This window comes from Tractidigestivibacter sp. (assembly GCF_050946515.1).
Taxonomy (GTDB): Bacteria; Actinomycetota; Coriobacteriia; order Coriobacteriales; family Atopobiaceae; genus Tractidigestivibacter.
The window spans coordinates 1-49,746 of record NZ_JBMNUX010000017.1 but is presented as its reverse complement, the minus strand read 5'-3'; the positions used below and the strand labels follow the sequence as shown (position 1 = coordinate 49,746).

The window sequence follows — 49,746 nt, the reverse complement described above, 5'->3', positions numbered from 1 at the left end:
CGACTGGTACTACACAGGCATCAACCAGAGGGCAGCCTAGATGAGAAGGACTACGATAGGGACACCATCAGGCATGGGCTTTCGCTAGCCAACGCTCGTTCGTGTCGAAGGATCTCAGCCAGTTCAAGTCGTCATTTGAAGAGATTGGTGCAAACTCGCTATTCCTATCAATCGGGACGCTGAAATTTATTGACAAGGACAAGACGAGACTCGCACCAATCATGCTGTTTCCTGTTTCCCTTTCGAGGGCTTCGGCGCGGTCTGGTTATCAGCTTTCTTTGCTTGACGAAGACCCGTCCATCAACGTGTCGCTGGTGGAGTTCCTTCGCTCTTCATGCGGAATCTCCCTTGATGGGTTTGACCCTCTGCCAATGAAGGAATCCGAAGTAGATGTAAGGCTTGTGCTCAATACGTTTCGTAGGAAGGTGATGTATCAGCCTGGTTGGGAAGTTCTTGAGAGCGGTACTTTAGGCGTCTTCTCGTTCTCGCAGTTTGTCATGTGGAATGACATCCGGAATCATGAAGACGAGCTGCGAAAGAGCAAAATCGTCTCATCCTTGTTGGACGGCAAGCTTACGTGGACTCCTGAGCCGATGAATCAAGAAGAGTCGGTAGACCCCACTGACCTTCTTCTTCCTGAGCCTGCGGACCAATCACAGATGTATGCAATTAGGAAGGCTTTGGATGGGCAGAGCTTTGTTCTTCACGGACCTCCGGGAACTGGCAAGTCCCAGACAATCACACTGATTATTGCCAACGCTCTGGCTCAAGGTAAAAAGGTCCTGTTTGTGTCGGAGAAGATGGCGGCACTGGAGGTAGTCGAGAACCGTTTAAAGAAGTTGGGCATTGACCCTTTCTGTCTTGAGGTTCATTCCGCTAAAGCGACTAAGAATCATGTCCTAGACCAAGTCTCGGCTTCCACCAAAGCGACCCACACCAGAAGCTATAAGAATTATCGCGACAAGTCTGCCGAGGACAAGAGCGTTCGGGGGCAGCTTGACTCATATGCGCGCCAGCTTCAGCAGCGGAATGCAGCTGATTTTTCTCTCAGGGATCTTATCTGCGAATATGTGGCACAGTCGGAAAGCTATGAGCCCCTTCCGGGCAACTGGGCAGTGGCAAATTCCTTTACGAGCCGCGAAGACTATTACACGAAGATGGATGCAGCGGAGAATCTTATTCGCATTGGTAAGACCGTCGCGCCCACCAATGAAAGCCCGCTTTCGGCAGTAACGGGCACTGTCTATCGCCAGGCCATTACTATTGATTTGCCAGCATTGCTTGACTCTTGGCAATCAGAGCTCGAAGCCTTCTCAGTGGTTTGGGAGAAGACCAGCAATGCATTGCACTTAACCTCGAAAGGCACGCTCGACGATATTACTGCACTCCTAAACGAGGAATCTGTCATAAAGAGTGTCGCAAAGATTCCTACCCCTTGGGTGGTCGATGATGACCTTAGATCATTGACTGATTCTCTTGAGAGTCTAGTTGAGCAGAATCAGGCTCTTTCAGAGCTTCGTAATCAGCTGCTTCAGACTCATACTGAGAGCTTTTTCTCAATGGATATTGACGACTTAAAGAGCCGCTGGGTAGAGGCGAATTCAAAAAACTTTTTCTTCCGGAAGAAGGCTGTCAAAAAAGTTCTTATTGAGATGTCTCTAGGCTCTAAGGGCGCGATAACGGCGGGTGATGTGTCCGTCTTCATCGATGAATTAGCTAAGTGGAATAAGGCTAGCTCTGCCGTTGAGGAGGGGGTAGAAAGACAGCGCGAAGCATTACGACCATTTCGAAACTCTGATGGAACGATTAGCTGGAAAGATGCCGAGACCGCTCTGTCCAACACAAAGAAGCTCCAAGCTGATGGCTCCATCGAGAAGTTTCGTCGCATTTGGACAGGTGACATAGACGAGACCTTGCACTTATTCGAGGAGCTTTCGGAAGGGTTTGCAAAGGTCAACGCAAGTCGCGCCAAGGTCGAAGAATATGTTGGGCAGTTCGCTCTCGATGAAGGGGCGTGGATAGATTCCCAGCTGGAAGCCTGCAGAGCATTGCGAGATCACCTTGGCGAGCTGCGCGAATGGATGAACTGGAACAAAGCCCGTGCCGAGGCTCTTGGGCTTGGCTTGCATGAGCTCATTGACTATCTGGGCAACAACAAGGTCGAAAGCGACACCTTCGAGCGATACAAGTGCGGAATAACCAAATCAATGGTTCGGTACGGCCTCGACAGCTCAGAGAGCATGAACTCCTTCACAGGTTCGCGACTTGACGGTCTTATTGAACAATACGCCCGAATTGATACGGAGCTACAGGAACTGTCCAAGGAAGAACTCCGTCATCGCATTGCGAGCCATATCCCAAACCTAGTCGAAGAAGCGACCAAGAGTACAGAAGCTGCAACTCTGCAACGCTCTCTGAGAAATCGGAAGAGGAGCGTGACAGTTCGCTCGATATTCCGAGACTGCGGCAATATCTTGCTGTCGCTTTGCCCCTGCATGCTGATGAGCCCGCTCTCGGTCTCGCAGTATCTTGCACCTGGAAAAGAGCTTTTTGACCTCGTCATTTTTGATGAGGCGTCTCAGCTTCAGACCTGCAAGGCCGTCGGGGCGCTCGCTAGAGGCAAAGAGGCCATCATTGTTGGCGACCCGAAGCAGATGCCTCCCACAAGCTTCTTCAAAGAAAAGATTGACGACGAGGAGTATGACCAAGTTGCCGACCTTGAGTCGGTGCTTGACGATTGCATCGCCCTGAACATGCCTCAGACGTATTTGAGATGGCATTACAGAAGCCATCACGAGAGCTTGATTTCATTCTCCAACAGGGAATTCTATGACGGCTCAATGTTCACGTTCCCTTCGGCAGACGATGGCGTCAGTAGAGTTCGCATGAAAAAGGTCAACGGGATTTTTGAGCGTGGCGCCTCAAGGCGATACAACCTCGCCGAAGCAAAGGCAATCGTGAACGAGATTGAGCAGCGATACGAACAAGGCTATAAAGGAAGCATCGGCATCGTCACTTTCAACATCCCGCAGCAGAAACTCATTCAGGATCTCTTCGAGCAGGCTTGCATCGATAATTCGGGACTTGAGAAATGGGCAAACAAGCGCGATGAGCCTCTTTTCATCAAGAATTTGGAGAACGTACAAGGTGACGAGAGAGACGTCATTCTCTTTTCGATAACGTATGCTCCTGATGAAAATGGCACCATGTCCATGAACTTTGGACCCATCAATAGAGAGGGAGGATATAGGAGGCTAAATGTAGCTGTTACGCGAGCTCGCACTGAGATGGTGGTCTTTTCCTCAATCAGCTATACAGACATCGATTTGAATAGGACTTCGTCACGTGGCGCCAGCGCGTTGCGTCATTTCCTTGAATATGCTGAGAATGGTCACTTCACTTCGCTCAGCAATACTGATGTGCGTTATTCAGAAAAAGATGCCATTGGCAAGGCGCTTGGCAGCGAGCTTGAGAAAGCGGGCTACCTGATTCACTACAACGTCGGAACGAGCCAATTCCGCGTTGACCTTGGTGTGGTTGATCCTAATGACGAGAATCGGTATCTTGCTGCCATCCTGCTTGACGGAAGGTCTTACCAGGTAGCCAAGACGACCCGAGACAGGGAAATTGCCCAGCGAAAGCTACTCGAGAATCTAGGGTGGAAGGTCATTCGAGTCTGGGCAATTGATTGGTGGGAAAACTCCGACAAGGTTGTACACGATGTTGAGGCTTGGCTCTCCACGGTGCTTGAGGATGCCAAGAAGGAGCCACGCGACAATACATTCTCATTAGTTGAAGAGGGCCTTGGCGAGCGTCTCGCTGAGAATGACGAATCGACTGCGGATATTGGTAGAGAAGCATCAGAACGGAAGATTGCCGCAAGAGCCCCTGCTCCGCTTGGGGAAGTAAGCGCCCCGGCTCCGCGCAGAAAGGGAACAAGTGCACCTGCTCCGCTTAATAAGGAAAAGAGGCGGGACCATCAAAAAAGGAAGCCAGCTTCCCGCGTAAAAGAGCACTCGGAGAACCTCGTCACTCCAAGTAACGCAAGGGCAGCGGCTAAGCACTACGGTTCAACAGTGTCGTCCGCGAGCAAGGCGCCAACGCCTAGAAGGCTGGGCCATAGGGAAATTGAATACGTCCACGCCGTGATACCTCCGGTTTCCGGCGGCAAAGGACTTACCGCTTTCATGGCAAGAGGCAATCAACAGATTGCTGACGTCATGAACGAAATCATAGCTGTCGAAGCCCCTATATACAGTACGTCTCTGTTTAAGAAGGCGTCACAGGTCTTTGGAGTCAATAGTTCGAACAAAAGCGTGATGGCCAAATGCCAATCCGCCTTGCTCATTGCCCACGCAAAAAGGATTTCAGCCGACGACAATGTAGTTGTCTGGAGCAGAGACCAAGATCCAAAGAGCTATCAGCACTACCGCGTGCCAACGCGACCTGAGGATGTGCGCAAGATATGGGAGGTTCCATACGAAGAAGTGGCTGCGGCAGCCTTGGATGTTCTTGAGGACTTCTCGCCGTCTCTTAAGGACTCGCTCGTCAGCAGGACGCTCGAGACTCTGGGCTTCAGCGATACGTCCTCGGCAGAGCGTGAATACGCATTGCGCGGCATTTCAAGGGGAGTGCAGTACAAGTGGTTTTATCGCTATAAGGACGTTTATGCGATAGATGACTCTCTGATTCCTAAGTGGTGATTGGCACTTGTTAGTCGAACGACATTCTTGATGCGGCGGCGCGCAATTAGCTGAAGGAAGATTTCATAGAAGAGGGGTCGTCAGTAAACCGGCGACCCCTCTCTTGTTCTGCTCTACTCGCTTGTATCCAAAAGCGTCGCTATTGCGTCCAGCTGGGCTCGTATCGTAGAGAACTCCTGATTGAGGTCGAGCGTCCTTGCCATGATTGGGTTTCCGCCCAGGACGTAGCGACTGTCAACGGCAGGGTCATTGTCCGTCTTTGCATAAAGGAGCATGCCCATCACAGGGGAAGAGCTGGCGGGCAGGCTTGCCTGCATGTTCTTCACATAGGTAAATATTTGATATAGGTTCGCCGAGTGGAGACTTCTTTTTCCAAAGCGCTCCTGCGTGGTATGCGTGTAGTACTTGGCGTCAACGACAAAGACACGCCCGCCCTTTTTCAGCACGATGTCTGACTGCATTATTGGAAGGAGCTCGTCGGGCTCCCCAGAAATGTCCCATGGAATCTGAGGGTCGCTTGCGCCAAGCTCGGGATGCTCCTTTCGGTAGTACTCAAGGACGAACTTCTCGCGCGCTATGTCAGAGAGACGATACCTGCCCCCGATGCGACTGCCCAAGGCTGGTGGGTTGCAACCGCCCTTCCGTCGACGGGCAGGGGAGACCGGTGCGCGGCAATTAGCTGCCAAAACCTTGAGACGCTCGTCGTTCTTGAGGACGACTTTGCTCCTTGGGGATTTCTCAACATGAGAGAAAATCTCTCTTGGGGACTAAGAACGCGCCGCCGGAGCGCAGGGCTGCCAAACGGGACGCAGCTGCAAATTACCAGCTACGGCGTGGCCAGCGACGTGACAAGCGTGTACTTTGGCAGCTTGGAGGAGCTGAGGCGGCTTCTCTATAACGAGTACGTGCTGAATTGCTGCTACCGACTGAACGTCGAAATGATGCGCAAGGGCTCAACGATGTTCTCAAGGTTCAATAACGTGGAGCTCGTGGCACAGATATTCGAACAATGCCAGAAGGGAGACTAGCCAATTCTTCGCAACTCTCCTTCTACCGCAGAACAGAAAAAACTTTATCTTGGCGGAGAGGGACGGCTCGATTCACCTATCATTAAGGCACGAATCTGCGGCTGGGAAACGATGGCAAAATTTCGGCGTCCTAAGCAACGCTGATATACGTGCCTCCTCTTCCGCCATGAGCTTCGCGAGGGTTGCGTTCGAAGTGTGCCAAACAGCATTGCCACGCTCAATGTTTCATTGGAGGCAAGAACATGTCCGACGAGCCCAATAAACCCAACAACCTAGACGAGTACGATTTGCCCTGGGACCCTGCCCCAAAGTCTGCCAGCGCGCCAGAAAAGGCGAAGCCGGCTGGCAGAGGCTCGTCAGGCACCACTCCCAAGACGGGCATCTCGCCCTACTTCCGAGTGACAGTCAGCCTGGACAAGCCCTATGATCCCGAGCTGTGCAGGTCGGCGTGCGTCGACCTCTACGCGAACACGCGCGTTTTGCTCGTCCCCCAGGACGTTCGGGATGAGGGCGACCGCGTAGTCCTCGTGCTTGGCGGAGATTCGCGGGCATCTTCGCCAGACGTGAAAGGCCAGACCTCCTCCCTGAGTTCCGAAATTGTTCAAAGGATGATCAGAAAAGGGATAACGAGGTTCCTTTCCTGCGAGATCGTCGAGTTCAAGACATTTTGTCAGGGAATCGTCGGAGGCAAGGAATCCTCCGAGGCCAATCGCATCGGCTCAATCATCAACTCGCGCATTCACGACGAGACTAAGAAGATTGATTGGAACAAGCTCCTGTCGACAAGGGAGTTTGACCCCAAGACCTACCTTCATGACAACGCCCCGCTGTCATTCTCCAATGACGATGACATCACGCAGCTCTGCTCCCAAATGCGCGCGAGGCTCAAAGGGTCGGTTCGAGGGCAGTCCAGGCCAATCGAGGAGTTCTGCACGGGCATCAACGCCATCCTGAGGAACATGCTCATTCGTTCGAAGAAGGACCCGAGCAGCCTCACTCGCGACGATCGCAGGCCCCTGGGAGTGTTCATGTTCTGCGGCCCCTCGGGAGTGGGGAAGACCTTTCTCTCCGAGCTGGCGTCTGAGGAGCTGGCTGGATACGGCTTCGATTACCGCCGCTTCGACATGACCGGCTACATGGGCCACGAATGCGCCAACTACATGATCGGCTTCCCCAAGACCTACAGGGCGGCGCGGCCGGGCGACCTCACCAACTACGTGATGAAGCATCCGCGCTCCGTCATCGTCTTCGACGAGATCGAGAAGGCTGACGAGGGGGTCAAGCACCTGTTCTTGCAGGTGCTCCAGGAGGGCACGCTCTACGACAATTACTACGGCGAGGACGTCCCCTTCTCCAACACCATCCTCATCTTCACCACGAATGCTGGCAGAAGCGCCTACGAGGGCGAGGCGGGCTCTGACCTCTCGGGCATTTCGAAGCATGCGATTATCGACGCCATTGGGAAGGACAAGGGAAGCGGGGGGAGGTCTGCCATTCCCTCCGCACTCCTCTCTCGCCTTGCCGCTGGCACCGTGATCATGTTCAACCGCCTTGGCTCCCGCGACCTCCTTGACATCTGCGACCAAGAGTTCGAGAAGGCGAGCAGGCAGTACCAGCAGACCTCGGGCATCGAGATCACCCATGACCAGTACGTGCCCACGGCGCTGCTTCTCTCTTCGGGCGGCCTCTCGGATGCCCGCAGCGTGAGCGGGGACGCGAGGAAGTTCGTCACAAGATACATGGGCAAGCTGATTCAAGCCCTGCACGACGACGATGATCGCAACGCCAGCAGCAAGAAGCCTCAAGAGGCGAGGTCAAAGCCTCGGAAGGTCGCCTTCAAAGTCGACCTAGAGGGCATCGAAGACCAACAAATCAAGGAGTACTTCACGGGCAAGAAGCTCATGAGGGTCTTCTGCCTCGCCGAGCAGAGCAAGGCGAAGGGTGACAAGCTCGCGGGCAATCCACGGGTGGTTTCGCTTTCCGACGGCGTCAAGCTCGAGCTCCACTATCCCGATGACCTTGGGTTTGGGAGCAACCCGGCGGAATACCCAAAGTACGATGACGTGTGCGACAAGGTGGGCCATTTCGACGCGGCTCTCATCGACATCGGCTTTGGTCAGGAGGCGTCGAGCAAGGCCGTCCGATACTACGGGGCAATGGACATCAAGACCTATGGGCGACGCTTCTTCCAGCACCTCCACGCGAAGAAGCCCGACATGCCGATCTTCATCATCAGGCCTCGCGGCGGCTGGCGCTATCCAAGCGAGGCCGACCGCCAGATTTTCCTGAAGGAAGGGGCTCGGGACTTTCTCGACACCGAGAAGGACTCGTTCTTTGACGACCTTCGCGACAAGATCGACGACTCCGTGAAGGAGAAGAACGTCTTCGACCTTACGCGCAGGAGAAAGGTGCTCAAGTACTCGGCGGCCATGCCTCGCGCCTCGAAGGGCGGGGGATTTGGCCCAAACGAGACGCTCACCATCCTGCTGAACGAGTTCTCGCTAAGCACCGCCCCCGACTCCAGAGACGCAAACGACATCCTCTGCGGGCTCAGCATCCCCTCTGATTCCTTTGACGACGTCATTGGCAACGCCCAGGCGGTGGATTCGCTGAAGAAGGTCTCCCTATGCCTGAAGGACCCTTCGCGCTTCCTCGGCAACTCGCTCAACATGCCCCGCGGCGTCCTGCTCCATGGCAAGCCTGGCACAGGAAAGACGATGATGGCGCGCGCGATGGCGCACGACGCCGACGCGGTCTTCATTCCCACCGAGGCCAACAAGCTTCTCGCGGGCGGGGCCCCCGAAATCCACCGCATCTTTGGCGTCGCGCGCAGGTACGCCCCCGCGATCGTGTTCATTGACGAGTTTGACAACATCGCCCAGCCGAGGGAGCGCCTCGGCGTTTCTGGCCAGGCGGTGGTGAACGCGCTCCTGACTGAGATGGATGGCTTCAAGAGGGTGGACGCTCGGCCCGTGGTGGTGCTTGCGGCGACCAACTTCGCTCCCGATAAGCTTGACGCGGCGGCGATGCGGCGCTTTGACACGCAGATCCTCGTCACCATCCCGGACGCGAAGGGCCGCGAGACCCTCATTCGGAGGACTATCGGCAAGATTCCGGTGCTTTCTGCCGGCAAGTCTGCCGGCGCCATGCAGGGAGGGCCGGCCGGGGCGGAGGGCTCCGAGCAAGGAGGACCGAGCACGCCGAAGATCAGCGAGGCGGGCGTCCTGTACCTCGTCAACGAAACGGCGGGATGGAGCCCTGCGAGGATCGTCGACCTCATCAACTATCTGGGAAGAGAGGCGCTTCTCGCGGGCCATTCTTCCGCGAGCGCCGTCGCCCCGAAGGACGATGACGCCTGGCTCCGCGATCGCTTCGAGCTTCATGAGCTGGGCGAGCCGTATGAGCTTGACGCTGCCACCGAGGATGACGTCGCGATTCACGAGAGCGGCCATGCGCTCGTCGCCTATGTGAGCGGCCTTCATCCCAATAGCGTGACTACCATCTCGCGCGCGAGCTATCTGGGGCTGACAAAGTTCGACCAACGAGAAGGGCTGAACATCTCCATGGGGGACATCCTTGCGGATGTGCGGGTGGCTCTCGGCGGAAGGGCGGCGGAATGCATCTACTATGGCGCCCAGGCAGGAAAGGGGTTCTCAGAGGGCATTAGCAGCAGTGCAAAGTCCGACCTCTCATATGCAACCGGGCACTTGCTGTACGCCCTGTGTGATCTCGGGCTTGACGTGAATTTCGGCATGGCAATCTATCCGAGCGGCCAGCCCATCCCCTCTCGGGCAATGGACCGGGCGAATGCGTACCTTCTATACGAGTTCTCCGAGGCGCGAAGGATCCTTGAGGAGCACGAAATGGCGCTGTTCACGCTTGCAAAAGAGCTGCGGAAAGACAAGTACCTGAAAGGCCCGCAAATCGAGAAGGTCTTCGATTCCTGCGGGGTCAAGTTCAACAGCTACGTTCCCGCCTCCCCGAATGACGATGGCAGGGATGATGGGAACTAGGGCGGCTTGACGGGGCTGACGCTCGATGTTCGACGCATAGGAGGGACTCATGGAGAACAGCAACCAACATGCAGCAGGGAACGGCTCCAAGCTGCCCCTTCCGACGGGCGCAGACCTTCTCGCCACGCAGGCGCGCGCCGGGCTGCTCTGGACCGACGAGGACGACGCCCTCTTCAAGTCTGACATCTTTGGCTATTTCCCCGAAATCCCCGTGGGCGTTCCCGAGTGCGACCTGCTCTCCGCCGTGATGCGCTCCACCAACGACGAGGCGGTCCTGTCGCGCGTGGAGTGGGTGGTCTCTGCGAATGAGTACGACTTCGGGAGCGGCGATGACTGGAGCTACCGCCTTAAGCCCGCGGTCGACTTCTGCGACACCATGAGGTGGCCGGGCGAGGAGAAGCCAAGGTTCCGCGAGGAGGGCGCCGCGACCTTCGGAAGCGATGAGACCGCGCGGTCAACCATCGGTGAGGTGGTCTCCGAGCGTGCGGACGATTTGCTCGCATGGCTCGAGGGCGGCGAGGAGAGCATCGAGCTTACGCACACCTTCTCGAAGAATCGCCTGCGCCGGCTAGGGCTGCCGGCGTGCATGGGCGTCGCTTGGAATCCGCAGACGAACGCGATTCGCGAAACGTGGACTCGTACGTTCGTGGTGACCTTCGAGCGCGACGACGAGCGCGAGATGGGCATGCGCGTGACCTCGGCGAGGCCGATCGCCGCCTCGGAGGACGCGGAGCGATTCGGGGCGGAGCTGCGCGACGTGCTGATGCAGGGGGAACGGCCGTCCATCTCGATCTACGAGCTCTACCAGGAGTGCAGGCTCGACCCCAGCTGTCCTTTCGAGGTGCGCCTCTATCAGTACGAGGAGGGCGGGGACGAGGCCTGCGACGAGGTTGAGATCCGCACGACTGACCCTGACGGCAACGTGCACCTTATCGCCATCGAGCCATGGATGCACCGCATGTGCCCTCTGACGATTCGCGGCGAGGGCACGCTCAGGACAAGCGACTTCGAGTGCTGGTTCGACGGCGAGAAGGACGCCCCGACCGAAGTGCCCGAGAGCTGGGTCGAGCTGCGAAAGTATGCCGAGGCGGCAAAGAAGCGCCTGGAAGACCTTGAGAGGCGCGAGTTCTTCGATGACGGCGACGATGCCCTCAACCTGCGCGAAGTTGAGAGGAGGCGCGCCGAGCTCGCCCTCAGGGGAGAGCCTGACGAAAGCGACTACTCTTGGTTAGACGACCTCTACGGCCAAGACGATGACGATGACTAGTGCCTGGCGCGGGGCTCGGACGCCGCGAGCCTCGCGCCGAGCTCGCGCAGCTGCCTCAAGCAGATGGCCTCGCCCTTGTCGGTAGGCATGCGGACGTAGTGCTCGTTTCCTCGGTGCGAGACGCCGGGAAACATCACCCGCCATGCGTCGAGACCTATGCACCAGACCTGGTCTGCCTCGATCTCGAAGATGTCCATGAGCCGGAGCACGTAGCCTCTGCCAATCGCAATCTCGGTGGGGTTGGGCGCTCGGTTGGTGTTCTTGTCTCTCGTGCGATAGGGGTGGTACGGGAAGACGTTCCACAGAAGGGGGAGCTCGCTCCAGCCGGCAAGCCCGCTCCAGACGACCGTCGCCGAGGGCTCCTGCTCGCGACCGAGCTCGAGGCCTGCGTGCAGGCTAAGCGCGGGTTTTATGGACCCTGCGCGGGCGCTTTACAGCGCCCGCGCAATCGGCAAGAATGCGTTCCGGCGCTATCTGTATGTCAACTATTTCAGCGGACGTCGGCGATTTGGTGAGGCTTCCAATCGCCTCCTTTACCCGCGCTTAGAAACGGAGCTTTCGCCATGTCCACCACGCTTGTTGTCTCTATCGTCGCGATTACCGCAGCGCTTGTCCTCTACACCATTGGCGTCTTTTGGGAGCGACGGACCGGCAATCTCAAGGTTGCGCATGTCGTGGTCTTTTGGGCGGGTCTTGCCTGCGACACGCTGGGCACCTCTATGATGGGGCAGCTTGCGGGCGGCACCTTCCAGCTGGGACTGCATGCCGTCACCGGCGCCGTGGCCATTGCGCTGATGGCTTTCCATGCAATCTGGGCGACACGCACGGTTGCCGTCGGAACTGAGCAGGCGCGCCGCAACTTCCATCGCTTTTCGATTGTCGTGTGGGCCATCTGGCTGATTCCGTACGTGAGCGGCATGGTATTAGGGATGTCGCGCTAGCTTGTCTGCCGGATGAGCACCTTTGCGGGCGGTGGATTCGCCCTAGTCCGTGGTCAGTCGTGCACCGAACCCGCCTTAGTGCAGGTGCCCGCCCGCACAGTGCACCGAACCCGCCTTAGTGCAGGTGCCCGCCCGCACAGTGCACCGAACCCGCCTTAGTGCAGGCCCTCTGGCGGGTCCGAGCGGAGTCATAAATCATTGAACTTCATAAAACCGCAGGTAGATGACTCGCGGCAGAATTGCACGAGATCGCTTTCCCTCTTGCGACCCAGCGAAGGGCCTGCACTAAGGCGGGTTCGGTGCAAAAACTTTGGCAGGGCCCGCACTAAGGCGGGTTCGGTGCAACAGACAGCGCTCGCAGGGCAAAGCCATCGCGTTTGCCCCGCGCTTCGCCAGGAACCGTCGGCTACCGCTACCATTAGGTCTCTAAGCGCCGGGTCATCCAGAATCCTGGGTGATTTCTGCGTAATGACTCCTCGCAGGGCAACGCAGCAGAAAAGAGGAGGGCGGGACAGGGTCCCGCCCTCCTCTTTTCGCCAGCGACCTGCCGTCGGGGGCGCTCGACCTACTTTCCTGTCTTCAGAAACTGCTCAAGCCGCGCATTAAAACGATCGGGGTACTGGACTGCCATCAGGTGCCCGCCCATGACGTAGGTAGGGGTCTCCGGGCAGAGCTTGTTGTAGAACGGCTCGGCAATATCAGCCCAGTGCTCGGCGATGAACATGAGCGTCGGAATCTTGCGTGCGGCCTCTTGGGCTACGGCGCGGTAGTCGGAAAGGATGGCGTCGCCGAAGAGCTCGTGCGTGACCCAGTACGGCGTGCGCGCGCCCATGTCCATGAAGTAGTCGTAGAGGTCGGGATCAAGCGGCCCCTGCCACATGACCTCTCGCAGGTATTCGTCCCAGAAGCCGTGGGCAGACTCTGGGTCAACCAGCGTGTGCGTCATGATCTCCGAAAGCTCCTCCGGGGTGCCCTCGGTCCATGCCGAGGGGTCCTCGTTATGGGGGAGCGGACTCATGTCGACGGTGACCGCTCCTGCCACGGAGTCTACGCCCGCCTGCTCGAGATAGCTCCACACCTCAAGGTTTCCGCAGCTCCAGCCCACGAGGGTAGGCTTCTTGATGCCCAGCGAATCAACTACGCGAATGAGGTCTTTGCCGTGCGTGTGGTAGTCGTTGCCGAAGGGGCACTTGGTAGAGAGGCCTTGGCCGCGAGGGTCTACCAGCACAACGCGATGCGTGCCCTTGAAGTGCTCCAGCTGGTGCTTGAATACCTCGCCTGAAAACGTAAGACCAGGAACGAAAACAAGCGCAGGGGCGTTCTCGTCGCCGGCGTCCCACACATGGATTTGCACGTCATCCGCGACGGTGACGTACTTGCTTTCGGTTCTCTCTGCTGACATGGCTGCTCCTTTCGACGGCGGCATCGTCCCAAGCATAGCCCCGCGCGCTTTGCGCGCGGGGCTTTCTTGCGCCGAACCGGCGCTCGTGCGACGTGTTCCCCCCACCCCTGCGCCGAACTCGCCTTAGTGCGGGCCCCATGGCGGACCCAATTAGCGTCATCAAAGTTCAAACTACATAAAATGCCTGGTAGACGAGGCGCGCCGATTTTGCGGTGCCCGTCGTGGTCGCTGTCGGTCCCGTTGACCATCTGCACTAAGGCGAGTTCGGCGCACGAAGGTAGCCAAAGTCTGCACTAAGGCGAGTTCGGCGCACCGGAGCCGCCTCTTGGCGGCAGAGGAGCGCCAACTCGCCCGCACGCTACTTGCGCGCCGCGCCTACAATCGGATGCATGGGCACGCACTCGCCGAGAGGGGATCACTCATGAGCTCAGATGTCACCAATCCAGTTCGCGGGCAGGACGAGGACGCTTCAGCTGATGTGTGTGACCTGCGCAAATGGGCCTACCTTTACTGCTGGAAGGATTGGCTGCCTAGGCTCGCCGAAAAGGCGCTTCCCGAGCGCTGGGACTTCTCTCCCTCCGATTGCGACGAGGACGGCTCGCCGCGCTACGCGATTCTTGACAGCTATCTGCGCTACACGTTCTGGCGCCTCGTTCACGAGGAGAAAGTGTGCGAGAACGCCCGCGACGGATTTGCGGCGTACAACACGGGGCTGGTAGACCGCTCGTACGAGTCGATCTATGCCTGCTTTGAGGCAAACGACCGACCGGGCATGCAGCCCTGGAAGCTGATCGGATTCTATTGTGCGGGGGAGGAGCGCGTGGGCGACCGTCTGGTGCGCACGTTCAACCCGCTACCCCAGCGCGCCCGGTACCTCAAGCGTCTGGAGGACGTGCTTTACGACGACAGCCAGGTGCCGGTCCTTGACTACGAGCACATCCTGCTTGATAACATTGACCGCCTTCCGCAAAGCTTCCTCGAGCGCGAACTCTATGACAGTCCCAAGCTGATTGCGCTGGTAAAGAGGGGATTCTCTGCTGTCGACGACCCGACCGCGGCGGAAAGCGAAGGGCGCGCGGCGCTCGACGAGCTTAAGCGCAAGCTGCCGAACGACGGCGTGCATTGGATGCGTTTGAAAAATGCGCTGGACGTCGCCGTTAACCTCGCACTGGAGCGCGTCAAGTGGAGCTATCGCACGGCAGTGCCCGCGTACTATCCGCGGGCGAACAGCGTCAACTTGCTGCTTCCGCTCGACCTGACGGAAGACGCCGAGCCCGACATGGCCCTCGTCTTGGAGAGGACTGCGTCTGGCTCCTACATCGGTCAGACGATACTGACGCCGCGCATGGCCTATTGCGACGCCCGCCTCGTCTGCCGCCCCGACGTCGACTGGCTCGACGAGTCGTTCGAGAACGGAGCGAGCTGAGCCTGGCACGGCAGCTGGGTCGCCTCGCCTGTCTGCGAAAAAACGGGAGCCCCGTCCTGTCCCGGGGCTCCCGCTCTTGTCACTTCAAAGCGCGCGCTGCGCTCTATTCCAGCGTGTCCGCGGCCTTCTCGAGAAGCGACGTGATCGGCAGGTGCTGCGGGCAGGCGTTCTCGCACTGCAGGCAGTGGATGCAGTCGCTCGCCTTGCCGTGGTCGCCGTTGGTGGCCATGGCGTAGCTGCGCTTTGCGCCGGCGAGGTCGCCGTAGACCATGTTCTTGTTGACTGCCGAGAAGATCGACGGGATGTCGATTTGCTGCGGGCAGCCACCAGTGCAGTAATGGCATCCCGTGCAAGGAATCTGGTCGATTGAGGCCAAAGTCTTGCTTGCGCGCTCCACGGCCGCATGCTCGTCGGAGTTCAGCGGCTGGAAGTCGCGCATGTAGGAAAGGTTGTCGTCCATCTGCGCGATGTTCGACATGCCGGAGAGCACGACCATTACGTTTTCCAGGCTGGCGACAAAGCGGATTGCCCAGCTGGCGATCGAGGCGTCAGGGTTCGCGGCGCGCAGGATGTCCTGCACCTGCTTGGGCGGGTTGGCAAGCAGTCCGCCCTTGACCGGCTCCATCACCACGACGGGCTTGCCGTGCTTGACCGCGACCTCGTAGTTCTCGCGCGAGCAGACGCTGGGGCTTTCCCAGTCGCCGTAGTTGAGCTGCAGCTGCACGAACTCCACCTCGGGATGCTCGGTCAGGATCTTGTCGAGCACGTCGGGGTGGTCGTGGAACGAGAAGCCCACGTGGCGGACGAGACCCTGCTCCTTTGCCTTTGCGGCAAAGTCCCAGATCCCATACTCGTCGTAGTACTTGAGGCTGTCGGCAGAGAGGGCGTGGAGCAGGTAGAAGTCGAAGTAGCCCGCGCCGGTGCGGTCGAGCGAAACCTGCAGCTCGCGGCGAGCCTCGTCGGCTGACTTTGCGGCCCAGCTGCTGGCGTTGAGCTTGTCAGCGAGGTAGTAGCTGTCGCGAGGATGGCGATTTACCAGGAACTTCGCGGCGGCCTCCTCGCTGCCTTCGTAAACGTACGCGGTGTCGAAGTAGCGCATGCCTGCATCGAGGAACTTGTCGGTCATGATCTCGCACTGCTCGACGTCGATGGTCTTGCCGTCCTCAAGTCGGGGCAGACGCATGAGGCCAAACCCCAGCTTGGGCATCTGCGTGCCAAAGAATTCCTTCATGGTGTCTCCTCTCCAATGCGCGCGCTGGCGCATGGCATTATTATCGCTGGTTTTTCTCCCGTCGTGTTGCGCCTTGTTAAACAGGAAGATTGCACACGTGACCTCATTGAGTCCCGCCCGGGCTGCGCGCTTGAATCTTACCGAATCGCGCGCCCAGTCGATGCTCCAAGTTCGCTTGCCATTTTGATGGTTCCGCCGATGCGGCAGAGTAGTAGCATGTCAACATCTGCTTAGCGCCCAATTTTGGGGGGAGTAGCAATGGGATACCTTTACACGGACGGCCCTTCCAACTACGACGAACCGGATGCTTACTACTCCGAGGGCTGCAATCCGCGGCTGCTTGATAAGTTCTTGAAGTACATAGACGACCGCGCCGACTCAATTTCCTCAATCAAGCTCGTGCTCTATCTATTCAATAATCTATATCTGCTCGAGCGTCTTGAGGATTACGCGCGCCGGGGGATTGACGTTACCGTTACGTCGATTCCGCTTGACGGCTATCAGGATAAGAGCCCAGCGCAGATAGTTTCGTACAAGACCGGAAATACCGTCAGCGAAGAGGAGACAAAGCGCTCCCTGGCAAATGACGTGTATGAAAAAGCGGAGGAATATTCACGCAATTGTGACAAGTTCCGTCTGCTGGTCTTCCCGCACATGTTCATTCGCAGCAAGAGTATCAAGCCGTTCGTGCGCGGGCAGTCTCCGCTTCTCTATAGCCTTCACGCAAAGCTCGCCCTTATCGAATATAAAGACGGTACCGGCGCGGCTGTGCTGACCAGCTCGAACTTCTGCGTTCGCGACGAGGTCAAGGACAACCTGCTGACTATCATCGATGACCAGTCTGTAGTTGCCGTGGCTCGCAAGTTCTTCTCGGACTTCGAGGATTGCTCAATTGATGAGCGGGAATTTGACGAGTCGCGCGGCTACCGCGATTACCTGACCTATTACCCGGCCATGCGCAAGGCCCCTGGGCGCAAGGGCGCGCTTGTCTTCCAGGCACCCTTCTACGCCGACTCGCCTCACTATGCGCGAAACCGTATATGTGACCTTCTCGATAACGCTAGCGATCGGATTCTGATCTGTGCGCAGCACGTCTCGGCCTACCAATACAAGGAGGGCGGAAAGACCGTCGACGGCATTCTGAAGAGCGCGCTTGACGCGGCAAATCGCGGGGTCAAGACCAGCTTTCTCTCGCAGACCTATGGCGGCAAGACTGACCAAAGGAATCGCCGACCGAGAAACTCATCTGCGTTCAAGGCGTTTGCCGACGAGCTCAATAACGTGCAGAACGGCACCGTGAGCTACTTCGTTAATCCGCGCGTGCACTCGAAGTTCTTGGTGATTGACGACACCGCGATTATCACGACCTGCAATCTGACGCCCGCGCAGTTCATCTTCTTGCCCAAGTACACGATCAAGAAGGGCGAGGACAAGAACTGGCCTGACTTGGAGTACAGAGGAGCGTTTGCCGAGGTGGGGGCGTGGTACTTCAACCAGAATCAGCGACTGTGCGAGAAGCTCGAGCACGTCTTCTATCAAGCGGCCAACGATGACGAGGCATCTCAGGTTATGGGGAAGTAGGCTCGGTCGGACTTGACGGGCGTGCGCTGGGGAGTGGGATGGTCTCTGGTCACCGGGCTGGCTCGCTGCCAAGTTGGGCGCCGGGTCAGCTGGGACCAAGTCCTGCGACGGTCCGGGCTGGATCGCTGCCAAGGTGGGCGCCGGGTCAGCTGGGACCAAGTCCTGCGACGGTCCGGGCTGGATCGCTGCCAGGTTGCGCGACTTTTGCAGCATCAGAACTCGCATAACCTGGCAGGTCGGGCATCAGAAGTCGCACAACCTGGCAGAAACGGCATCAGAACTCGCACAAGTTGGCAGAGCTGAGCATCAGAAGTCGCGCAACTTGGCAGCGGTCTGCCAAACCCGTCGTGTGGGCATCAGAAGTCGCGCAAGTTGGCAGGTGCGGGCGGGCACAGGCGCGGGTGCGGACGGGTGCAGGCGCGGCGCCGAAGCGGCGTGACCGCAACAAAGTGCGGGGCCGCGGCGCGCCGAAAATGCGCAGCGCCGCGGCCCCGGTTTCCCAACGTTGAGGCAAAGCCCTACCTCTGGCTGGGGTGCTTCTCAAAGAAGTCGAAGCGAGGCGGAAGCTCAACCAGCGCGTGGCCCTCGGGCTTCTCGCCCAGCTTGGCGGCGAGCTGGGCCGGCGTGTCGAAGGCGTTCTCCCAGCTGAAGAAGAACTCGGGCTCAAAGCCCAGATACGAGCAGATCTTCTCGCAGCCAAACGGCACGGCGGGATGCATCAGCAGCGTGACGGTGCGCAGCTCGGCGAAGGCATTGGCCAGAGCGTGCTCGTATGCGGCGTCGTCGCCCTTGGCGGCCTTGGACTCGTCGCCCCAGCGCTTGTTGGCCGCGCGGCAGAACTCCTCCGCAACCGCCAGCGCGCCGTGCGCGTCAAAGCCGTACGCGCACTTCTCAAAGTCGAGCGTTGCCTTGCGGCAAGCGTCAAGCACGTCGTCGTCAGCCTCCATGCGGGGCAGGTGACCTGCGCAAACGTTCTGCGCGCCATAGAAGCAGCTCCTCGCAAGGCGGTTGAAGATGTTGGTCAGGAAGGCGCTCTCCTTGAGGGCGGGGTCCACGACGCGCGGGTCGTCCTTCACCAGCACCTCTTCGCCGGTCTTCTTGTCCTTGTGCGAGACGCTCGTGTCGAAGGCCTTGGGGGAGAAGCTCACGGCCTTCTGGTCGAGGCCCAGGCTCAGCCAGTGGCAGCGCAGCTGCTCGGGGGTGTAGTACTCAAGCAGCTCCTCGGCCATGGGCGGCTTGATGGCGCCGGAGCTCGAGGCCTTCTTGTTCATAAAGAGTATGTGGTAGTTCGCCACGGGCGTGTCCTGGAAGAGCCCCCAGTCGAGCGCCTTCCACATGGCCGGCTGCGCCACGCAGTAGAAGTAGATGTTGTCCTGCCCGATGAACTGGTAGACGCGCGCGTCGTCGGCGCACCACCAGTCGCGCCAGTCGTCGGACGAGTAGCGCCCGGCGCCGCTCTTCGCGTCCTGCGCGAGCACGGTCTGGACGAACGAGATTGGCGCCCACAGGCTCTCGGGCCACACCCAAACCGTGAGGTCGTGCGTGCCGTCGAGGTCGGGCGCGGGCACGCCCCACTCGATGTTGCCGGTTATGCGCAGCGGAAGCAGCGTCTTTCCAGTGCGGAAGCGGATGCCGTTGGCCTCGAGCACCTCGCGGGCACGGTCGCGGTCCTTCCAGTTGGCAAACTTGACCGAGAAGGACGACTGGTTGCCCTCCGCCTCGCTCACGCTGTGCTCGGGAAGCTGCCCCTCGCAGGTCGAGAACGCGTCGCGGAACTTGGTCTGGATGTAGACGATCGGGTCGGCCAGGCTCTCGCGCACGGTCTTCGTGACGATGTCGCGCACCTGCGGGTCGGCGTCCCACTCGTCCATGAGCTCGTCGAGGTCGTCCCTGAACGCGGGCAGGTCGAAGTACCAATTGTCAACGGGCCGCAGCTCAGGGGTGGTGCCGGTCAGCTGAGACACGGGGTTGATGAGCTCCTCGGGGTCAAACTGGTGGCCGAGGTCGCACTCGTCCGCGTAGGCCTTCTCCGACTTGCAGCCGCGCACGGGGCAGCGGCCGATGACCTGGCGGCCGTTCAGGAACTGGCCCGCCTTCACGTCGTAGAACTGGCGCGTGCTCATCTTGTGCAGGTAGCCGCGCTCGTACAGGCGGCGGATGACCTTGTCGGTGAGCTCGGCGTGCACGGGCTTGGTAGGCTCAAGGCCGGAGCCCTCAAAGATGTCCAGGCTGATGCCGTAGGCGTTGAGGGCGCTGCGCTGCAGCTCGTGGTTGGCGCGCACGTAGTCGGTGATAGTGCCGGTGTAGCCTTCGCTTTCCACCTTCTTGCGGTAGCCCTCCATAATGGGCGAGCCGTAGCAGTCGGTTCCGGACACGAATATGACGTTCTCCTTGCCAATGCGGTCGCGAAGGAACCGGGCAAAGAAGTCTGCGGGCACAAAGACGCCACCGATGTGGCCAAAGTGCAGGTTCTTGTTGCCATAGGGCATGCCGCCGGTGATGACGGCGCGCTTGGGAAACGTAGGACGAGAATCGGGCATTCGAGGCACTCCTTCGACAGTTCATGTGGCATTCGATTATCCCACACGCATGGTAGTCTAGAGCCTTAGGAGAAAGATTGGGGCCCCATGAGAAAGTTTGCTGAATGAGAAAGATTGCTGACATCAACGTGCTTGAGGACAAGGCGTTCCAGAAGCGCCTCACGCGCCTCTCCGTCGTCCTCTTCTGCGTGGCGCTGGCGGTGTCTGCGGCCATCTGCACGCTTATGGGGATGGGCGAGGGCGGCCTTGGCGTGCTGGGCTCGGTCTTGCTCTTTGTTGCACTTCTCATCGTGCCCCTGCCGGTCCACGAGCTCGTGCACGCGCTCTTCTTCAAGCTGCTGTGCCCGTCCTGCCACATCCATTTTGGCTGGAAGGACGCGTTTTTGTACACCGCCACGGACGGCGCCGTCCTTACGCGCCCGCGCGAGACGGTCGTGCTTCTGGCGCCGGCGGTCCTCGTGACGATCGCCACGTTTTCTGTGGGCGCGGCGGCGGGCTCTCCCATTGCGGCATGCGTCGGCGCCGCGTCTCACCTGGGCGGATGCGCCGGCGACATCCTGATGGCGCGCGAGGCCTGGAAGGAGCCCGACTGCGCCTATGTCAAGGACTCTGATACCGGAATCGTGCTTTTGGCGGCAGACGAGAAGGACTAGCGAGAAGGGCGGCGCGCAATGCTGAAAGGCCTCTACCACAACCACACCTGCCTTTGCGACGGCCATGACGCCCCGCGCGAGATGGCGCAGGCGGCCTATGACGCCGGCCTTGGGCACTTTGGCTTCTCCGGGCACATGGACCACGACATCCACATGGACTGGGACGAGTACGTGGCCCAGGTGAAGGGCGTCGCCGACGAGTGGCGCGGGCGGATGGACGTGCTGTTGGGCGTCGAGCTTGATACGCTCTACGGGCCTGGCCGCGCGTGCTGCCCCGGTGCTCAGTACGTGATCGGCTCCACGCACTTTGTGTCGGCAAACGATGGGCGCGGCCCCAGCGTGGACAACGAGCCTGAGCTCTTCGAGCAGCTGTGCCGCGATTGCTACGGCGGCGACTGGATGGCCCTCACGCGCGACTACTACCAGGTGGAGGCCACCGTCGTCGAGCGCACGGGCTGCGACTTCATCGGGCACTTCGACCTTGTCGCAAAGTTCAACGGGGCGGGCGCCTCTCCTTTGGGGAAGTACTTCGACGAGTCGTCGCGCGAGTACCTTGAGCCAGCGCTCGAGACTATGGAGCTTCTGGTGGAGCAGGGCAAGCCCTTCGAGGTGAACTCCGGCGCCATCGCGCGCGGCTATCGCGAGGTCTGCTATCCGCGCCCCGAGCTCCTGCGCGCGCTCAGGCGCATGGGCGGCCAGATCATCCTGTCGACCGACGCGCACTCTACGCAAGGCGTCCTTGGAGGTTTGGATGTGGCCGTCAAGCAGGCGATCGACTGCGGGTTCACGCATGCGCTCTATCTTGCAAGCGACGGCAAGGGCGGCGTGCGCTTTGAGGAGCAGCCGCTCGACGAGGCAATGGGGGAGAAGGACGTGCGATGAGCGACGGGGCGGACGCGGCGAGAGGCGACGTCTGGCCGGCGGCGTGCGGCGACGAAGCGGTGACCTTCTCGCTGGTCGTCGACGGCGTGAAGCACAGCGCGACCTACACGCGCGACACCGTTGAACAGGTCTTCGTTCCTCTCATCGAGCGCTGGGAGCGCATGGCGGCCGAGCGCGCGGCGGCCAACCGGCGCGTCGTCGTCTTTCTCGCAGCTCCCCCGGGCTCGGGCAAGTCGACCATGGCGCACGCGCTCGAGAGCGTCTCTGCGTCCAGGGAAGGCGAGCCCTCTCTTCAGGCGCTGCCCCTCGACGGCTTCCACTTTCATCAAGAGTTTCTCGAGACCCACGATTGCGTCGTCGATGGGCGAAAAGTTCTTATGCGCGACGTGAAGGGAACCCTCGAAACCTTTGATTACGAGCGCTTCTTAGCGAAGCTCTGCGAGCTTCGCGCGGGAGGGCGCGTGCTGTGGCCCACCTATGACCGTGGTATCCACGACGTGCGGGAGGACGCGCTTGCCGTGGACGCGCCGATTGCTCTGATTGAGGGCAACTGGCTGCTGAGCTGCGAGCCCCCTTGGAACGAGGCCTCGAAGCTGGCGGACGACACGGTGTTTCTCGCCGCTGACGAGCGGCTGCTGCACGAGCGGCTTGTGCGCAGAAAGGCGTCGGGCGGGCTTTCCATGGAAGATGCCGAGCGGTGGTACCAGCGCTCAGATGGCAGAAACGTGCGGCGCGTTCTCGAGCGTCGGCAGAATGCGGCCGTTGAGCTGGCACTTTCTTGCGACGGCCGAAGGATTTTCCCAACAAAAAGCATTACAACCGGCTGAGAATTACCGTCCGCCTCGCATGGTAGAGTATGAGCACGCCTTAGAGGCAGTCGTGCCTGCCGAGCCAGTCGGCCGGGCGACCGTGGGTCCCTTGGGGACTGCGAAAGGTCGGGCCATGTTCCTCATCATTCTGATTGTCCTCATCTTGGCTGCCGTGCTGTCTACCGGATACGTCGTGCGCCAGCAGCACGTTGCGGTTATCGAGCGCCTTGGGCGCTTTCAGGGCTTTGCCGGCCCGGGCTTCCACGTGAAGGCGCCGTTCATTGACACCACGCATGACGTAAGCCTGATGACCGAGGACGAGCATATGACTTTTGATGCAAAGACCTCGGATAACGTGACCATCGAGCTGGACGTTTCCATCCAGTACCACGTTGACTACTCTGACGCCAACGCCGGCGCCCAGTCGGGAATCTATAAGAGCTTTTATACGCTGCAGGACCCTGTCGGCCAGATGCAGGACTACCTTGCAGACGCGCTGCGCTCGCAGATTCCGGCGCGCACGCTCGACGAGGTCTTCTCCGAGAAGGACGCAATCGCTCAAGCGATCGACGAGGTGGTGGCACAGAAGATGCTCGGCTACGGATACGTGCTGGTGACCACGCTGATTACCCGCATCAAGCTTCCTGCCGAGGTCGAGGAGTCAATGAACCACATCATCGCGTCCAAGAACAACCTCGAGTCGGCCACCAACGACGCAAATGCCGCCCGCGCAAAGACCGTCATCGCCGCCCGCGCGAAGGCGGAGGCCATGGCTGCCGAGGGCAAGGGCATTGCAGACCAGCGCGTAGCGATTGCGCGCGGCATCAAAGAGTCAATCGACACGATCCAGGGCTCCGAGCTCACTGCGGAGGAGGCCAACCGCCTCTTCGAGTTCACTCAGTGGATTGACATGATGAGCCAGTACGCTGCAAAGGGATCGAGCACCGTCGTGCTGCCCAGCAACTTCGACGAGGCGAGCTCGCAGTTCGAGCAGTACCTTGTTGCCAAGGACGCCCCCAAGCCGGAGGGTGCCAAGCCGGAAGGAGGGCGCAAGTAGGTGAGCGGTCGCGATGGGGGAAAGACGCCAAGTAATGGCGCGCGGCCTGCTTGGTCGGAGCGGCCGGCGCAGGGAAGGGTGCCGCTTCTGCTGCACGCTTGCTGCGGGCCCTGCTCGCTCGAGCCGGTGAAGCTCCTGCGCGAGGAAGGCTTCGAGCCGACGATTTGCTGGACAAACCCCAACATTCAGCCCGTTTCCGAGTGGCAGCGCCGCCTGGACACGCTTCAAGCGTGGGCTCGCGACGTTGCGCACGTCCAAGTGATCATTGCCGGAGACGACCGCGACGCGTGGGAGCGCGGGGTCGCTCCGGCGGGGTTCGACCGGTCGCGTCGTTGCCGCGCCTGCTACGCGCTTCGTTTGGCAGAGTCATGCCGAGTCGCTCGCGAGAAGGGCTTCTCATACGTCTCGACGACGCTTGCCGTGTCGCCCTACCAGCTTTTTGACGAGTGCCACGACGTTCTCGAGAAGCTCTCGCGCGCAAACGGCCTGACGGCGGTCTGGCGCGACTTTCGGCCGCACTATCCACAGGCCACGCGCGAGTCTCGCGAGCTGGGGATGTACCGACAGAACTATTGCGGATGCCGCTTCTCTGCGGCCGAGGCCGCCGTCGAGCGCCACCAGGCCCGCGACGAGCGCAAGGCAGCTCGTGCTGCTGCGCGCGCCGCCGACGCCGACGCTGCCGCGGGCGCTCGCGCGTAGGGCTGCGCACACTGCCAGCGCCAACTTGCGCGGTCTCTGATGCCCACACAACGGGCGCTCGACCCTCGCTGCCAACTTGTGCGAGTTCTGATGCTCCGCTCTGCCAACTTGTGCGACCTCTGATGCCGCTTCTGCCAGGTTATGCGACTTCTGATGCCCGAGCTGTCAGGTTCTGCGACTTCTGATGCCGCAAAAGTCGCGCAACTTGGCAGGGGTCGGCAGGGGGTTCCAGCTAACACGTTGTGTGGGGCTGGCGAAGAGATGGCCGTGCGCATCGTGTGGGGCTCTTCCATCGACCAACCTATCTGCCTGCGGTTTCCCTGACACTGGAATTCCGTCGTGTGGGGCGTGGCATGGGATTCCGAATGACCTTCGCGTTGTGTGGGACTTTTCGCCCCCGTAGCGGGTTCCTAGAGAGTGGCAATCCGCAAAGCCGCAGGTAGAAAAATGGCACTTGGCGAGTGGCATTCAGAACAGTCCCACACAATAGAACGACAGCAGGTCGGCGTCGGCGCGGACCCACACGATGCACCCCGCGACCTGTGGAAACGCGCTCGACCCCCGCACAACGGCCTTGGCCATTTCAGCGCCGGTCCCACACAATGGGCACTGCCAGGTTGCGCTGCCAGGTTGCGCTGCCAGGTTGCGCGAGTTCTGATGCCGGGCGCTGCCAACTTGTGCGACCTCTGATGCCGCTTTTGCCAGGTTATGCGACTTCTGATGCCCGACCTGCCAACTTCCGCGACTTCTGATGCCGCAAAAGTCGCGCAACCTGGCATCGTGACGTTGCGTGGAGCGTCGGTCCCACACAATGGGGTGATGGGAGGGCGGGGCTTCGCTTGGACGCCGACAACGCCTCTAAAGCAACAACGGCGGCGTGTGGGCTATCATAGGCAGTCGCACAAACGACCAGAGAAGGACTGCACATGCGCACCGATGACTTTGACTATCCACTTCCCGACGAGCTGATTGCCCAGTCGCCCGCTGACCCAAGGGACTCCTGTCGCCTGCTGGTGCTCCATCGCGAGGACGGCTCCGTCGATCACCGCGTCTTCACCGACATCATCGACTACCTCGATCCCGGCGATTTGCTCGTCGCAAACAAGACTCGCGTGATGCCTGCGCGCCTGGTTGGCCACAAGCGCGAGACGGGAGGCGTCTCTCAGACGCTCCTGCTCAAGCGCCGCGAGGACATCGACCCCATGGGCCATGTGTGGGAGTGCCTGGTCAATCCGGGCAAACGGCTGAAGCCGGGCAACGTGGTCGAGTTTCGCGCCGGCGGAATCGAGGCCCCCATGTCGGCCGAGGTCGTTCTCACCGGCGAGATCATTGACTTTCTCGAGGACAACCGCGGCGGCCGCTTGGTGCGCTTTGAGCCCCAGGGCAATCGAACCCTGGACGAGGCGATTCACGCTGCCGGCCACGTTCCGCTGCCGCCCTATATCACAAAGTATGACGGGGACCCCGAGAAGTACCAGACCGTCTATGCCATGCACGAGGAGCACTCAGCCGCGGCGCCCACGGCGGGGCTTCACTTCACTCCCGAGCTCATCGACCGCATTCGCAAGAAGGGGGTCGGCTGGCAGACTGTCGAGCTCGAGGTTGGCATAGACACGTTTCGCCTGGTAGAGGAGGACGACCCCACCAAGCACGTGATGCACACCGAGCGCTATCACGTTCCGCAGGAGGTGGTCGACGCCGTGCACGCGACCAAGGCGGCGGGCCATCGCGTCGTAGCCGTGGGCACGACGGCCGTTCGCTCCCTCGAGAGCGCTTGGGAGCCGGAAGCTCCCGCCTCAAATCCGCCTGTGACCGCGCGGCGCTTCGAAAATGCCCCGGACTCTGCGGCAATCACGGGGGAGGGCGACATAGTCGCCCGCGCGGACGCCACCACGAGCCTCTACCTGATGCCCGGCTCCACCTATCACGTGGTCGACGCGCTGATAACCAACTTCCACGTTCCGCGCTCCACGCTCATGATGCTTGTTTCGGCCTTGGCCACGCGCGAGCAGATCATGGCGGCCTACCAAGAGGCAATCAAGGAGAAGTATCGCTTCCTGAGCTTCGGTGACGCGATGTTTATCGAGTAGGGAAGACGGCGAGAAGCACGAGGAGTAAGCTGAGCCCGCGCGACAAACCTGGCGCCCCGCACGATGTGAAACTGCCGTGCGGGGCGCTCTCTCCTTGGCGAGAGCTGCTAGCTACGCCGCCGCGTTAGAGCACCGCGCTCGTAAGCATCAACACCGCAAGCACGATGACCGCGATGACCACGATGAAGATGATGCGAATCGTGCGCGTGCGCTTTCGCAGGTCCTGCTCGGCGGTGTCGAGCGACTTCACCTGGGCCCGCTGCTGGCTTATTGCTGCCTGCTGCTTGACCACATCCTGCTGAAGCTGCGCCGTCGACTCGGGGGTCGAGTGAATCTGGTTCGCCTCGTCCAAGATGGCCTTCGCTGCTGCGGCGTCCTTCTTTGCGGTGGCGACAAACTCCTGCGCCGCTTTGAGGTCCGTCTCGTGCTTCTCGATTTGGTCTGAGAGCTTCTTCTGGCGAGCCGCGGCCTCGTTGCTGAGGCGCTCGTACTCCTCGCGACGATCCTTTGCCTCTGACTGCGCGGACGCAGCCTCGCGCTGGGCAGTCTCTAGGGACTGGTTCTGCGTCCAAAGGTGCGTCTGCGCGTTGTCGACCAGGCTCTGCGCCTCGTTCGTCGCGCGTGCGACGTTCGCCTTGGCGGCGTTGACGTGCGCGGTCTCGGACGCAAGCTCGTCCTGCGCCTGCTTGATTGCCGCTTTTTGCGCGTTCGGGTCGGCCAGCAGCTTGTCGAGCTCGGACTGCACCTTGTGGAGGCGCGTCTGGGAGCTGTCAAGCGTGTGGTTTGCCGAGGCGACGCTCTCGTCCCGGCGCTCGGTCGCGTCCTTCACCTGGTTCTCGGCGTTGCGCACGGCGCGCTTGGCCTCGGCAACGGTGCGCGACGCGTCCTCCGAACGCCCCTTCGCGGACTCCGCAAGCTTTCGAAACGGGCTGATCTTTGCCTCGTCGTCTGCCTTCATGAGCTCAAGGCGAGCCTCGAGGTCGCTCTTCTCGCTGGTTAACGTGCTGATGTTCTGGCGCCCCTGCGCAATGCGCTCGCGCGCGTCGTTGAGCGCCGCGGTGTGCTCGGAGACGATCTTCTCGTAGTTTGCCTCGATGTCTGTGCGGTGCTTGAGCACGCGGTTTGTCTCCTCGAGGGTCTTTTCCATGCTCTCAAGCTCCGAGCGCGCGTTCGAGTGCTCTCGCGAGGCCGCGTGCACGTCGCGCATGGCAGAAAATCCATCGGCGATTGTCTTGCCGGCTCCCTTTGCTGCAGAGGCGGCAGCTCCCTTTGCGGCCGAAGCGGCGGCTGAGGCTCCATTGGAGGTCGCTTTTGTTGCGCTCGACGACTTGCCCTTCTCCTTTGCCTTGCTCTTCTCGCCCTTGGAGGCTCTCTTCTTGTTTGTGTTTGCGCCGGTATTGCTCCGCTCTCGATTGGTCGTTTCCTGCTTCTGCTGGTCAGCCATGTTGCTGGCTCCTCTCAAAAAAGAGCGTGCCGAGGCACGCGGAAAAGTCAATTGTCACGGTTCGGGCGCCTGGTCCGACACCGACGGCTTCTATTGTGCATCAGGGCCGTGGCGATTTTCTCGAGCAGTCCTCTAACGATACAGAATGTTGAGCTCTGTTCATGTCGGCTGGTTGTGTTGGCATTTGAGCCAAATTCGACGCTGAAGAAATCCTACCCAGCAAAAACCTTTCCGGCGGAAGGCCCTCCCCTTCAGAAGAGTGTAGAGAAATATTCACGAAATGAAGAAATGTGTGTAAACTGGGAAGAAGATTGCTGGGCACAGGGGGTTCGGTGCCCGGAATAATTTAAGAGCATCGGAAGAGGAGTGCACCATGGTTTCTAAGCAGACCACCATCATCAACGCCACTGGCCTTCACGCCCGTCCCGCGTCTGTCTTCGTGACTGAGGCCAAGAAGTATCAGAGCAAGGTCACCATCAAGAACGTCGACAAGGACACCGCTCCCGTTAACGCCAAGTCCATCATGATGATTCTGGCCGCTGGTCTCGCTACGGGCACCAAGATCGAGATTTCTTGCGACGGTCCTGACGAGCAGGAGGCTTGCGACGCCCTCGTCGCTCTCGTTGACTCTGGTTTCGGCGAGTAGATCAAGCCACTTTATACGCGCTTGTTCGGCCCGGGCACGCGCCCGGGCCTTTTTGTTGGCTACTCAGATCTGTAAGGAAGTCACGTTCATGCCCGAAAGCACCGATAGCTCTCGCTGGTTCACCTATGACATCGTTGCCGAAGACCCCACGACGCACGCACGGGCGGGCGTCTTGCATACCCCGCATGGCGACGTTCCGACTCCGATCTTCATGCCGGTGGGAACAAAGGGCACGGTAAAGGGGGTTCTCGTCCCGCAGCTCAAGGAGCTGGGCGCCAAGATCGTGCTGGCGAACACCTATCACCTTGCCATGAGACCCGGCGAGGACCTTGTCGCCGAGATGGGCGGGCTCCACAAGTTCACCTGCTGGGATGGGCCAATCCTTACGGACTCCGGCGGATTTCAGGTGTTCAGCCACGAGGAGTACTGCAAGCTGTCCGACAATGGCGTGCGCTTTCGCGCCGTTGACTACGACGGCCGCTGGTTTGAGTGGACGCCCGAGGAGAACATGGCGATCGCCCAGAAGCTGGGTGCCGACATCGTGATGCAGCTCGACCAGTGCGTCGGCTATCCGGCCCCGCGCGCGAAGGTCGAGCGCGGAGTCGAGCTGTCCGCGATGTGGGCCGAGCGTTGCTGGAAGGCTCACACCAGGTCTGACCAGGCGCTTTTTGGCATCGTGCAAGGAGGCATGGACCTTGGGCTGAGGCGCCGTTCGCTGCGGCACCTGCTGGACGTGGGCGACTTCCCGGGATTCGGCATTGGCGGCTACTCGGTGGGCGAGGACCACGAGACCATGTTCGAAAGCTTGGAGCCGCTGGTCAGCCAGTACATGCCTCGCGAGAAGCCCCGTTACCTGATGGGCGTTGGAAATCCGACGACGCTCGTGCGCGGCGTGGCGTGTGGCATCGACATGTTCGACTGCGTGCTGCCCACGCGCACGGCCAGGATGGGCACGGCCTTCTCGAGCGAGGGGCGCCTGAACTTGAAGAACGCGCGGTTCCAGCACGACGCGGGCCCGCTTGACTCCAGCTGCACGTGCCCGGTTTGCACCGGTGGCTACAGCCGCGCGTACCTGCATCATCTCGTGAAGCAGAAGGAGATGGTCGGCTCCATCCTGCTTTCCATGCACAACCTGTATTTCCTTCTCGACCTGATGCGCCGAGCTCGCGAGGCGATCATTGCGGGCACCTACGGCGACTTCGTCTCTGAATGGATGAGCCTCCCCGCCGCTGAGGACTGGTAGCGCGCCACGTTGCGGCTGCGTTCAGCACGGCGGCCGCGTTCAGCACGGCGGACGCGGGGCTCCTCCCGTCGCGCTGGCCTCGCCCGAGCCGACCTTGCCCGTTGTGTGGGACCGGCGCGGAATTGGCGCCGCGCATTGTGTGGGAGTCCGCGGCGTTCCCGCAGGTCGCGAGCCGCGTCGTGCGGGTCTGCGCAGCCCTTCTCGGTCACTCGGTCCATTGTGTGGGGATGCTCTGGATGCTACTGCACCTGTGCCATTTCCCTACCTGCGGCTTTGCGAAGAGGCTCTGCCCGAGGGCGCGTGACAGAGACGAGAAGCCCCACACAACGCGAGGGCCGCCCGGCGCGCCTCGCCGCGTCCCACACGACGGGATTGGGGAGCCGAAGAATCCCCAGCTAGAAGAGCTGGGCGAGAAGTGCGCCCCACACATTGGCGTCATCATTTCTTTTGCACTCCCACACAACAGGACGCTGCCAGGTTGCGCGACTTTTGCAGCATCAGAAGTCGCGCAACCTGGCAAAACGGGCATCAGAAGTCGCATAACCTGGCAAAACGGGCATCAGAAGTCGCATTACCTGGCAAGGGCGGGCATCAGAGGTCGCGAAACCTGCCAGCGCGCCGTTGTGTGGGCATCAGAGGCCGCGCAACTTGGCAGGGCGCCGGGCGCGCCGCAGCAGCCGCGCGGGCATCAGAGGTCGCGCAGCCTGGCGCCGGGCGCGCCTGAATGATTCGGCCAAAAAGGTCCTGGCAGAGCTCGGCTGGGACCCGGCTTTGGAGCCGCGCGTTACGGGCGCGGGTCGTGCAAACCGGATAGAGACCCCGCCGCGGTAGGACCCCACCCGCGAAGAATACGTATAATGGCACGGTTAGCCAACTGCGACCTTGTGCCAGATGGCCGCGTCGGGTGCGGCTCCACGGCCAAGGTCAGAGACAAGAAGGTTTGACTCATGGCCAAAAAGGACAACGCCGATACTCCCAAAACGGGCATCGACCGGTGGAACGCCACCGAAACCAAGGGAGGCGCGAGTAAGCGCAAGAAGCGTTCTGGTCGCTCTTCCTCCAAGTCGTCAAAGAGGGCAAAGCGCCGCATGCCGGCGACTTCGCGCAAGTACGTGACCACGCTCGCGCTTCTCGCCGTCCTTTGCGTCGTGTGCGTCATCGGGTTCACGCCGCTCTCCGAGCGCATCACAACCGGCCTTGACATCCAAGGCGGCGTCTCGGTCATCCTGACGGCCACTAAGTCGGACGGGTCTGCGCCCACCGCTGACGAGATGAGCACCGCCCAGTCCATCGTGGAGAAGCGCGTCAACACCCTCGGGGCGTCCGAGGCAACGGTGCAGATCCAGGGCTCCAACTCGATTCTGGTCCAGATCCCTGGCGCCACCGACGCAGAGTCAGCAGTCGAGACCATCGGCCAGACCGGCCACTTGGAGTTCGTCCGCATGGATGACATCGGCGACGCGGAGGCGCTCGCCAAGATCCAGGCGGGAACCGAGAACGTCGAGCTTGAGGACGGCACCTACACCGCCTTCCTTGACGGCTCCTACATCGAGTCGACCTCCGTCTCGCAGTCGTCCTCATCGGTCGGCACCTATTCCGTCAACATCACGTTCAACTCCGAGGGCGCCGAGATCTTTGACGAGGTAACCAAGGAGCTTGCTCCCAGCAACGGCCAGATCTGCATCGTGCTCGATGGCGTGGTCCAGTCCGCGCCTGCCGTGCAGGAGGAGATCTCTGGCGGCCAGGTCTCCATCACGGGCGACTTCACGCTCGAAGAGGCGCAGTCGCTCAAGACCGTCCTTGACTCCGGCTCGCTTCCCGTCACGCTCACCTACTCCGAGAGCCGCGTCGTCGGCCCGACGCTCGGCCAGGACTCGCTGCGCCAGGGCGTGCTCGCCCTCGTCGTCGGCGTCGCCATCGTGATCGTGTACCTGTTCTTCTTCTATCGCGGCCTCGGCTTCCTCACGCTAGGCTCGCTTGGCGTCTTCGCGATCCTGTACCTGGGGCTTCTCGCCCTGCTCTCAAGCCAAGGGCTCTTCTCGCTGTCGCTGCCAGGACTCGCCGGAATGGTCCTCACGACAGGCTCGGCGGCAGACTCGTCAATCCTGGTGCTCGAGAGGTTCCGCGAGGAGATCCGCATGGGCAAGACGGTCAAGAACGCCTCCGTCACCGGCGCGTCCCACGGCATTCGCACCTCGCTCGATGCAGACATCGTGACCTTGGTCACCGCGCTCGCCCTCTTCTTTGTTGGCGCGGGCACCGTCAAGGGCTTTGGCCTGACGCTTGCCTTGGGCGTCGTATGCGACATCGTCACCATGTTCTGCTTCAAGGCCCCGGCGCTTCGCCTTCTGGCCGTCAACGTGATTCCCGCTCACCCCAAGTTCTGGGGCATCAACCAGGACCTCGACGAGGCCGCCCGCCGCGCCGAGCAGGCCGCGGCAAACCGTGGCGCGCGCAGCGTGAAGCCCGTCGGCTCCAAGAAGGGGGGTGAGGCTCGTGCGTAGCCACTTCAGCCATGAGATCCAGTTCATCGGCCATCGCAAGCAGTTCCTCACGCTTTCCGCCATCCTCATCATCCTGGCCGTCGTCGGCCTCGTCTTCCGCGGCCTGGTCTTTGGCATCGAGTTCACCGGCGGCACCGAGATCGACTTCTACAACACCGGCGACATCACCATCGAGCAGATGCGCGCGGCGCTCGAGGACGCGGGCGAGCAGAACGCCACCGTCCAGACCTCCACGACCGAGGGGTCGGCAGGCTTCTTGGTTCGCTCTGACACCACCGACCCCACCACGGCAAGCGGTCACGCGGCGACGGTCGCCGAGTCGCTTGGCCTGTCGAGCGACAACTACACCGTCACCACCATCGGCCCCGACTGGGGCGCCGACACCACGCGCTCGTCGGTCATCGCCTTCCTCGTGGCAATCGCGCTGATCATCGCGTACGTCTCGATCCGCTACGAGTTCAAGATGTCGATCACTGCCGTCATAGCGTTGATGCACGACCTCGTGATCACGCTCGGCGTGTACGCCTGGTTCCAGATTGACATCTCGCCCAACGTGATCGCTGCCCTGCTCACCATCATGGGCTACTCGCTCTACGACACCGTGGTCGAGTTCAACCGCATGGACGAGAACGCCAAGCAGCTCAGGGACGGCGTGCACCACACCTACTATGAAATCTGCAACTACTCCATCAACGAGGTCATCGTCCGCACCATCAACACGACGATCGTCACGCTCGTGCCGGTTATCTGCATGCTCGCCATCGGCGGCTCAACGCTGAAGGACTTCGCGTTCGCCATCCTGATAGGCGAGATCTTGGGCACCTACTCCAGCTTCGCCGTCGCTTCGCCGCTCCTTGCCATCTGGAAGACGAAGGAGCCCAAGTGGGCGAAGCTCCAGCAGAAGTACGCCCCCGAGGCCAAGCCGGCGGACGAGAAGGCCGCGGGGTCCCAGGCGAACAGCTGATGCCTGGCCTTGATGACAGCCGCCGTTGGGACGTCTTGGGCTCTGACCCCGACGCCGAGAAGAGGCTCGTGCGCGAGCTGGACGTGAGCCCGCTCGTCGCACGCGTCTTGGTGGCTCGAGGCCTGTCCGACGCGAAGCGGGCATACGAGTTTCTCACTCCCTCGCTCGAGCGCGACTGGGCAGACCCCAGCGAGGTCCCCGGCCTTTCCGGCGCGGCCGACCGCGTCGAGGCGGCCATTCGCTCCGGCGAGGACATCGCCATATTTGGCGACTTCGACGTCGACGGCATGAGCTCCACCTGCCTGCTCACGCGCGGGCTCAGGCAGCTTGGCGGCAAGGTCCGCCCCTACATCCCGCACCGCTTTGGCGAGGGCTACGGCCTTTCGCGCGCGGCGCTTGACCGCGTGCTGCTGGACGGCAAGCCGGACCTGATCGTTACCGTGGACAACGGCATCGCCTCGGGAGAAGAGACGGCGCGCCTTCGCGACTATGGCGTGGACGTCGTGGTGACCGACCACCACGAGCCTGCCGAGCTCGTCCCCGCCGACATTCCCGTGGCCGACCCCAAGCTTGCGGAGTCGGGCCCCTCTCACGAGCTTGCCGGCGTGGGCGTCGCCCTCAAGCTGCTGTGCGAGCTCTGCCGCCGCTTTGGCCAGCCTGACCTCTGGCGCGACTACACCGACCTCGCTGCGCTGGGAACGCTTTCCGACATGATGACGCTCTCGGCGGAGAACCGCGCCATCGTGACCGACGGCATTGCGCTCATGCGCCGCGGCCGGCGCCCTGGCCTCGTGGCGCTTGCTGCGGTCGCAAATCAGGACATCTCCGAAATCGCCGCCGACACGCTGCCCTTCTCGATCATCCCGCGCCTGAACGCGGCGGGACGGATGGGCACCACCGAGGTGGCCTTTGACCTGCTCATGACCGACGACCCCGCCGATGCCGCCCAGCTGGCGGGGCAACTTGAGGCCATCAACACCGAGCGCCGCCAGATCGAGTCCAAGCTCACTGACGAGGCCGTGGAGAAGGTCGAGCGCACCTGGTCCGGCGGGCGCATCATCGTCGTGGGAGGCGAGGGCTGGCACGAAGGCGTCAAGGGCATAGTGGCGAGCCGGCTTGTCAATCGCTACCACGTGCCCGCGATACTCTTCACCATCTCGGACGGCGTCGCGCGCGGATCAGGCAGGTCCGTGGGCTCCGTCGACCTCTTTCATGCCGTCGAGCAGTGCTCTGACATGCTGATTCGCTTTGGCGGCCACCCCGGCGCCGTCGGCGTCACCTGCGAGGCGGACCGTCTGGACGAGTTCCGCGAGCGCATGGAGAAGGTCTTGGACGAGCTTCCCGACGAGCAGTTCGAGACGCGCGGCGAGGTCACGGCCACGGTTCGCCTGGGCGAGCTCAACGTTGCCACGATTGGCTCGCTGGAGGCGCTGCAGCCCTTTGGCCAGGGGAACAAGAAGCCGCTCTTTGCCGCGCGCGCAGTCACGATGAAGAACCGCGCCCGCGTGGGCGCCGATGGGTCGCATCTGCGCTTCATTGCCACCGACGGCGTGTCCTCGGTGCCTGCCATCATGTTTCGCGTTCCCGAGTGTGCCCGCGCGTGCGCCACGGACGCCGTGGTCGACCTTGTCTTCGAGGCCGTCGACGAGACGTGGCAGGGCCGCACGAAGGCAAAGCTGATGGTGAAGGACATCATCTACCGCGACGACGCGCCCGCAGCAGGCCCAGCCTTCGTGGACGGGCTTTTCCAGCGCGCGGCGGGCGCCCCTGCATCCGCGACGAGGGCTCGCGATGACTCGCGCGCCGATGCGCAGGTGCCCTCTCGGCAAACGCTTGCCTCTCTCTCGGAGGAAGAGCTCACCGACGGGCTTGTCCGCGCCCTTATCGGCGACCACTCGCTTCTCCCGGCGCAGCGCGCGTCGCTCGACCTGCTCTCTCAGGGGCGCTCCTGCCTGTGCGTGATGGCGACGGGCCGCGGGAAGTCGCTCATCTTCCACGTTCACGCCGCTCGAGCGGCCATCCTTCGGCACCAGGCGAGCGTCTTCGTCTATCCGCTTCGCGCCCTCGTCTCTGACCAGGCCCATCACCTTGCAGACGAGCTTTCCCCCTTGGGCCTGGGAGTAGAGGTGCTCACCGGAGAGACGAGCTCCTCCGAGCGCCGTCGCATCTTCCGCGCGCTTGCCGGCGGGTCGGCAGACGTCATCCTTACGACGCCGGAGTTTCTCGCCATTCACGCGAAGGACTTTGCGGCATCCGGTCGGGTCGGCTTCCTGGTTATTGACGAGGCGCACCATGCCTCGCCCAAGAGCCCTGGCGCGCGCGAGGCGTACTCGACGCTTCCCGCCATCCGCGCCCTTCTGGGCGAGCCCTCAGTGCTTGCCGTCACAGCCACGGCCTCAACGGAGGTTGCCCGAGACGTCTGCGCGCTTTGCGGCATATCCGAGACGGACGTGATCGTGGACGGGACGGTTCGCGACAACCTTATGGTGGATGACCAGCGCGGCATTCGCGACCAAGACGACGCGCTTGCCTCGATTGTCGCGGCGGGCGGAAAGACGCTCGTCTACGCCAACTCGCGCAAGCGCACCGTTGATTTGGCCCGCATGCTTCGCCACCAGGTGCCCGAGAGGGGGCAGCGCATCGCGTTCTACAACGCCGGTCTTCCGCGCGCCGACCGCGTGCGCGTCGAGCGCGCCTTCAGAGATGGAGAGCTTGACTGCATCGTGGCCACGAGCGCCTTCGGCGAAGGCGTCAACGTTCCTGACGTGCGCAACGTCGTGCTCTTTGACATGCCGCTGGGGCGCGTCGAGTTCAACCAGATGAGCGGGCGCGCCGGTCGCGACGGCAAGCCCGCGTTCGTGCGCATGCTCTTTGGCTCGCGCGGCTTTGCGGCGGGGGAGCGCGTGCTCTCCATGTCGGCTCCCGACCGCGACGAGCTCGTGACCATCTATCGAACCTTGCGCTCGCTTTCCGTCTCGGGCGGCATCGTCGCAACCGACGAGCAGATTGCCATAGCCGCCGACGCCACTGGACGCGTGCCCGCGGGGGCGGTCTCCTGCGGCATCGGGGTCTTCTCGGAGCTTGGCTTTCTGAACGTCGAGGGGTATGGAGCCTCTCGTCAGATTATGATGGTCTCATCGCCGGCTCATGCCGACCTGGCTGACTCTGCTCGCTACCTCGAGGGGATTCGCCAGCGCCAGGCGTACAACGAGTTCGGCGAATGGGTACTGTCATGTACTGAGGGGCAATTGCTCTCTGCCATCAACCGGCCGATAACGCCGAGCTTTGGCACGCGAGTTGACATGCGGTAGCGACGTGGGACGCTACGGAAGGAAGGGCTATGGACAACGAGAAGAATGCCGAGATGGCTGCCGAGAAGGGCGCTTCTCCCTCTGTGCCAGAAAAGACGCCTCAGGCTTCCGCGGCTGACTCCGACAGCGCCGATTCGAAGAAGGCCGCGCCGGCTGCGACGCCATCGCCTGCTCCTGCCGCGCCCGCATCGCCAGCTGCGCCGGCTTCTCCCAAGAAGGGCCCGCGCAGGAAGAAGCGCGTTCCCGATGCCGACAACTATCGCACGCTCGAGGAGAGCTGCGCCGTATACATGACTCCCGAGGAGCTTGACAAGGTCAAGCGCGCGTACCGCTTTGCCGCTGAGTTCCACCGCGACCAGCGCCGTCGCTCCGGCGAGCCCTACATCAACCATCCCGTGGAGGTGGCGCTGATCCTGGCGCACGACCTGCACCTTGACTGCGACTCGATCTGCGCGGCCCTTCTGCACGACACCGTCGAGGACACGCCCGCCACGCTCGACGAGCTCTCCGAGCAGTTCGGCCCCACGGTGGCCGAGCTCGTCGACGGCGTGACGAAGCTCACCTCGATCCAGGTGACCTCGATGGACGAGAAGCAGGCGCTGAACCTGCGCAAGATGTTCCTCGCCATGTCCAAGGACATCCGCGTGGTCATCATCAAGCTTGCCGACCGCCTGCACAACATGCGCACCTTGGCCGCGCTCCCGCCCGACCGGCGCCTCTTCAAGGCCCGCGAGACCATGGACGTCTACGCCCCGCTGGCCGACCGCCTGGGCATCTCGTCAATCAAGTGGGAGCTCGAGGACTTGGCCTTCTTCTGGCTTGAGCCCGAGGAGTACCACCGCATCGCTCGCATGGTGCAGGACAGCCGCGCGCAGCGCGAGGACGACACCGAGGCCGCCATCAAGACCTTGGACGACGAGCTCAAGCGCGTGGGCCTTTCTGGCTACCAGATCACCGGCCGCCCCAAGCACCTGTGGTCCATCTACCAGAAGATGACGCGCAAGGGCCGCGAGTTCTCCGACATCTACGACCTCATTGCCCTGCGCATCATCACCAAGACGGTGGGGGACTGCTACTCCGCTCTCGGCGCCGTCCACTCGCTCTGGCACCCCATGCCCGGCCGCTTCAAGGACTACATCGCGACGCCCAAGGCAAACCTGTACCAGAGCCTCCACACAACCGTGATCGGCCCCGACGGCAAGCCCATCGAGATCCAGATCCGCACCTACGAGATGCACGAGGCATCCGAGTACGGCGTCGCCGCGCACTGGCTCTACAAGAAGGCCGGCAACTCAAAGGGCAAGATGTCGGCCGAGGACCGCTCGATCGACTCCACGATCAACTGGATCAGGAAGAGCCTCGACTGGGCCGTGGAGGACGACATCGACGACCCCCACGAGTTCCTCGACAACCTGCGCGTCGACCTCTTTGAGCACGAGATATTCGTGTTCACGCCAAAGGGCGAGGTCATGAGCCTGCGCCGTGACTCCACGCCGCTCGACTTCGCCTATGCCGTCCATACCGAGGTGGGCAACCACTGCGTGGGTGCCAAGGTCAACGGCTCGGTCGTTCCGCTCACCTACAAGCTCTCCATGGGCGATCGCGTCGAGATCTTGACCAACAAGAACGCCAAGCCCAGCCGCGACTGGATGCAGATCGTGGTCACGCCGTCCGCGCGCGCCAAGATCCGCAAGTACTTCTCGGCAGAGACCCGCGCCGACGACGCCGAGGCGGGCCGCGCGGAGCTTGCGAAGGAGCTGCGCCGCCGCGGCTATGGCATCTCCACGCAGCGCACCACCAAGGCGCTCGAGCGCGTGTACCCGCAGTTCGACTACCACAACGTGGACGACCTGTTCGCCGGCATCGGAACCGGCAAGCAGACCGCGAACCAGGTGGCAAACCGCGTCGAGGAGATCCTCGAGGAGAACTCGCCCGAGAGCATCGAGGCCGCGCGCAAAGAGGCAGAGCGCGAGAAGGCCTACGAGCGCGCCATCAGCGAGAACAAGCCCCTCATGGAGTCCTCGTACGCCATTGCGCAGACAACCAAGGGCAGCCGGAAGAAGAGCAACTGCGGCGTTGTCGTGAAGGGCGACCCCGACATGCTCGTGCACCTCGCGCACTGCTGCAACCCCGTCGCAGGCGACGACATCGTCGGCTTCGTCACGCGCGGCCGCGGCGTCTCGGTGCACCGCGCCAACTGCCCCAACGTAAAGAGCCTGATGGAGCATCCCGAGCGCATGATCCCGGTCGAGTGGGACACGTCGGGCGCCACCGAGTTCAGGGTCGAGATCGTGGTGGAGGCCACCGACCGCATGGGGCTTCTGAAGGACGTCACGATCGCCATCAACGACGCGGGCGCCAACATCCTCTCTGCCGCCACGCAGACGGGCAAGCAGGGCATCGCGCGGCTGCGCTTCATGGTGGCGATCTCCGACGCTAGCATCTTGGACTCCCTGCTGGCGACGGTCTCGCGCGTCCCGAGCGTCTACGACGCGCGCCGCATCATGCCCGGCGAGGGCTCCAACCAGATGAAACGGAGGGTATAGCGTGGCAGACGAGCAAGACCTGCGAGAGGGGCAGGGCGCGCATTCCGGCAAGCCCGGACGCGAAGACCAGATTCGCCAGTACGTCGTTGGCCCCATTCAGACCAACTGCTACGCCTATGTCTCTCAAGGACAGTGCATGGTGGTCGACCCCGGCTTCGCCGGCGACCAGATCGCTCAGGCGCTCGCCGACGTGGACGTCCGCCTTATCGTGTGCACGCACGGCCACGGGGACCATGTGGGCGGCGTGTCCGAGCTCAAGGCCGCCACGGGCGCGGAGTTTGTGATGAGCGCGGCCGACGTCGGCATCGCCCAGGACATGGACGGCAGCGGAAACCATCCGGGCGAGACGAAGCCGCCGCTTCCTGACCGCACCGTCGGCGAGGGCGACGTGCTCGAGGTTGGCACTGCTCGCTTTCGCGTGATCGAGACGCCCGGCCACACCGCCGGCGGGATCGTCTTGATTGGGGAGGGCTCGGCCAAGGGCGTCGCCTTCGTGGGAGACACGCTGTTTGCCGGCTCGTTTGGTCGCACCGACCTGCCAACTGGAAGCCCCGTCCAGATGGCGCACTCGCTCAAGCGCCTGGCACACGAGATCGACCCCTCGTCGATGGTGCTCTGCGGCCACGGGGCGAATACCATGATGAAGCGCGAGCTCGAAGAGAATCCCGGCCTTCAGAGCTAGGCTCTGCTATACTCTTCCAAGTTGCAAGGCGGATGCCCGAGTGGCGGAATTGGCAGACGCGACGGACTCAAAATCCGTTTCCCGCAAGGGAGTGTGGGTTCGACTCCCACCCCGGGCACCATTCTTTCTTGCAAGGCTCTTTCTTCTCGCCAGCGCGCGATTGCGTGGGCGAGATGTGAAGGCAGAGATGGGGCTTGCGCATCGTACGAATTCGCCCTATTCTGTCCTCTGTGTGATTATGAGAAGCGGAACCATGTTCTGAGGTTCCCACCTGAACGGCGCCTCTGGGCAGCTGTCTGGTAAGACAACGTGATATTCGCGGGGGCCGAGTGCCCTGTCTTCCCGGATGCTGCTTTGGCATTCGGGTTTTTCATGTGGCGCGAAGGCGCCACCGAGAGAGGAAGGTGTACAAGATAGCCAGAAACGATGGTCCTCGCATCAACGGGGAAATCACTTCCCGTACGTGCCGCCTGATTGGCGTCGACGGCTCTCAGCTGGGTCTATTTGGGGTGCGCGACGCACTGCGCATCGCCGAGGACCAGGGGCTCGACCTTGTGGAGATCGCCCCTAACGCCAACCCGCCGGTGTGCAAGGTGCTCGACTACAGCAAGTACAAGTACGAGCAGGATCGCAAGGCCAAGGCCGCTCGCAAGAACCAGGCCAAGGTCGAGATCAAGGAGATGAAGTTCCGCCCCAAGATCGACGTGGGCGATTACGAGACCAAGAAGGGCCACGTAATGCGCTTCCTCAAGAAGGGCGCGAAGGTCAAGATCACGATCATGTTCCGCGGTCGCGAGATGGCTCACCCCGAGCAGGGGCGCGTCGTTCTCGACAGGCTTGCCGAGGATCTCAAGCCCTACGCAACGGTTGAGCAGCAGCCGGTGATGGAGGGCCGCAACATGCATATGCTCGTCGCCCCGATCAAGGGCGCGTTTGACAACGTGCCGGACGGCGACGATGCGCCGAGCGATAAAAAGAAGAAGGAGAAGAAGTAGCATGCCTAAGATGAAGACGCACAAGGGGTCCGCCAAGCGTTTCCGCCGCACCGGCACTGGCAAGATCATGCGTGCGAAGGCTTTCAAGAGCCATATTCTGACCAAGAAGTCCCAGAAGCGCATCCGTGGCTTCCGCAAGGAGACCACGCTCGGCAAGGGCGACGTCAAGGTCGTTTCCCAGCGCATGGGCTCTAAGAACTAGGCGCGCAACGCGTCCCGGATTTTTCCAACGAGGAGTTGATTACATATGGCACGTGTTAAGCGCGCAATGGCTGGTCGCAAGAAGCGTCAGACCCTAGTCGAGCGCACCAAGGGTTATTACGGCACCTCTTCCCGCACCTTCCGTGGCATGAAGGAGCAGGCCCAGCACTCTGGCCAGTATCAGTACCGCGATCGCCGCAACAAGAAGCGCGACTTCCGCTCTCTGTGGATTCAGCGCATCAATGCCGCTGCCCGCATGAACGGCATGTCCTACAGCACCTTCATGCACGGCCTGAAGCTTGCCGGCGTCGAGCTTGACCGCAAGGTTCTCGCCGAGATCGCCTACAGCGACGAGCAGGCTTTCGCCGACCTCGCTGCCGTCTCCAAGAAGGCTCTCGAGGCTGCCGAGTAGGGTGGAGCCTCCAGGGATTCTTCTCGAATAGCTCTGCACGCACGCGCCCCGCTTTCTGCGGGGCGCTTTTTGTATCGCGGGAAGTGCCTGCTGCACCGCTGACGTAAGGCGCCGTCCCGCACAACCCAGCCATCGCATCCCGCACGACTGCCCGCTGCCAAGTTCCGCGACTTTTGCAGCATCAGAGGTCGCGCAAGTTGGCATGCCGAGCATCAGAGGTCGCGCAACTTGGCAATACGGGCATCAGAGGTCGCGCAACTTGGCAGACCCCAGCATCAGAGGTCGCGCAACCTGGCAGCGGGCAGTTGTGCGGGGCTGTCAAAGAAACGATCTTGACTGTTGTGTGGGTCAGCGCGAGTTGTTTCTGCTGCTCGCCGCATAGTGTGGGGCTTTTGGCTCGCTCGATGATCACCAGGCGAGAAGGGCTTCGAGAAACCGCAGGTAGAGAAATGGCACAGCGTGGATGGCATTCAAGGCGGTCCCACACAATGGGGGCAGCGGCCGGGACGAGTCGCCCGATTCCACACGACGCGACCTACGACCTGCGGGAATGTTGCTAGTCCTCGCACAACGCGCGGAGTCGATTCGGGGTCGGACCCGCACTATGGCGCAGAGGGCCTGGTCCGCCATGTTCTGCGACTTCTGATGCAGCAAAACTCGCGCAACCTAGCAGCGCGCCGACATGCGGAGCGGCGCAGAGGTGCGGCGATAAGCTGCGGCGGCTCTACTCGCCAAGGTGCGGGCGATGGGCCTCGCGAATCTCGTGCTCGCGCTTCTCCTCCTCGTCGAAGGCAGGGTCGCCAGGGGAGACGAGCTCGTCGTCGCCGGTTGCCGGGTCGTAGTGGTGGAGGAGCACCGGATCGAATAGATGCAGGTGATTCGCAAAGGCAAACGAAGCAATCAGAAGCACGATAAAGATGATGACGCGCGGGGCAAACTCAACTTGCGTCATCACGAGCGAGCCAATGCACAGAAGGCCGGTCCAGGCATACATTACGAGAACAGCCTGCTTCTGGTCGTAGCCCTCAGCCATCAGGCGATGATGGATGTGGCCGCGATCTGCCTGGCTCACCTTCACGTGGGCGCGCGTCCGACGGACGATGGCCGAGAACGTGTCAATGATGGGGATTCCGGCGATGACCAAAGGGACGATGATTGTCGTCAGTCCGGCGATTCTGGTAACGGAGAGAAGCGAGATGGTGCCCAGCGCAAATCCAAGCGTAAGCGATCCAGAGTCACCCATGAAAATCGATGCGGGATGGAAGTTGTAGCGAAGAAACCCCAGCGTAGAGCCCGAGACGGCGGCGGCAAGCGCGGCAGCGTCAAGCCTGCCCGCCCAGATGGAGAGGACGAACATGGTAGTGCTTGCGATGCCAGAAATTCCTGCGGCAAGCCCGTCGAGGCCGTCCACTAGGTTGATGATGTTCACATAGGCCACAAGGTAGATGACTGTCAGCGGGTAGGCGACCCATCCCAAGTTGATGTACTCGCCAGGAGAGAACGGGTTGACGATGACGCCAATCACAAGGCCGCTCGCCGCAGCGATGCACGCGGCGATAATCTGCCCTACGAGCTTCGCGTGCGGGGTGAGGGAGAACTTGTCGTCCAAAAGCCCAGTCAGAAATATCGCGACAAATGCCAATGCGAGTATCGAGTAATTAATCGTGAGGTGCGGAGAGGGGGAGAGGAGCACCGGCCAGCCGAAATTGTAGGTTCCAATAATGAGCACGACAAATGCGGCTGAGATTCCAGCGAATATTGCGATGCCGCCCATGCGCGGAGTTGGCTCTTTGTTCACGCGACGCGCGCTTGGGTAGTCAACTGAGCCAACATGAATGGCGAACTTTCTCGCGAGGGGAGTCGTCACAAGCGTAACGAGCAGCGCTATGGCAAACATGGCCAAATAAGAAAGCCAGTAGCTTCGCATGGCGACAGCAACCTCCCCTCAATCCAGCTAGCCCATCCTTCGGCATGATACAAGAAAGTAAATTATAAGGGATGTGCGGGGAAGCGTTTGAGTATATAGGGGCCACGCAATTGACCAACACATCTATCTTGCCTTGACCACGGCGCATGTCAAGACTGGTTTCGAGCAAACGGTTGCCCTACAGTGAGATTGCCGACCCCCTGCGGGACAAACTGGGTGAACCGACAAGCGTTATTAGGGAGTCCAAGATCTCGCGTCGAGACGGAAATCCTCCTTTGTTGAGGAAGCCGGAACGTGCGTTGAGGACACCCACCTTATGAGAGGTGGGTTCATTTTCGTATCCGCAGGGGGCGGCTTTGATTGATTTTGTCGCCTTTCAATCCATCGTTGACATCGGTTTCGAGAATTGCGACAATACCCTACGCGCGAACGCATGGGGATGTAGCTCAGCTGGGAGAGCGCTGCCTTCGCAAGGCAGAGGCCGAGGGTTCGAATCCCTTCATCTCCACCATGACCTGTCAGCGGACCGGGGTTCCTCGGTCCGCTTTTTTGTTATGCAGCGGCGTGGCGCATGGGTTTGCTCGGCGGCCAAGAAGGTCGACCCATCAGAGGCCGAAGTCCCTTTTGGGTACCCAGAACTGCGGCAAAGGTTTACAGTTGGCACCGTTAGGAGCGGGTCAAACGTATCGAGGTGCGGGTTGTCTTCCAACGAATACCTTACAGAGCGGGCCTATGAGTCGTGCGAGCTGTGCCCCCGCCATTGCGGGGCAGACAGGGCTTCCGGCAAGGTTGGCGTTTGCGGCTCGACCTCGCAGCCGCGCGTCGCGCGCTCGGCATTGCACTTCTGGGAGGAGCCTCCCATCTCGGGCGAGTCGGGCTCGGGCGCGATCTTCTTCACGGGATGCCCGCTCCGCTGCGTCTTCTGCCAGAATCACCGCATCTCGCAAGAAGGGTTCGGCCTTCCCGTGAGCACGGCGCGCATCGCCCAGATGATGCTCGAGCTCAAGGCGCAGGGAGCGCTCAACATTAATTTGGTGACGCCGCTCCACTTTGCCCCTCAGGTGCGCGAGGCCGTCCTTCTCGCCAAGGATGCTGGGCTTGACCTGCCCGTCGTTTGCAACACGTCCGGCTACGAGCTTCCCCAGGTCGTCTCCGCCATGGGCGACGTCGTCGACGTGTGGCTCCCAGACTTCAAGTACGCCTCGCCGAGCCTTGCTGGCAAGCTCTCTGGCGCGCCCGACTATCCCGACGTTGCGGCCGCCGCGCTCTCTCGGATGGTCGAGCAGGTCGGCGCGGCCGGCGGACGCGCCCTTGCGGATGACGGGCGCATGACGCGCGGAATCATCGTGCGCCACCTGGTCTTGCCTGGTCACGTCGACGATTCCTGCGCGGTTCTCGACCGCGTCTGGGACATTGCGGGAAACGGCGTGGACGTCTCGGTCATGAACCAGTACACCCCCAACGGCCGCTGCCGCGCTGCCGGCGGAGACCTTGCGCGCGCCGTCTCGGACGAGGAGTACGAGATCGTGCTTTGCCACGCCGACGACCTGGGCTTCGAGAACATTTGGTGGCAGGAAGGCGGCACCGTCTCAGAGAGCTTCGTGCCTGGATTCGACGCGACGGGTGTTGAGGGGCCCGAATTGGGTACGAGCGAAATAGGAGACTAGCGAAAAGCACAAGCAAGATTTCCGAGGGGCGCGCAGGCGTCCCGGGAGGAGATACGATGGCAGACCAGACACCCCTTTCTGACGAGGAGCGCGCCGAGCTCGAACAGCTGCGCGCAGAGAAGGCCAAGCGCGAGGAGGCCGCTCGAGCCGCTCAGGAGCGCGCCGAGCTCGAGCGCCTTAAGGCCGAGAAGGCCAAGTCCGCTGCTGAGCTTGAGGAGGAGCGTCGCATTGCCAAGCAGCGCGAACGCGGCCGCAAGCTCATGGAGCCGGACGACGACGATTTGAAGATGCCTCTTGGCCAGAAAATCGTTATCCTAGCGGTGGTCGCCATCGCGGTGGTTCTTTTCTTGATGACGCTCTTTGGGTAGTTCTAGCGGCCCTCTCAAGCGTGAAGCGCTCCGAGGGGGCTGCTTGTTAACAAAGGGGCCGTGCGGTCTTGGACGAGGCCAGGCCAAACGACCCTAGAGCTTTGGGGCCCTCGCCCCTGAAACGGGAGGATTTATGTCGCTCACCGATCGAACCAAGCCAACTGACGTCTCGCTCAACACTGACCTCTACGAAATCACGATGGCCCAGGGCTTTTGGGAGTCTGGTCTCGTGGATTACCAGGCGACCTTCAATGTGTTCTTCCGCGAGAATCCCTTTGACGGCGGCTATGCCGTCGCTTGCGGCATGGGGCAGATCCCCGATCTGGTGGAGAACTTCGTCTTCGAGGACGAGGACATCGACTACCTCGCGAGCCTCGACGCCCCCGGCGGCGGCCCCATGTTCAAGCGCGACTTCCTTGAATACCTGCGCGGCCATCACCTCGACCTGACCGTGCATGCCGTGAGGGAGGGCGACATCGTCTTCCCGCGCGAGCCCATGGTGCGCGTGCAGGGACCCCTCATCGACTGCCAGCTCATCGAGACGGCGCTTCTCAACCTCGTGAACTTCCAGACGCTCGTCGCAACCAAGACCGCGCGCGTGGTCAAGGCTGCCGAGGGGCATCCCGTCTCCGACTTCGGCCTGCGCCGCGCGCAGGGTCCTGACGGAGGGCTGGCCGTCGCCCGCGCCTCCTACATCGCTGGCGCCTCGTCCACGTCCAACGTGCTTGCGGGCAAGATCTATGGCATCCCCGTCTTTGGCACGCACGCCCATTCCTGGGTGATGGCGTTCCCGACCGAGCTCGAGGCCTTCCGCGCCTTCGCCAAGTCGAGCCCCAAGAACTGCGTGCTTTTGCTCGACACCTACGACGTGCACCAAGGCATCAAGAATGCAATTGTCGTCGCCAAGGAGATGGAGCAGCGCGGCGAGAGGCTCGCGGCAATCCGCATCGACTCCGGTGACCTCGCAAAGCTGACGAAAGAGACCCGCAAGGCCTTTGACGACGCCGGGCTTCCCTACGTGAAGATCTCTGCGTCAAACGACCTCGACGAGTACACCATCCAGTCTCTCTATGCCCAGGGCGCCCCTATCGACTCCTTCGGCGTGGGCACCAAGCTCGCCACCTGCGACCCTCAGCCGTCTCTTGGCGGCGTCTACAAGCTCTCGGCTACGCGAAAGTCTGCCGACGAGCCCTGGCGGCCCACGATGAAGCTTTCTGAGATGTCCTACAAGCGCACCATTCCTGGCGTCCAGCACGTCCTTCGCTACTACGACGCAAACGACTGCCCCGTGGGCGACATGATCATTGTGGACGACGTTGCTGCCTCGACGCCCGGAGATGTCGCCTACGTTGAGGACATCCTTGACGCATACACCACCTACGAGCTCAAGGGCACCCCGCGCGAGCTGCTCCATTGCTACGTGAAGGACGGCGTGCGCAACGGCGAGCCCGACACGATCGAGCAGGCGCGCGAGCGCTGCCACAACGCGATCATGCACCTCGACCCTGCCATCACGCGCTTCTTGAACCCGCAGGTCTATCCCGTGGGCCTGGAGAGCGGTCTTGTGCGCCTGCGCCACGACCTGGCCGCCGCAGAGCGCAAGCAGTCCAGCAGGGGCGGCGACTCCGAGTAGCAGCTCTGGCAGCTCTGGCCGACATGCCCGGACGGCGAAGGGGGCTCCCAAGTCCCTTCGAGGGCCCATTATTAGCATTCCTTGTTGCCGCCCCCCTGAGGGGGGCGGCTTCTTTTCTCGCTCTGCTACACTTCTTGCGTATGAGCGCGCGCAGCGCACGGATTGATTTTGCAGGAGGTTGGGGCTATGCCCGAGAAGATCGAAGAGCTTGTTCGCAATGCCATCGCGAGCGCCCAGGAAGCTGGGGATCTGCCGCAGTTTGAGGTCGACGATCTGGGCCTCGAGCGACCGGCTGATGCCAACAACGGCGACTGGACCTCTACGATCGCGCTGAAGTCGGCGCGCCTTGCTCACCGGTCGCCTCGCGCCATCGCGCAGTCAATCGTCGACCACATGGCGTCTGACCCCGCCGTCGAGCGCGTTGAGGTGGCAGGGCCCGGCTTTGTCAACTTCTACCTCTCCACTGCCGCCGGCAACCAGGTCTTCCGCACCATTCGCGAGCAGGGGCACGACTTTGGCCGCTCCAACATCGGAGGAGGCCAGAAGGTGCAGGTCGAGTTTGTCTCGGCCAACCCGGTGGGCCCCCTGCACATTGGCCATGGCCGCTGGGCGGCCCTTGGCGACTCGCTCTGCCGCGTGATGGAGCATGCCGGATACGACGTCGAGCGCGAGTACTACATCAATGACCACGGCAGCCAGATGGACGTCTTCGGAAACTCCGTTGCAGAGCGCTATCTGCAGCTTGCTCAGGTGATGCGGGATCGCGGCTGCTCGCTCGACGAGGCGGTCGCGGCTCTCCTCGACGACCGCAAGGCCTATGTCTCCGACGAGAAAGACGAGCATCCCGAGGCCCATCCGTTCATGGACGCCTTCAACGAGCACCTTGGAGGCAACGCCTACGGCGGCGACTACATCATCGACGTCGCGCGCCACTTCATGGAGTCCGACGGCGACCGCTGGGTCGAGGCAGACCCGAAGGAGCGCATGATGGAGTTCCGCGAGCGCGGCTACAAGCTGATGCTTGGCTCGATCAAGTCGACGCTCGACCAGTCCCGCTGCAAGTTCGATGTATGGTTCTCCGAGCGCACCCTCTACGAGAAGGGGGAGGATGGCACCTCGGCAGTCGATCGCGCCCTCGAGAAGCTCGACAAGATGGGATACCTCTACCGCGACGAGGACGGCGCCCTGTGGTTCCGCGCGACTGCGCTTGGCGACGACAAGGACCGCGTCCTTATCAAGACGAACGGCGAGTACACCTACTTCGCCTCCGACGTCGCCTACCACTGGAACAAGTTCCAGCGCGTCGATCACGTGATTGACATCTGGGGCGCCGACCACCACGGCTACATCCAGCGCGTCCAGTGCGCTTGCGAGGCGCTTGGCTATCCCAACCAGTTCGAGGTTCTCCTCGGCCAGCTCGTGAACCTGCTGCGCGATGGCGTGCCGGTGCGCATGTCCAAGCGCAAGGGCACCATGGTTCCCTACCAGGAGCTTCTCGACGAGGTCGGCACCGACGCAGCGCGCTACACGCTCATCTCGAAGTCGTCCAACCAGATGATCGACTTCGACATCGAGAAGGTGAAGAAGCAGGACAACACTAACCCCGTCTACTACGTACAGTACGCGCATGCGCGCATCTGCTCGATTCTGCGTCGCGGCGCGGGCGTGACGCTCGAGGAGGCGGGGAAGCTCGGCATGGACGCCGTGGCAGACCGTGCGATTGGCGCCGACTATGACCTTGCCCTTCTGACTGACCCTACCGAGACCACGCTTGCCCGCAAGCTCTCCGAATTCCCCGGCCTCATCGAGGGCTGCGCACGCGACCGCGCGCCATTCCGCCTGACCCACTATGCCGAGGAGCTTGCTGGGGACTTTCACTCGTTTTATACCGTCTGCCAGGTTCTGCCCAGCAAGGGCCGTCCGGTAGACGAGGGCCTCTCTCGCGCAAGGCTTGCTGCGTGCGACGCAACGCGCCGCGTGCTCGCCCTGGCTCTTGAGCTTTGCGGCGTCTCGGCTCCTCAGAGCATGTAAGACATTTTATCTTTCCGGCGGCATCCAACCGGACTCTAAGACGTACAGCCCAAGCTGTACAACAAAGTTTGATATTTTATGGCGCATTGTTTGGGATGTTTAGTAGGAGATAAAAACTTCCATCAATGCGCCATTCTTTTTCGCTTTTTCGCGCCCAATCACTTTCGAAAGCTTAGACTAGAAATAGCCTATTGAATTTAGGTAGCTTTTCCTCTTTCCGCACCTATGAGCCGATGCGGAAAGTGCTGAAAGTATCTGGAGGTGGGCTTGTGGATCTGCGTGAGTACATGTCTGTGAGACGAGCGTACAACGCCGTTCGTCAGGCTTTGCCGTCCGATAGCAGGATCACCTTCGAGGAATTTGCCATCCTCTGCCGGCTTGCTGCGGTGGGGGAGCCAGTTAAGACGTCCGCTATTGCCGAATACCAGCAGGCGCTTCGCCCAACAATGACGCATCGAACCAACCACCTTGTTACGGCTGGCCTCATCGAGCGGGGAGAGGGAGACGTCGACCGCAGGAACGTGGTCTGCAAGATTACCGAGAAGGGCAATGAGTTCGTCCAGTCGCTTTCAGCTCAGACGAGAGAGCAAATCCCTGCCGGTCAGCCCCTATCGCGCACTTCTCCAGAGCGCATAATGCGCTATGTCGATGCCATGGGGTCCGTCTTTATGAAGGCCGGCGACCTTGTCCTTTTGAGCCTGCTTTTGAACGAAGATGGCGACAACACGATCACCTCGCTGGTCGACTCGCTGGCACTGCTGCAGCCGACGGTCTCGATGTCCGTCAACGCCCTTGACTCCGAGGGGCTCGTTTCGCGCGCTCGCCAGGGGTCGCGCACGGTGGGCATTTC

At 61.4% G+C, this 49,746-nt stretch carries 35 protein-coding genes and 2 tRNA genes; 30 read left to right on the top strand and 7 right to left on the bottom strand.

What is annotated here, in order from left to right; all coding sequences use genetic code 11:
- The first annotated feature begins 101 nt into the window (after positions 1-101).
- Positions 102-4,703 carry an AAA domain-containing protein gene (locus ACOYJL_RS09440; RefSeq protein WP_433569978.1) on the top strand — a complete coding sequence of 1,534 codons (4,602 nt, stop codon included), beginning with the start codon at positions 102-104 and terminating at the stop codon, positions 4,701-4,703.
- A 113-nt stretch (positions 4,704-4,816) separates the two neighbouring features.
- On the opposite strand, the gene ACOYJL_RS09435 is transcribed toward ACOYJL_RS09440, so the two are convergent.
- Positions 4,817-5,320, bottom strand: coding sequence for a 5-methylcytosine restriction system specificity protein McrC (locus ACOYJL_RS09435; RefSeq protein WP_433569977.1), 504 nt, complete (start codon positions 5,318-5,320; stop codon positions 4,817-4,819).
- 126 nt (positions 5,321-5,446) lie between these two features.
- On the opposite strand from ACOYJL_RS09435, the gene ACOYJL_RS09430 reads away from it, so the two are divergent.
- The 3 genes from ACOYJL_RS09430 (at position 5,447) to ACOYJL_RS09420 (ending at position 11,011) form a co-directional block, all read left to right on the top strand.
- The gene (locus ACOYJL_RS09430; RefSeq protein WP_433569976.1) at positions 5,447-5,731 is read left to right on the top strand and encodes a hypothetical protein; all 285 of its coding nucleotides are present in this window, start codon (positions 5,447-5,449) and stop codon (positions 5,729-5,731) included.
- Between the two features lie 242 nt (positions 5,732-5,973).
- Positions 5,974-9,744: an AAA family ATPase gene (locus tag ACOYJL_RS09425; protein WP_433569975.1), complete on the top strand. Its 3,771-nt coding sequence runs from the start codon at positions 5,974-5,976 to the stop codon at positions 9,742-9,744.
- Positions 9,745-9,793: 49 nt separating this feature from the next.
- The gene (locus tag ACOYJL_RS09420) at positions 9,794-11,011 is read left to right on the top strand and encodes a hypothetical protein (RefSeq protein ID WP_433569974.1); all 1,218 of its coding nucleotides are present in this window, start codon (positions 9,794-9,796) and stop codon (positions 11,009-11,011) included.
- On the opposite strand, the gene ACOYJL_RS09415 is transcribed toward ACOYJL_RS09420, so the two are convergent.
- Positions 11,008-11,208: a hypothetical protein gene (locus tag ACOYJL_RS09415; RefSeq protein WP_433569973.1), complete on the bottom strand. Its 201-nt coding sequence runs from the start codon at positions 11,206-11,208 to the stop codon at positions 11,008-11,010. The genes ACOYJL_RS09420 and ACOYJL_RS09415 overlap by 4 nt on opposite strands.
- A 366-nt stretch (positions 11,209-11,574) precedes the next feature.
- Between ACOYJL_RS09415 and ACOYJL_RS09410 the strand changes: the two genes are divergently transcribed.
- Positions 11,575-11,952, top strand: a complete 378-nt coding sequence (locus ACOYJL_RS09410; RefSeq protein ID WP_433569972.1) for an HsmA family protein — start codon at positions 11,575-11,577, stop codon at positions 11,950-11,952.
- Positions 11,953-12,517: 565 nt separating this feature from the next.
- Here the strand turns inward: ACOYJL_RS09410 and ACOYJL_RS09405 are convergent.
- Positions 12,518-13,354 (bottom strand): alpha/beta fold hydrolase, encoded by an 837-nt coding sequence (locus ACOYJL_RS09405; protein ID WP_433569971.1) that lies wholly within the window; start codon positions 13,352-13,354, stop codon positions 12,518-12,520.
- Between the two features lie 421 nt (positions 13,355-13,775).
- On the opposite strand from ACOYJL_RS09405, the gene ACOYJL_RS09400 reads away from it, so the two are divergent.
- Positions 13,776-14,780: a DUF3825 domain-containing protein gene (locus ACOYJL_RS09400; protein ID WP_433569970.1), complete on the top strand. Its 1,005-nt coding sequence runs from the start codon at positions 13,776-13,778 to the stop codon at positions 14,778-14,780.
- A gap of 103 nt (positions 14,781-14,883) precedes the next feature.
- Here ACOYJL_RS09400 and ACOYJL_RS09395 read toward each other — a convergent pair whose 3' ends face one another.
- Entirely contained in the window at positions 14,884-16,011 is a 1,128-nt protein-coding gene (locus tag ACOYJL_RS09395) for an aldo/keto reductase (RefSeq protein ID WP_433569969.1), read from the bottom strand.
- Between the two features lie 258 nt (positions 16,012-16,269).
- Here ACOYJL_RS09395 and ACOYJL_RS09390 point away from each other — a divergent pair, with 258 nt between their 5' ends.
- Positions 16,270-17,592 carry a phospholipase D-like domain-containing protein gene (locus tag ACOYJL_RS09390; RefSeq protein ID WP_433569968.1) on the top strand — a complete coding sequence of 441 codons (1,323 nt, stop codon included), beginning with the start codon at positions 16,270-16,272 and terminating at the stop codon, positions 17,590-17,592.
- A gap of 518 nt (positions 17,593-18,110) precedes the next feature.
- Here ACOYJL_RS09390 and ACOYJL_RS09385 read toward each other — a convergent pair.
- On the bottom strand, positions 18,111-20,132 hold the full coding sequence (locus ACOYJL_RS09385; RefSeq protein WP_433569967.1) for a methionine--tRNA ligase: 2,022 nt from the start codon (positions 20,130-20,132) through the stop codon (positions 18,111-18,113).
- Between the two features lie 104 nt (positions 20,133-20,236).
- On the opposite strand from ACOYJL_RS09385, the gene ACOYJL_RS09380 reads away from it, so the two are divergent.
- The 6 genes from ACOYJL_RS09380 to queA all read left to right on the top strand — a co-directional run bounded on the left by ACOYJL_RS09380 (position 20,237) and on the right by queA (position 26,322).
- The gene (locus tag ACOYJL_RS09380) at positions 20,237-20,785 is read left to right on the top strand and encodes a DUF3267 domain-containing protein (protein ID WP_433569966.1); all 549 of its coding nucleotides are present in this window, start codon (positions 20,237-20,239) and stop codon (positions 20,783-20,785) included.
- 18 nt (positions 20,786-20,803) lie between these two features.
- The gene (locus ACOYJL_RS09375; protein ID WP_433569965.1) at positions 20,804-21,667 is read left to right on the top strand and encodes a PHP domain-containing protein; all 864 of its coding nucleotides are present in this window, start codon (positions 20,804-20,806) and stop codon (positions 21,665-21,667) included.
- A complete protein-coding gene (locus tag ACOYJL_RS09370) occupies positions 21,664-22,494 on the top strand; it encodes a nucleoside/nucleotide kinase family protein (RefSeq protein ID WP_433569964.1) in 831 nt (276 codons plus the stop codon). The genes ACOYJL_RS09375 and ACOYJL_RS09370 overlap by 4 nt, the downstream gene beginning before the upstream one ends.
- Positions 22,495-22,609: 115 nt before the next feature.
- A complete protein-coding gene (locus tag ACOYJL_RS09365; RefSeq protein ID WP_433569963.1) occupies positions 22,610-23,533 on the top strand; it encodes an SPFH domain-containing protein in 924 nt (307 codons plus the stop codon).
- A 78-nt stretch (positions 23,534-23,611) separates the two neighbouring features.
- Positions 23,612-24,232, top strand: a complete 621-nt coding sequence (locus ACOYJL_RS09360) for an epoxyqueuosine reductase QueH (RefSeq protein ID WP_433569979.1) — start codon at positions 23,612-23,614, stop codon at positions 24,230-24,232.
- Positions 24,233-25,158: 926 nt separating this feature from the next.
- Complete coding sequence (queA, locus tag ACOYJL_RS09355) at positions 25,159-26,322, top strand: tRNA preQ1(34) S-adenosylmethionine ribosyltransferase-isomerase QueA (protein WP_433569962.1); 1,164 nt, start codon at positions 25,159-25,161, stop codon at positions 26,320-26,322.
- 124 nt (positions 26,323-26,446) lie between these two features.
- On the opposite strand, the gene ACOYJL_RS09350 is transcribed toward queA, so the two are convergent.
- Positions 26,447-27,766, bottom strand: coding sequence for a hypothetical protein (locus ACOYJL_RS09350; RefSeq protein ID WP_433569961.1), 1,320 nt, complete (start codon positions 27,764-27,766; stop codon positions 26,447-26,449).
- A gap of 373 nt (positions 27,767-28,139) precedes the next feature.
- On the opposite strand from ACOYJL_RS09350, the gene ACOYJL_RS09345 reads away from it, so the two are divergent.
- From ACOYJL_RS09345 to rplT, 11 genes are all read left to right on the top strand, one after another.
- On the top strand, positions 28,140-28,412 hold the full coding sequence (locus ACOYJL_RS09345; RefSeq protein ID WP_433569960.1) for an HPr family phosphocarrier protein: 273 nt from the start codon (positions 28,140-28,142) through the stop codon (positions 28,410-28,412).
- Between the two features lie 88 nt (positions 28,413-28,500).
- A complete protein-coding gene (gene tgt, locus ACOYJL_RS09340) occupies positions 28,501-29,655 on the top strand; it encodes a tRNA guanosine(34) transglycosylase Tgt (protein ID WP_433569959.1) in 1,155 nt (384 codons plus the stop codon).
- A gap of 947 nt (positions 29,656-30,602) precedes the next feature.
- Positions 30,603-32,159: a protein translocase subunit SecD gene (secD, locus tag ACOYJL_RS09335; RefSeq protein WP_433569958.1), complete on the top strand. Its 1,557-nt coding sequence runs from the start codon at positions 30,603-30,605 to the stop codon at positions 32,157-32,159.
- On the top strand, positions 32,143-33,123 hold the full coding sequence (secF, locus tag ACOYJL_RS09330; RefSeq protein WP_433569957.1) for a protein translocase subunit SecF: 981 nt from the start codon (positions 32,143-32,145) through the stop codon (positions 33,121-33,123). Before secD ends, secF begins: the two co-directional genes overlap by 17 nt.
- Positions 33,123-36,434 carry a single-stranded-DNA-specific exonuclease RecJ gene (gene recJ, locus ACOYJL_RS09325; RefSeq protein ID WP_433569956.1) on the top strand — a complete coding sequence of 1,104 codons (3,312 nt, stop codon included), beginning with the start codon at positions 33,123-33,125 and terminating at the stop codon, positions 36,432-36,434. The genes secF and recJ overlap by 1 nt, the downstream gene beginning before the upstream one ends.
- Positions 36,435-36,463: 29 nt before the next feature.
- Entirely contained in the window at positions 36,464-38,980 is a 2,517-nt protein-coding gene (locus ACOYJL_RS09320; RefSeq protein WP_433569955.1) for a RelA/SpoT family protein, read from the top strand.
- A 1-nt stretch (position 38,981) separates the two neighbouring features.
- Positions 38,982-39,662, top strand: a complete 681-nt coding sequence (locus ACOYJL_RS09315) for an MBL fold metallo-hydrolase (protein ID WP_433569954.1) — start codon at positions 38,982-38,984, stop codon at positions 39,660-39,662.
- Positions 39,663-39,696: 34 nt separating this feature from the next.
- Positions 39,697-39,783: transfer RNA gene (locus tag ACOYJL_RS09310), tRNA-Leu, on the top strand.
- 283 nt (positions 39,784-40,066) lie between these two features.
- Complete coding sequence (gene infC, locus ACOYJL_RS09305; RefSeq protein WP_433569953.1) at positions 40,067-40,657, top strand: translation initiation factor IF-3; 591 nt, start codon at positions 40,067-40,069, stop codon at positions 40,655-40,657.
- Between the two features lies 1 nt (position 40,658).
- Positions 40,659-40,859 (top strand): 50S ribosomal protein L35, encoded by a 201-nt coding sequence (gene rpmI / locus ACOYJL_RS09300; protein WP_433569952.1) that lies wholly within the window; start codon positions 40,659-40,661, stop codon positions 40,857-40,859.
- Between the two features lie 45 nt (positions 40,860-40,904).
- Entirely contained in the window at positions 40,905-41,270 is a 366-nt protein-coding gene (gene rplT, locus ACOYJL_RS09295; RefSeq protein ID WP_433569951.1) for a 50S ribosomal protein L20, read from the top strand.
- A 724-nt stretch (positions 41,271-41,994) separates the two neighbouring features.
- Here the strand turns inward: rplT and ACOYJL_RS09290 are convergent.
- Entirely contained in the window at positions 41,995-43,197 is a 1,203-nt protein-coding gene (locus ACOYJL_RS09290; protein ID WP_433569950.1) for a glycosyltransferase family 4 protein, read from the bottom strand.
- Between the two features lie 435 nt (positions 43,198-43,632).
- Between ACOYJL_RS09290 and ACOYJL_RS09285 the strand changes: the two genes are divergently transcribed.
- The 6 genes from ACOYJL_RS09285 to ACOYJL_RS09260 all read left to right on the top strand — a co-directional run.
- Positions 43,633-43,708 (top strand) — tRNA-Ala (locus ACOYJL_RS09285).
- Between the two features lie 187 nt (positions 43,709-43,895).
- On the top strand, positions 43,896-44,864 hold the full coding sequence (locus ACOYJL_RS09280) for a radical SAM protein (RefSeq protein ID WP_433569949.1): 969 nt from the start codon (positions 43,896-43,898) through the stop codon (positions 44,862-44,864).
- Positions 44,865-44,920: 56 nt separating this feature from the next.
- On the top strand, positions 44,921-45,232 hold the full coding sequence (locus ACOYJL_RS09275; RefSeq protein ID WP_433569948.1) for a hypothetical protein: 312 nt from the start codon (positions 44,921-44,923) through the stop codon (positions 45,230-45,232).
- Positions 45,233-45,365: 133 nt separating this feature from the next.
- Positions 45,366-46,865: a nicotinate phosphoribosyltransferase gene (locus ACOYJL_RS09270; RefSeq protein WP_433569947.1), complete on the top strand. Its 1,500-nt coding sequence runs from the start codon at positions 45,366-45,368 to the stop codon at positions 46,863-46,865.
- Positions 46,866-47,051: 186 nt separating this feature from the next.
- A complete protein-coding gene (argS, locus tag ACOYJL_RS09265) occupies positions 47,052-48,896 on the top strand; it encodes an arginine--tRNA ligase (protein ID WP_433569946.1) in 1,845 nt (614 codons plus the stop codon).
- Between the two features lie 269 nt (positions 48,897-49,165).
- Positions 49,166-49,746, top strand: a 581-nt coding sequence (locus ACOYJL_RS09260) for a MarR family transcriptional regulator (protein ID WP_433569945.1), incomplete at its 3' end; no start/stop codon positions are given.

What these genes read in the sequence shown, in the direction of transcription:
- ACOYJL_RS09405 (WP_433569971.1), bottom strand. Translation starts at nt 13,354, where the DNA reads ATGTCAGCAGAGAGAACCGAAAGCAAGTACGTCACCGTCGCGGATGAC.
- secD (WP_433569958.1), top strand. Translation starts at nt 30,603, where the DNA reads ATGGCCAAAAAGGACAACGCCGATACTCCCAAAACGGGCATCGACCGG.
- ACOYJL_RS09415 (WP_433569973.1), bottom strand. Translation starts at nt 11,208, where the DNA reads ATGGACATCTTCGAGATCGAGGCAGACCAGGTCTGGTGCATAGGTCTC.
- ACOYJL_RS09270 (WP_433569947.1), top strand. Translation starts at nt 45,366, where the DNA reads ATGTCGCTCACCGATCGAACCAAGCCAACTGACGTCTCGCTCAACACT.
- tgt (WP_433569959.1), top strand. Translation starts at nt 28,501, where the DNA reads ATGCCCGAAAGCACCGATAGCTCTCGCTGGTTCACCTATGACATCGTT.
- ACOYJL_RS09410 (WP_433569972.1), top strand. Translation starts at nt 11,575, where the DNA reads ATGTCCACCACGCTTGTTGTCTCTATCGTCGCGATTACCGCAGCGCTT.
- ACOYJL_RS09275 (WP_433569948.1), top strand. Translation starts at nt 44,921, where the DNA reads ATGGCAGACCAGACACCCCTTTCTGACGAGGAGCGCGCCGAGCTCGAA.
- ACOYJL_RS09430 (WP_433569976.1), top strand. Translation starts at nt 5,447, where the DNA reads ATGAGAGAAAATCTCTCTTGGGGACTAAGAACGCGCCGCCGGAGCGCA.
- ACOYJL_RS09395 (WP_433569969.1), bottom strand. Translation starts at nt 16,011, where the DNA reads ATGAAGGAATTCTTTGGCACGCAGATGCCCAAGCTGGGGTTTGGCCTC.
- ACOYJL_RS09290 (WP_433569950.1), bottom strand. Translation starts at nt 43,197, where the DNA reads ATGCGAAGCTACTGGCTTTCTTATTTGGCCATGTTTGCCATAGCGCTG.
- ACOYJL_RS09320 (WP_433569955.1), top strand. Translation starts at nt 36,464, where the DNA reads ATGGACAACGAGAAGAATGCCGAGATGGCTGCCGAGAAGGGCGCTTCT.
- ACOYJL_RS09385 (WP_433569967.1), bottom strand. Translation starts at nt 20,132, where the DNA reads ATGCCCGATTCTCGTCCTACGTTTCCCAAGCGCGCCGTCATCACCGGC.
- rpmI (WP_433569952.1), top strand. Translation starts at nt 40,659, where the DNA reads ATGCCTAAGATGAAGACGCACAAGGGGTCCGCCAAGCGTTTCCGCCGC.
- recJ (WP_433569956.1), top strand. Translation starts at nt 33,123, where the DNA reads ATGCCTGGCCTTGATGACAGCCGCCGTTGGGACGTCTTGGGCTCTGAC.
- ACOYJL_RS09345 (WP_433569960.1), top strand. Translation starts at nt 28,140, where the DNA reads ATGGTTTCTAAGCAGACCACCATCATCAACGCCACTGGCCTTCACGCC.
- ACOYJL_RS09375 (WP_433569965.1), top strand. Translation starts at nt 20,804, where the DNA reads ATGCTGAAAGGCCTCTACCACAACCACACCTGCCTTTGCGACGGCCAT.
- rplT (WP_433569951.1), top strand. Translation starts at nt 40,905, where the DNA reads ATGGCACGTGTTAAGCGCGCAATGGCTGGTCGCAAGAAGCGTCAGACC.
- ACOYJL_RS09420 (WP_433569974.1), top strand. Translation starts at nt 9,794, where the DNA reads ATGGAGAACAGCAACCAACATGCAGCAGGGAACGGCTCCAAGCTGCCC.
- ACOYJL_RS09390 (WP_433569968.1), top strand. Translation starts at nt 16,270, where the DNA reads ATGGGATACCTTTACACGGACGGCCCTTCCAACTACGACGAACCGGAT.
- ACOYJL_RS09400 (WP_433569970.1), top strand. Translation starts at nt 13,776, where the DNA reads ATGAGCTCAGATGTCACCAATCCAGTTCGCGGGCAGGACGAGGACGCT.
- ACOYJL_RS09425 (WP_433569975.1), top strand. Translation starts at nt 5,974, where the DNA reads ATGTCCGACGAGCCCAATAAACCCAACAACCTAGACGAGTACGATTTG.
- queA (WP_433569962.1), top strand. Translation starts at nt 25,159, where the DNA reads ATGCGCACCGATGACTTTGACTATCCACTTCCCGACGAGCTGATTGCC.
- ACOYJL_RS09380 (WP_433569966.1), top strand. Translation starts at nt 20,237, where the DNA reads ATGAGAAAGATTGCTGACATCAACGTGCTTGAGGACAAGGCGTTCCAG.
- ACOYJL_RS09350 (WP_433569961.1), bottom strand. Translation starts at nt 27,766, where the DNA reads ATGGCTGACCAGCAGAAGCAGGAAACGACCAATCGAGAGCGGAGCAAT.
- argS (WP_433569946.1), top strand. Translation starts at nt 47,052, where the DNA reads ATGCCCGAGAAGATCGAAGAGCTTGTTCGCAATGCCATCGCGAGCGCC.
- ACOYJL_RS09365 (WP_433569963.1), top strand. Translation starts at nt 22,610, where the DNA reads ATGTTCCTCATCATTCTGATTGTCCTCATCTTGGCTGCCGTGCTGTCT.
- ACOYJL_RS09370 (WP_433569964.1), top strand. Translation starts at nt 21,664, where the DNA reads ATGAGCGACGGGGCGGACGCGGCGAGAGGCGACGTCTGGCCGGCGGCG.